The sequence below is a fragment of the Phormidium tenue FACHB-1052 genome (assembly GCF_014696675.1).
Classification (GTDB): domain Bacteria; phylum Cyanobacteriota; class Cyanobacteriia; order Phormidesmidales; family Phormidesmidaceae; genus Nodosilinea; species Nodosilinea tenuis_A.
Genome location: NZ_JACJQN010000011.1, coordinates 1 through 57,248, shown reverse-complemented (window position 1 = coordinate 57,248; position 57,248 = coordinate 1). Strand labels below are relative to the sequence as shown.

At 57.3% G+C, this 57,248-nt stretch carries 51 protein-coding genes, 2 tRNA genes and 1 pseudogene (1 of these 54 running past the window's edge); 30 read left to right on the top strand and 24 right to left on the bottom strand.

Translation table 11 applies throughout. The features are described from left to right. The 4 genes from H6G07_RS15585 to H6G07_RS15570 all read right to left on the bottom strand — a co-directional run. Window positions 1-392, bottom strand: partial view of a DUF4126 domain-containing protein gene (locus tag H6G07_RS15585; RefSeq protein WP_073609132.1) — the 5' portion only. 169 nt of this gene lie to the left of the window's left edge; 392 of the gene's 561 nt are visible here — the first part of the coding sequence; the start codon lies at window positions 390-392; its stop codon lies off the left edge, out of view. 106 nt (window positions 393-498) lie between these two features. Then, the gene (locus H6G07_RS15580) at window positions 499-1,695 is read right to left on the bottom strand and encodes a hypothetical protein (protein ID WP_073609133.1); all 1,197 of its coding nucleotides are present in this window, start codon (window positions 1,693-1,695) and stop codon (window positions 499-501) included. A 43-nt stretch (window positions 1,696-1,738) separates the two neighbouring features. Beyond that, complete coding sequence (locus H6G07_RS15575) at window positions 1,739-2,719, bottom strand: hypothetical protein (RefSeq protein WP_073609134.1); 981 nt, start codon at window positions 2,717-2,719, stop codon at window positions 1,739-1,741. Between the two features lie 250 nt (window positions 2,720-2,969). After that, window positions 2,970-3,638 (bottom strand): Npun_F0813 family protein, encoded by a 669-nt coding sequence (locus H6G07_RS15570; protein ID WP_073609135.1) that lies wholly within the window; start codon window positions 3,636-3,638, stop codon window positions 2,970-2,972. A 264-nt stretch (window positions 3,639-3,902) separates the two neighbouring features. Between H6G07_RS15570 and H6G07_RS15565 the strand changes: the two genes are divergently transcribed. The 3 genes from H6G07_RS15565 to H6G07_RS15555 all read left to right on the top strand — a co-directional run bounded on the left by H6G07_RS15565 (window position 3,903) and on the right by H6G07_RS15555 (window position 6,415). Then, window positions 3,903-3,975, top strand: a tRNA-Arg gene (locus tag H6G07_RS15565). A 169-nt stretch (window positions 3,976-4,144) separates the two neighbouring features. Beyond that, complete coding sequence (locus H6G07_RS15560; RefSeq protein WP_084173248.1) at window positions 4,145-4,816, top strand: rhomboid family intramembrane serine protease; 672 nt, start codon at window positions 4,145-4,147, stop codon at window positions 4,814-4,816. A gap of 288 nt (window positions 4,817-5,104) precedes the next feature. Next, the gene (locus tag H6G07_RS15555) at window positions 5,105-6,415 is read left to right on the top strand and encodes an MFS transporter (RefSeq protein WP_073609136.1); all 1,311 of its coding nucleotides are present in this window, start codon (window positions 5,105-5,107) and stop codon (window positions 6,413-6,415) included. Window positions 6,416-6,446: 31 nt separating this feature from the next. Here H6G07_RS15555 and H6G07_RS15550 read toward each other — a convergent pair. After that, window positions 6,447-6,519 (bottom strand) — tRNA-Arg (locus H6G07_RS15550). 48 nt (window positions 6,520-6,567) lie between these two features. On the opposite strand from H6G07_RS15550, the gene moaC reads away from it, so the two are divergent. Together moaC and H6G07_RS15540 are read left to right on the top strand one after the other, a co-directional pair. After that, entirely contained in the window at window positions 6,568-7,068 is a 501-nt protein-coding gene (gene moaC, locus H6G07_RS15545; protein WP_073609137.1) for a cyclic pyranopterin monophosphate synthase MoaC, read from the top strand. A 16-nt stretch (window positions 7,069-7,084) separates the two neighbouring features. Further along, the gene (locus tag H6G07_RS15540) at window positions 7,085-7,918 is read left to right on the top strand and encodes an SAM hydrolase/SAM-dependent halogenase family protein (protein ID WP_073609138.1); all 834 of its coding nucleotides are present in this window, start codon (window positions 7,085-7,087) and stop codon (window positions 7,916-7,918) included. Here the strand turns inward: H6G07_RS15540 and H6G07_RS15535 are convergent. Further along, entirely contained in the window at window positions 7,875-8,462 is a 588-nt protein-coding gene (locus H6G07_RS15535) for a DUF1997 domain-containing protein (RefSeq protein ID WP_073609139.1), read from the bottom strand. The two genes, H6G07_RS15540 and H6G07_RS15535, sit on opposite strands and share 44 nt — an antisense overlap. A 255-nt stretch (window positions 8,463-8,717) precedes the next feature. Between H6G07_RS15535 and H6G07_RS15530 the strand changes: the two genes are divergently transcribed. Together H6G07_RS15530 and H6G07_RS15525 are read left to right on the top strand one after the other, a co-directional pair. Continuing rightward, window positions 8,718-8,963 carry a hypothetical protein gene (locus tag H6G07_RS15530; protein ID WP_073609140.1) on the top strand — a complete coding sequence of 82 codons (246 nt, stop codon included), beginning with the start codon at window positions 8,718-8,720 and terminating at the stop codon, window positions 8,961-8,963. A gap of 211 nt (window positions 8,964-9,174) precedes the next feature. After that, the gene (locus H6G07_RS15525; protein ID WP_073609141.1) at window positions 9,175-9,597 is read left to right on the top strand and encodes a DUF4112 domain-containing protein; all 423 of its coding nucleotides are present in this window, start codon (window positions 9,175-9,177) and stop codon (window positions 9,595-9,597) included. A gap of 65 nt (window positions 9,598-9,662) precedes the next feature. Here H6G07_RS15525 and murG read toward each other — a convergent pair whose 3' ends face one another. Next, window positions 9,663-10,760, bottom strand: a complete 1,098-nt coding sequence (gene murG, locus H6G07_RS15520) for an undecaprenyldiphospho-muramoylpentapeptide beta-N-acetylglucosaminyltransferase (protein WP_073609142.1) — start codon at window positions 10,758-10,760, stop codon at window positions 9,663-9,665. Window positions 10,761-10,972: 212 nt separating this feature from the next. On the opposite strand from murG, the gene H6G07_RS15515 reads away from it, so the two are divergent. From H6G07_RS15515 to H6G07_RS15505, 3 genes are all read left to right on the top strand, one after another. Next, complete coding sequence (locus tag H6G07_RS15515; RefSeq protein ID WP_139297073.1) at window positions 10,973-11,782, top strand: DUF8623 domain-containing protein; 810 nt, start codon at window positions 10,973-10,975, stop codon at window positions 11,780-11,782. Between the two features lie 2 nt (window positions 11,783-11,784). Beyond that, window positions 11,785-12,393 carry a cysteine dioxygenase family protein gene (locus tag H6G07_RS15510; RefSeq protein ID WP_073609144.1) on the top strand — a complete coding sequence of 203 codons (609 nt, stop codon included), beginning with the start codon at window positions 11,785-11,787 and terminating at the stop codon, window positions 12,391-12,393. 217 nt (window positions 12,394-12,610) lie between these two features. Beyond that, entirely contained in the window at window positions 12,611-13,630 is a 1,020-nt protein-coding gene (locus H6G07_RS15505; RefSeq protein WP_139297074.1) for a hypothetical protein, read from the top strand. 47 nt (window positions 13,631-13,677) lie between these two features. Here the strand turns inward: H6G07_RS15505 and H6G07_RS15500 are convergent, their stop codons facing one another. From H6G07_RS15500 to H6G07_RS15490, 3 genes are all read right to left on the bottom strand, one after another. Then, window positions 13,678-13,989 (bottom strand): hypothetical protein, encoded by a 312-nt coding sequence (locus tag H6G07_RS15500; protein WP_073609145.1) that lies wholly within the window; start codon window positions 13,987-13,989, stop codon window positions 13,678-13,680. Window positions 13,990-14,450: 461 nt separating this feature from the next. Further along, window positions 14,451-15,164 carry a potassium channel family protein gene (locus H6G07_RS15495; RefSeq protein ID WP_073609146.1) on the bottom strand — a complete coding sequence of 238 codons (714 nt, stop codon included), beginning with the start codon at window positions 15,162-15,164 and terminating at the stop codon, window positions 14,451-14,453. An 84-nt stretch (window positions 15,165-15,248) separates the two neighbouring features. Next, complete coding sequence (locus H6G07_RS15490) at window positions 15,249-16,862, bottom strand: cation:proton antiporter (RefSeq protein WP_084173233.1); 1,614 nt, start codon at window positions 16,860-16,862, stop codon at window positions 15,249-15,251. A 404-nt stretch (window positions 16,863-17,266) separates the two neighbouring features. Here H6G07_RS15490 and H6G07_RS15485 point away from each other — a divergent pair, with 404 nt between their 5' ends. After that, window positions 17,267-17,845, top strand: coding sequence for a TIGR04376 family protein (locus H6G07_RS15485; RefSeq protein WP_073609147.1), 579 nt, complete (start codon window positions 17,267-17,269; stop codon window positions 17,843-17,845). Window positions 17,846-17,924: 79 nt separating this feature from the next. Here H6G07_RS15485 and H6G07_RS15480 read toward each other — a convergent pair whose 3' ends face one another. Continuing rightward, window positions 17,925-18,236 carry a hypothetical protein gene (locus H6G07_RS15480; RefSeq protein ID WP_139297075.1) on the bottom strand — a complete coding sequence of 104 codons (312 nt, stop codon included), beginning with the start codon at window positions 18,234-18,236 and terminating at the stop codon, window positions 17,925-17,927. A gap of 386 nt (window positions 18,237-18,622) precedes the next feature. On the opposite strand from H6G07_RS15480, the gene H6G07_RS15475 reads away from it, so the two are divergent. Next, the gene (locus H6G07_RS15475) at window positions 18,623-20,704 is read left to right on the top strand and encodes an NAD(P)H-quinone oxidoreductase subunit 5 (protein WP_073609149.1); all 2,082 of its coding nucleotides are present in this window, start codon (window positions 18,623-18,625) and stop codon (window positions 20,702-20,704) included. A gap of 148 nt (window positions 20,705-20,852) precedes the next feature. After that, window positions 20,853-22,338: pseudogene (locus tag H6G07_RS15470) on the top strand (NAD(P)H-quinone oxidoreductase subunit 4); the annotation flags it as partial. 223 nt (window positions 22,339-22,561) lie between these two features. Here the strand turns inward: H6G07_RS15470 and H6G07_RS15465 are convergent. Next, entirely contained in the window at window positions 22,562-22,798 is a 237-nt protein-coding gene (locus H6G07_RS15465) for a hypothetical protein (protein WP_084173234.1), read from the bottom strand. Window positions 22,799-23,252: 454 nt separating this feature from the next. On the opposite strand from H6G07_RS15465, the gene H6G07_RS15460 reads away from it, so the two are divergent. Then, on the top strand, window positions 23,253-26,804 hold the full coding sequence (locus H6G07_RS15460; protein WP_073609151.1) for a PAS domain S-box protein: 3,552 nt from the start codon (window positions 23,253-23,255) through the stop codon (window positions 26,802-26,804). A gap of 88 nt (window positions 26,805-26,892) precedes the next feature. After that, entirely contained in the window at window positions 26,893-28,326 is a 1,434-nt protein-coding gene (locus H6G07_RS15455) for a trypsin-like peptidase domain-containing protein (RefSeq protein WP_073609152.1), read from the top strand. A 145-nt stretch (window positions 28,327-28,471) separates the two neighbouring features. On the opposite strand, the gene H6G07_RS15450 is transcribed toward H6G07_RS15455, so the two are convergent. Continuing rightward, window positions 28,472-28,891, bottom strand: a complete 420-nt coding sequence (locus tag H6G07_RS15450; protein WP_073609153.1) for an allophanate hydrolase-related protein — start codon at window positions 28,889-28,891, stop codon at window positions 28,472-28,474. Window positions 28,892-29,039: 148 nt separating this feature from the next. Between H6G07_RS15450 and H6G07_RS15445 the strand changes: the two genes are divergently transcribed. Further along, complete coding sequence (locus H6G07_RS15445; protein ID WP_073609154.1) at window positions 29,040-29,660, top strand: chorismate lyase; 621 nt, start codon at window positions 29,040-29,042, stop codon at window positions 29,658-29,660. Window positions 29,661-29,755: 95 nt separating this feature from the next. On the opposite strand, the gene H6G07_RS15440 is transcribed toward H6G07_RS15445, so the two are convergent. The 7 genes from H6G07_RS15440 to recA all read right to left on the bottom strand — a co-directional run bounded on the left by H6G07_RS15440 (window position 29,756) and on the right by recA (window position 36,536). Next, window positions 29,756-30,739: a cation diffusion facilitator family transporter gene (locus tag H6G07_RS15440; RefSeq protein WP_244901934.1), complete on the bottom strand. Its 984-nt coding sequence runs from the start codon at window positions 30,737-30,739 to the stop codon at window positions 29,756-29,758. Window positions 30,740-30,804: 65 nt separating this feature from the next. After that, window positions 30,805-32,115 (bottom strand): exonuclease subunit SbcD, encoded by a 1,311-nt coding sequence (sbcD, locus tag H6G07_RS15435; RefSeq protein ID WP_073609156.1) that lies wholly within the window; start codon window positions 32,113-32,115, stop codon window positions 30,805-30,807. A 4-nt stretch (window positions 32,116-32,119) separates the two neighbouring features. Continuing rightward, window positions 32,120-32,485, bottom strand: a complete 366-nt coding sequence (locus H6G07_RS15430) for a type II toxin-antitoxin system PemK/MazF family toxin (protein ID WP_242026816.1) — start codon at window positions 32,483-32,485, stop codon at window positions 32,120-32,122. A gap of 3 nt (window positions 32,486-32,488) precedes the next feature. Continuing rightward, window positions 32,489-32,743: a ribbon-helix-helix domain-containing protein gene (locus tag H6G07_RS15425; RefSeq protein WP_073609205.1), complete on the bottom strand. Its 255-nt coding sequence runs from the start codon at window positions 32,741-32,743 to the stop codon at window positions 32,489-32,491. 116 nt (window positions 32,744-32,859) lie between these two features. Beyond that, window positions 32,860-34,416, bottom strand: a complete 1,557-nt coding sequence (locus tag H6G07_RS15420) for a CPBP family intramembrane glutamic endopeptidase (RefSeq protein ID WP_084173236.1) — start codon at window positions 34,414-34,416, stop codon at window positions 32,860-32,862. A 114-nt stretch (window positions 34,417-34,530) separates the two neighbouring features. Next, entirely contained in the window at window positions 34,531-35,346 is an 816-nt protein-coding gene (locus tag H6G07_RS15415) for a TspO-related membrane protein (protein WP_073609157.1), read from the bottom strand. Between the two features lie 104 nt (window positions 35,347-35,450). After that, window positions 35,451-36,536: a recombinase RecA gene (recA, locus tag H6G07_RS15410; protein WP_073609158.1), complete on the bottom strand. Its 1,086-nt coding sequence runs from the start codon at window positions 36,534-36,536 to the stop codon at window positions 35,451-35,453. Between the two features lie 311 nt (window positions 36,537-36,847). Here recA and H6G07_RS15405 point away from each other — a divergent pair, with 311 nt between their 5' ends. Together H6G07_RS15405 and H6G07_RS15400 are read left to right on the top strand one after the other, a co-directional pair. Beyond that, window positions 36,848-37,069, top strand: coding sequence for a hypothetical protein (locus tag H6G07_RS15405; protein ID WP_073609159.1), 222 nt, complete (start codon window positions 36,848-36,850; stop codon window positions 37,067-37,069). 48 nt (window positions 37,070-37,117) lie between these two features. Then, window positions 37,118-37,744 carry a trimeric intracellular cation channel family protein gene (locus H6G07_RS15400; protein ID WP_073609160.1) on the top strand — a complete coding sequence of 209 codons (627 nt, stop codon included), beginning with the start codon at window positions 37,118-37,120 and terminating at the stop codon, window positions 37,742-37,744. Between the two features lie 17 nt (window positions 37,745-37,761). Here H6G07_RS15400 and H6G07_RS15395 read toward each other — a convergent pair whose 3' ends face one another. Continuing rightward, window positions 37,762-38,331: a TetR/AcrR family transcriptional regulator gene (locus H6G07_RS15395; RefSeq protein WP_073609161.1), complete on the bottom strand. Its 570-nt coding sequence runs from the start codon at window positions 38,329-38,331 to the stop codon at window positions 37,762-37,764. Between the two features lie 82 nt (window positions 38,332-38,413). Here H6G07_RS15395 and H6G07_RS26465 point away from each other — a divergent pair, with 82 nt between their 5' ends. From H6G07_RS26465 to H6G07_RS15350, 10 genes are all read left to right on the top strand, one after another. Beyond that, on the top strand, window positions 38,414-38,605 hold the full coding sequence (locus H6G07_RS26465) for a hypothetical protein (RefSeq protein WP_242026815.1): 192 nt from the start codon (window positions 38,414-38,416) through the stop codon (window positions 38,603-38,605). Next, window positions 38,586-38,828: a DUF5367 family protein gene (locus H6G07_RS26460; RefSeq protein WP_242026814.1), complete on the top strand. Its 243-nt coding sequence runs from the start codon at window positions 38,586-38,588 to the stop codon at window positions 38,826-38,828. The genes H6G07_RS26465 and H6G07_RS26460 overlap by 20 nt, the downstream gene beginning before the upstream one ends. Before the next feature lie 65 nt (window positions 38,829-38,893). Next, window positions 38,894-39,439: a small multi-drug export protein gene (locus H6G07_RS15385; protein WP_084173238.1), complete on the top strand. Its 546-nt coding sequence runs from the start codon at window positions 38,894-38,896 to the stop codon at window positions 39,437-39,439. A 154-nt stretch (window positions 39,440-39,593) separates the two neighbouring features. Next, on the top strand, window positions 39,594-40,658 hold the full coding sequence (locus tag H6G07_RS15380; RefSeq protein WP_073609163.1) for a cytochrome P450: 1,065 nt from the start codon (window positions 39,594-39,596) through the stop codon (window positions 40,656-40,658). 57 nt (window positions 40,659-40,715) lie between these two features. After that, entirely contained in the window at window positions 40,716-41,354 is a 639-nt protein-coding gene (locus H6G07_RS15375) for a class I SAM-dependent methyltransferase (protein ID WP_073609164.1), read from the top strand. A gap of 71 nt (window positions 41,355-41,425) precedes the next feature. Beyond that, window positions 41,426-42,019, top strand: coding sequence for a DUF4129 domain-containing protein (locus H6G07_RS15370; protein ID WP_073609165.1), 594 nt, complete (start codon window positions 41,426-41,428; stop codon window positions 42,017-42,019). Next, a complete protein-coding gene (locus tag H6G07_RS15365; RefSeq protein ID WP_073609166.1) occupies window positions 42,016-43,203 on the top strand; it encodes a DUF4350 domain-containing protein in 1,188 nt (395 codons plus the stop codon). Before H6G07_RS15370 ends, H6G07_RS15365 begins: the two co-directional genes overlap by 4 nt. Further along, complete coding sequence (locus tag H6G07_RS15360; RefSeq protein WP_073609167.1) at window positions 43,200-44,174, top strand: AAA family ATPase; 975 nt, start codon at window positions 43,200-43,202, stop codon at window positions 44,172-44,174. Before H6G07_RS15365 ends, H6G07_RS15360 begins: the two co-directional genes overlap by 4 nt. Further along, window positions 44,174-45,496: a DUF58 domain-containing protein gene (locus H6G07_RS15355; protein WP_171973032.1), complete on the top strand. Its 1,323-nt coding sequence runs from the start codon at window positions 44,174-44,176 to the stop codon at window positions 45,494-45,496. Before H6G07_RS15360 ends, H6G07_RS15355 begins: the two co-directional genes overlap by 1 nt. Before the next feature lie 92 nt (window positions 45,497-45,588). Beyond that, window positions 45,589-46,197, top strand: coding sequence for a Uma2 family endonuclease (locus tag H6G07_RS15350; RefSeq protein ID WP_073609168.1), 609 nt, complete (start codon window positions 45,589-45,591; stop codon window positions 46,195-46,197). A 95-nt stretch (window positions 46,198-46,292) separates the two neighbouring features. Here the strand turns inward: H6G07_RS15350 and H6G07_RS15345 are convergent, their stop codons facing one another. Further along, window positions 46,293-47,432: a quinone-dependent dihydroorotate dehydrogenase gene (locus H6G07_RS15345; protein WP_073609169.1), complete on the bottom strand. Its 1,140-nt coding sequence runs from the start codon at window positions 47,430-47,432 to the stop codon at window positions 46,293-46,295. A 384-nt stretch (window positions 47,433-47,816) separates the two neighbouring features. Between H6G07_RS15345 and H6G07_RS15340 the strand changes: the two genes are divergently transcribed. Continuing rightward, a complete protein-coding gene (locus tag H6G07_RS15340) occupies window positions 47,817-50,663 on the top strand; it encodes a GAF domain-containing protein (RefSeq protein ID WP_073609170.1) in 2,847 nt (948 codons plus the stop codon). Between the two features lie 214 nt (window positions 50,664-50,877). On the opposite strand, the gene H6G07_RS15335 is transcribed toward H6G07_RS15340, so the two are convergent. Beyond that, window positions 50,878-52,431, bottom strand: coding sequence for an NAD(P)H-quinone oxidoreductase subunit N (locus tag H6G07_RS15335; protein ID WP_073609171.1), 1,554 nt, complete (start codon window positions 52,429-52,431; stop codon window positions 50,878-50,880). A gap of 493 nt (window positions 52,432-52,924) precedes the next feature. On the opposite strand from H6G07_RS15335, the gene topA reads away from it, so the two are divergent. Then, window positions 52,925-55,693, top strand: coding sequence for a type I DNA topoisomerase (gene topA / locus H6G07_RS15330; RefSeq protein ID WP_073609172.1), 2,769 nt, complete (start codon window positions 52,925-52,927; stop codon window positions 55,691-55,693). A gap of 181 nt (window positions 55,694-55,874) precedes the next feature. Here the strand turns inward: topA and H6G07_RS15325 are convergent, their stop codons facing one another. Continuing rightward, a complete protein-coding gene (locus H6G07_RS15325; protein WP_073609173.1) occupies window positions 55,875-56,675 on the bottom strand; it encodes a PleD family two-component system response regulator in 801 nt (266 codons plus the stop codon). Window positions 56,676-57,248: the final 573 nt, after the last annotated feature.

Sequence of the window (57,248 nt, the reverse complement as noted above, 5' to 3'; positions counted from 1 at the left end):
GTGGAAGCCAGCCGGGCTAGGCCCGTAAATGCCTGGGTGCTGCTGGCAATGCCGCCACCGGCAATCAGGGCTAAGCTCCACTGCAAGAAGGGGTTCATGTCGCCACCCGTGACGGCAGCGGTGAGTATGGTGCCTGCGATCGCCGCTGCGGGCAGTTCCACCGCATCCATCAAATTATCGACTATGGGCACAAAATAGATCAGCACTTCCAGGGCGGTAGCAGCAGCCAAGGCCAAAATAGCCGGGGTTGTACTCATCCAGGCCATGCTGGGAGACAGGGTCAGATAACCCTGCTGGGCAGCCACGCCAGCCACCAAAAACGGCACCAAGATTCTAAACCCGGCGGCAGCGCTGAGGCCAATGCCAATGGCAATGTGCAGCAGTACATCCATGTCCCCCCAGGGTAAACACCAGTAGACCCAGTGTATGGGGAGATTGCAGGAAATGTGCCAAGGCACACTGGCTTTTGCGCAGCCTGTCGCTTAAGCCGGGGCTAGGTCAATCGTCTCCGACCGGAAGCACAGGTTCTACGGAATCTTGACCTAGGGAAAACACCTGCCCATCAATAAACAGCCGGGTAATGCCTTTCGCCTGTAGGTAAGAACTGGTGGTTTGCAGCAGGCTGCCATCGGGCACTTTGACCACCCGCTGGTTGCGGCGTGAAAAGCGCCGAGCCACATTGTGGTTCTCAAACACCGGCAGCGTGCGGGAATCTCCTTCTTCTTCAGGAATTTGGCCCAGCTCCGCGAAGGTGCGTAGGGGCAGCACGACCAGCTCCGATGAGGTGCGCTCTACAACGACGTAGCACAGGGGCGGCAGAGCCGCCGCCGTGAGAGGAAAAATTTCTAGGGCTTCGAGGTTGGCGGCAGCGCTATTGCCGCTGTCCCAGGGGTAGACGTTGTCGTCATCATCATTGCTGTCATCATCGTCGTCGTAATCGTCGTCAAGACCAACGGTATCGTCATCCCAGTCGTCGTCAAGGGCCTCGGTGGCGTCGAGCACTTCGGCGGCGTCGAGGGGTTCGGCGGTAGCCGGTTGGGCTTCAGCCGAGACCGCTTGGGCCGACTTCAGCACCGGGCGGGCCGGTTTTTCGGGGGCCGGTTTTTCGGGGGCCGGGTCTGACAACAAGAGCTGGGTGGGTTCCTGGTCTGCCGTTTCGGCAATGATCTCTACGATCGCGGGAGGTTCGTCCACGATCGCGGCCACCGGCTCTTCTGTGGCCCGCGATCGCCGCTTGCGCAGGGGCTTAGCCGCACTAGCAGGCACCTCTTCTGCGATCGGCTCAGCCATGAGCGGGGCGGCAGGTTCAACCGACACAGCCCCAGGCACTCCCTGATCGACAACTTGCTTGCTGCGAGGCTTAGTTTTGGGCTTGGGGGAAGGCTTGGAGTCTACGACAGCAGGCGCTGCTTCAGCCTCCACAGAAATAGCAGGCTCCGCTTTAACTTCAGCAAGAGCAGTGGGCTCTGCTGAGGCCACAGAGTTGTCCCCAATGATTGCCCGATCGGGGGTGCCGCGCTTTTGCTGAATTAAGACGCTGTACTCGTCTTCAGGCAGACTGGACTTCAGCAAGCGGCTAATGGTGCTGTTACTCACTCCATAGCGTTCTGCCAGGGTAGATGTGGTCTCTTGGGGCTGGCGATACAGGCTCAAGATAGAAGTCTTGTCAGCCTCGGTCAGCTTTTTGGGTGCCATGCCATGGGTTCCGTAACAGTGCCATTTAACATTCTAGAGCGCGTTACCCCCGCCGCCGCCGTGGGCTCCGGCGGGAATTTACGGAAACGGCATTCTCAACCACGGCTCCCAGGCCAAAAAACACCGCCGAAAACGTCCAAAAGACTTCCCACAGACGGCCTTCTACGTAGGTGCCCGTGTTGGTAGCGTAGGCAAAAAACATATCAGCGATGTAAAAACAGAAAGCTGCGATCGCAATCAGCTTCCACGACTGGGAGTAGCGTCCGCCCCAAAAGGCCACCAACAGGGTGCCGGCAATAATCAGCAGCACAACGTCGCCAATTTGATACAACAGGACTATCACACCCTCTAGCGGTTCGAGCAGGTTGTTGAGCTGGAGTACCCAGCCGGGAGCCGATGACGCTTCGGCAACGGGCTCTGGCACCGCTGGGGGCACAACCTCCGGCACGGCTGGAGGTGCTTCTTGGGCTAAATAGAATGCTGGTGCCGGTGCTGGGGGCACTACTGCCGCTTCCGCCGCCGTCAGATTGACAAAAATCGTCAGCAAAATGCCGCCCAAGCCAATGCCCACCACAATCAGCCATTGGGAGAACTCCAAGTTTAGGCGTCGGGGCAGCACTGCCTTAAACATGCCTGTTGCCAGAAAAATGTAGCTAGAAATGTAAAAAAAGTCAGCCAGCGACACCGCCGGGTCGAGCTTCCAAATGGTGCTCCAAATAAAGAACAGGATATTGCCCACGGTGTAGAACATCAGGCCAAGGCCAATCCAGAACCAGACGTTGCGGCCGCTCACAATCTGAGTGCTGCGCCAGTTGCGAAAGCACAGCAGCGATGCCAAGAGGAAGGCTCCCATCTCCAGTAGACTAATGCCAACTAAAAACCAGCCGGGCTGGCTGCCATCGTCTCCCGGCGCGGTAAATAGCAGAAAAAACAGCAGGGTAGCCACGCCCCAGGCAATGCAGGCTCCCACCAACAGCGGGGTAGACGAGGCACTAGCCGATGACGGGTTTGATGACTTGCTCAAGGGTTAACTCCTAACGGAACTCAACGGCACCCATGCCAACTAAAACACTGCGGCTAGCCCTAAGGGCAGATCTTCACCATTGCAGCGATCCGCTGACTCCAGCACAGGGCCTGGCGCAACGCCTGAATTGTACCGACTCCCCGCTGCCTTGAGCCGTTAGCCTGGCAGAATCGTCCTAATTAGTCGCGCAGAGCAATAATTCTTAAACTCCTGCGAGGGCGATGCGACCAAGCCAGAAAGCCTTGCCCGCCTAAATCCAGTGCTTGCCCCCTGGCGACTGCTGCAACCACCGCCGAAACATAGCCTGTTCGTTGGCGGTTAGGTCTTCGACTGCCTCTAGGGCGCGATCGGCAAAATTGGCATTGCCAAAATAATCTTTGCCCATCTGGTGGGTTTCTTCGAGCAGACGTTGCAGATGGTGATCTTGCCAGGGAGGTAACTGCGGCATCGCCAGCGGGTCTACGGTTAGCAAGTTTTTGACCGCATCGGGGGTCACTGCTTGGGGAAACTTCCAGGCCGCAAACACTTTGCTAATGTCACCCTCAAACTGGCGCGCCTGCTTGGCCCCTAACAGGTCTTCTACATCCATATAAAGCACCTGTAGCATCAGCAGGCAGGCTTTGATGTAGGTAGCCTCCGCTGGCGGGGTGCCCGTATCAGGGCCAGCGTCATCAAACTGATCAAGGCGAATTTTGCCCCAGATGCTAAAGCGATCGGGCTCTTCGAGCAGCACACAGGCCTTGCCTCGGTTGTCGGTCAGGTCGCGCCACAGCGCCCTAGCGTCGTCTTCCTGGGCGGCGGTAAACACACTCAGCAGCCGAAAGGTTTGACCCTGGTACGACAAAATTGGAATTTGCTGATCTTTCTGAGGATGATGCATCGTTTTGATGTCAACATCCTGCCGCTTGAGAATAAACATGTTATGGCCTGCTGACTCCTAACTGAGGTGAGTACCTGCAGTAGGCGGCGGCTGCAACGGTAAACCGCACCCTTATTACTGCGTCATTGTAATGGGATAAAGCCTGGCAACCCCTCGTAAACGGTGAGTTCTATCAAACAAGTGACTTATTTTAGCGGTACTCACCGCCCTGGCAGCATTCGTCGCTGTTTTTTCAACATTCTATTCGCCCTAGTCTGCCCTGAGAGCGACCCACACCCCCTAAAATATAAAGTGATTACGTTAGGGCCATTAGCTCAGCGGATAGAGCAACCGCCTTCTAAGCGGTCGGTCGCTGGTTCGATTCCAGCATGGCCCGTTGTTTCGCCATAAGGGTTTAGGCCTTGGTGCCTAGCCATTAATCAGCAGCTTATCCCGATCGCTGTGTCCAATCTGCGCCCCTGGCGGCCTTGGGCTTCTAGCACTGGGCAATGGGGAAACGAAAAAGCTACCCTGGCTATAGTCCCAAATCCAGCCAGGCGAACCCTTTGGACGACGCAGATCTACAGGCCAAACTCAAAAAACTAGAGGCAGAGCTCAATACCGCCGCGCCTCCAGCCGCCCGACATTCTACCGATAAACCTGCTCCAGCACCCCAGCCCTGGCTGCAGCGGCTGAAGGGCAATGCGCTATTGCCGGTCTATCTAGTGGCTATTCCGTGGGCGCAGGAGATTGTCGATCAGGTGGTGTTTGGCGGTCGTTGGAATCTGCCTTTGCACCCCCGCAGCATTGAAGGCATACCGGGCATTTTTTTGTCGGCTATTTCTCACGCGGGGTTTGCCCACCTGATTGGCAATACCATCGGGTTCCTCATTTTTAGCTGGCTAATCTTGGCCAAAAGCCGTCGCGACTATTGGATTACCCTGCTGGTGGGCTGGATTGGGGGTGGCGTGGTGGCCTGGTTGCTCGGCCCCAGCAGCGTGCATGGGTTGAGCGGTGTGGTGTATACCCTATTTGGCTATCTGCTCTGCATTGGCTGGCTGGAGCGCCGGGTGGTGCCGCTGCTGATTTCGATGTTTGTGCTGATCAACTACAGCTACTTTATTTTTGGCATGTTCCCGACTCAGCCGATGGTGGCGTGGTGGGGGCATCTGTTTGGTTTTGTGCTGGGCATTGTGGCGGCCTATGGCGTGTATCAGGAGCCGGGGAGAAAGGGGTAGGGAGTGGAGGGCCTCAACAATCAAAGGTTGCAGGGATATGGAGCGGGGGTGGCGGGGCTGGCCGGTGAGGTTGGGATGGAGTTAAGCACGATGATGGTCAGGGTAGAAGCCGCGCTCCACCGCCGTCCGAGGCTGCATCAGTAGCCAGCCGTGGAGTCAAAGGTGACAAAACGTTCTGTGGCCGATAGCTGCAACATTTGTTTACATTGAAGGGTGGGGCGTGGTGGTTCTGACCAGGGCGGCGAAGAGCGCTGCTGAGCACCCAGCACTCTACGTGGAGACCAACAGTTGACTATTTTCTCAACGTTTAGCCCAGCGGTGCGTACCAATTTGATGGTGCTGTTTGCGGCGGGGCTGTGTTTTTGGGCCGGGTTGGCGGGGCTGCTGCCAACGCTGCCGCTGTTTATTGAGACCCTGGGGGGCAGCGGTCAGCAGATTGGCATTGTGATGGCGTCCTTTGCTGTGGGGTTGCTGGCGGCCCGGCCCTACCTGTCCCGGCTGGCCGATGAGCGGGGCCGCAAGATCGTGCTGATGGTGGGGTTGAGTGCGATCGCGATCGCTCCCTTTGGTTACCTGCTGGTGCAGTTCTTGCCCCGGGCGATCGTGCCGTTGTCGCTGGGAGGATACAGCCTCACGCTGGATAGCTCGATTTTGGCGATGATTGGCATTCGCGCCTTCCACGGCTTGAGCATTGCTGCCTTTGTGGTGGCCTACAGCGCCCTGGTGCTGGATCTAGCTCCCCCAGCCAACCGGGGGGAGTTGATTAGCTATATGACCCTGGTCAACCCCATTGGTCTGGCCTTGGGGCCTGCCATTGGCGGCTTTCTCTACGAGGCGACAGGGTTTACCACCGCGTTTTTGGTGATGGGGCTATTGGGCATTGTTGGGTTAGTCTTGGTGGCGCGGCTGCATGAGCCCTATCAACCACCCAGCACTGTAGAAAATGCTGGCTCGCAGGAGTTTTGGGGCCAGTTGTGGAGCGGGCGAGTACGCACCCCGGCAATCATTCTGCTGCTGGTGGGGCTAGCCTTTGGCACCCTGAGCACTTTTGTGCCCCTCTATGTGAGGGAAGCGGGTCTGGCTTTGAATGTGGGCCTGATTTACACCGCTTCAGCCCTGGCGAGCTTTATGTCGCGTCTGATTGCCGGTCGGGCCTCCGATCGCTACGGACGGGGGCGATTCATCACTGCTAGCCTGCTGATCTACAGTTTGGGCATGGCCCTGTTTTGGCTGGCCCGCAGTGCGCCGATGTTCTTGCTGGCAGGGTTTATTCAGGGGTTTGCGGGCGGTACGCTGATTCCCATGATTGCGGCACTGATGGGCGATCGCTCTAGCCCCAGCGATCGCGGTCGCACCTTTGGCCTGGCTATGGTCGGCTTTGACGTGGGTATTGCCCTGGCTGGCACCATCTTTGGCACCATCGCCGACCAGCTCAGCTATAGAGACATTTTTGGCCTGTCGGGGGTGATGACGATGGTAGGGCTGGCAGTTTTTGCCACCGCCAACAGCAAAGACCTGGCCCACTCCCTCAGGTTTGCCCTGGGGCGCGGACAGGATGTCTACGCCATTGACCTACCTCAACAAACAAAATCCCCCTAAACGAGCTTTCGTTTAGGGGGATTTTGAAGAACGGGCGTGGAGGGATTCGAACCCCCGACCCCGTGGTCCGTAGCCACGTGCTCTATCCACTGAGCCACACGCCCTCGTGCAGGCTTTTGATACTAGCATATTCCTTTGCCCAGTTTAAACCCATGACAAAAAATCCTTTAGTATCCGCTGCGCTCACCCATCTCGATGCCCAGGGCCAGGCCCACATGGTCGATGTGGCCACTAAAGCTCAGACAGTGCGGGAAGCGGTGGCGGTGGCCGCCGTTGTCATGCAACCCGAGACGCTGGCTACCATAGAGGCAGGCAACGCTCCCAAGGGCGACGTGCTGGCCACGGCCCGCATCGCCGGCATCATGGCTGCCAAGCAGACCGCCCACCTGATTCCCCTCTGCCACCCTCTGCCCATTCAAAAGGTGGAGGTGCAAATTACCCCCGATCGAGCGCTGCCCGGCTACCGCATTCAGGCGACGGTCAAAATCAAAGCCGAAACCGGGGTTGAAATGGAGGCTCTCACCGCCGCCAGCGTCGCCGCCCTCACTCTCTACGACATGGCCAAAGGGCTCGAAAAATCCATTGAGATCCGCAGCATTCGCCTGTTGAAGAAAACTGGCGGCAAGTCGGGCGACTACGAAGCAGAGGCATAATTGTTGCTTTGATCCCATGCCCATTGCCCTACTTACCGACTTTGGACTGCAAGATAGCTACGTGGGCGTGATGAAAGGCGTCATCGCCACGCTAGCGCCTAAAGCCCAGTTCATCGACCTAACCCACGACCTGCCGCCGCAGGATCGCTACGCGGCGCGGTTCACCTTGCTGAGCGCCTATCCCTACATGCCGCCGGGCACGGTTTACCTGGTGGTAGTCGATCCAGGGGTAGGCACCCAGCGGCGGACAGTGGCGGTGCAGACCTCCCAGGGCACTTTGGTTGGGCCAGACAATGGGGTGTTCAGCGGCGTTTGGGAGCGTGACCGTCAGGAGAATAAAGGCGTTGTGAATGCCGTAGAGCTGACGAATAGGGACTATTGGCGATCGCCCCACCCCAGCACCACCTTCCACGGGCGCGACATCTTTGCTCCGGTGGCGGCTCACCTGGCCAACGGTGTACCGCTGGCTAGCTTGGGTACCAGCATCGAGCCTCAATCCCTCATCAGCCTCCCATTGCAGGCTCCGATCGCCACAGCCAAAGGATGGACAGGCGCAGTTCAGTACATCGATCGCTTCGGCAATGCCGCTACCAACCTCTCCGCCAGCGCAGTCACATCTAACGACTGGAGTGTGACGATAGGCGATCGGACGCTTCCAGGCGGCCAAACCTACGGAAACGTTGCTCCTGGGGAAGGACTGGCGCTGGTGGGCAGCCACGGCTTTGTAGAACTGGCAGTGAACCAGGGCAGCGCCCAGCAGCAGTTAGGTCTGGCTGTGGGCGATCGCGTTGAGCTAACCCTAAACCCTAGCCCTGCACCGTGCGACCCTGGAGCGATCCCTGAGCGTTGACCTGGCGGTGAGTGGTTGCGACCCAAGCGCGGTAGTCTTCTACTAGCTGCCGCTCGATGCGGTGCTTGATGGTGCCGAGAATGCCGCTCAAAAAGGTCTTGCCGGTGCGATCGAGCACCGAGGCAGGCATAAAGCGAATCGGCGGCGGTAATTCTAAATGAATTTGTAAGTCGGCCTGGCCCTGTAGTTCAGTGTGGGTGTCCTGGCGCTGGGGCGTGAGGCTGCCCTGCAAGGCCATACCAAACGAGTCATTCACAAAGCTGAGATATTCAGGGCCTTTAACTTGACAGGCCACCGACTCTAACCGCAAAGTTCCGTCGGCCAAGCTCCACACCCGTAGGTCGGCGGTGGGTTCGATACTAATGCCAAAAAACTGTAGAGGCCGCAAACTTAGCCGATATACGCCATCCCCCAACACTTCAATGCGGCGTGGGTCGGTGATCGCCTGCACTAGGCGCTGGGGCTGCCGCAGGTAGTGCTCAATGGGAATCGCCTCGTTGGGCACCCGCAGGCGCAGGGTTTGGCGGTTGTGGAATTCTTTCATAAATGAAAGCTACCTGAAAACGGGGTACGACCAGGGGCAGATAAAGTTTTGTAACCTCTGTTTAACAATTTAGTATGCGTTTCAAGCTTCGTGGTGTTTACCAGGCACCTTTGGGCACCTTAAGAAGCTTTGCCTAAAGGCGGATGGGGAGATCCTCCCCGACAAGATTCGGCTCTCCGACTCGCGACTTTATCTGAGAAGTCGTTACATAGAGTTACTACTCACTCAGGGTCGGTTGCACCCAAGGAGACTGCAATGACATTTACCCCTACTCATGTACTGATTTCGCGCACCAAAGAGACTCCAGTGCAGCTCGTTGCTGGGCCTCAAGGCTACTGGCTTTACACCGAAGTCGAAGCGCAGAAAGGCACTACCCCTGCCTTTGAGGTACGCCCCAAGCTAGGTTTCTACTGCCGTGGGCATCAGGTTGTCGGCTTTAGCCTCCAGCCGCTGACGACTCGGGCTACTGCCCATGCTGAGACCATCGAGCTAGCCAAGTAGCTCAGGGCAAAGCCTGAATCCAATTAGCTGTTGCGGAGAGATGGATTGGGCCCGTTGAAAAAGAGCACGAATCTGTTGCTTAAGGGTTCAACCAGAAGGCACATCAATCTGAGGCGTGAGCCCATAGCTAAATGCGATTCAAGCATCTACTGGGCTTTTTTCCTCCCTTCGAGGTAAGACAACTACCAGCCATAGCTGGCACCATTAATTTATGAATACCGTTGATACCGCTTCACAACTCAGAAATCTAAACCGCATCCGTCGCATCAGCCGATTAATGGATACGGCCTTCAAAATTCCCGTCTTGGGGCTAAAAGTTGGCTGGGATCCGGTGCTTGGCCTAATCCCTGGGTTAGGCGATTTGATTGCTACCGCAGTGTCGGCCTACGTCATCGTTTTGGCAGCCCGATTCGGTCTGCCCAGGGGCATTTTGGCGCAGATGGTCTTAAATATCGGCCTCGAAGCCGTAGTGGGAACCGTCCCGCTCGTGGGGGATTTGTTTGACGCCTTTTATAAGTCGAACGTGCGGAACCTAAAGCTGCTAGAAGCTCACCTGCAATGCGAGTCAACCGAGTTAGAGGAGGCAGACAGCCTCAACTTGAACAGCGTTCAGGATGGTGAGGTTTACACGTAATTTGGGGTGGTCGGGATGCGATCGCAATCGGCTGCCGCGATGATTTTCGCCGTTGTGGAAACGACCTAACGATTTAGCACAACCTTTTGAATCAAATCGGCTAGTTTCGTGGCGCTATCGGCAGTGGCCAAGCTCCCTGCGGCGGCAGCCATCGTCTCTAGCCGTTGCGGTTCCGCCAGCAAATCAAGTACCAGGGTCTGAAATTCTGAGGCGACGATTTGGCTTTGATGCAGCATCAGAGCGGCATGGGCCTCGACAAAGGCTTGAGCATTGACCGTCTGGTGGTCTTCTGCCGCAAACGGGTAGGGAATTAGAATCGAGGGCGTGCGAGAGATCGCTAGCTCTGTGAGGGTGCCCGCTCCAGAGCGCCCGATGGCTAGAGTCGCCCGATGCATGAGGGCGGCCATCGCACTAAAGAAGGGGCGATGAATATAGTGAGGGTGGCTGTAGCTGTCGGCTTCAGGGTCGCTGCTGCCGGTTTGGTGCACAATCCACGCGCCTGCGTCAATCCAGGCGGAGGCAGCGGCCCGCACGAGTTTGTTAACGGCCACGGCTCCCTGGCTACCGCCCACCACCACAATCAGCGGCACCCCATCGGGAATAGCCGGATCGCTCAAAATAGGTGGCTCTGTGGTCAGAAACTCGTCGCGCACGGGAGTGCCCACTACCACGGTTTGAGCTTTGGGCAAATAGGTGCGGGCAGCCTCAAACCCTAGCGCTACGGTAGTGCACCAGGGGCTGAGCCAGCGAGTGACTTTGCCCGGCAGCGCGTTCGACTCGTGCAGGACAGCGGGCAGACCGAGCGATCGCGCTGCAATAATCGCCGGGGCCGCAATATAGCCCCCCGTGGTAAAAACCCCGTCAAAATTCCCTTGTTTGAGCAGTCGCCGCACCTGTACCGTCGCCTGGCTAAACCGCCCCAGCGTTTTCACCGTGCCCAGACCGGGCCGGCCCTGAAACCCCGCCATGCGCACCGTATGTAGCAGAAAATTTTTGGGCACCAGGGTAGTTTCGAGGCGATCGGGCACCCCTAGCCACTCGATGGTGTAGCCCTCTTGGCGCAGGGCTTCGGCGGTGGCGATCGCCGGAAACAGATGCCCACCCGTGCCGCTGGCGGCCACCAGCAGCCGGGGATTTACCGCTTGGGTAGATGTAGATGACAAGGGAGCACCCTCGACGCTAAAAACGCTTCTAGACTATACCAACTCCTGTCCAGAATCTATGCCCGAGGTTTTCTACTCTCCAACAGAAATTGGATCCGATTTTGTATGGAACGGGCTAGTGCCAGGAGGAGAACTGGGCTACCACCGTAGTCGATTGTGAAGAAACTAATATAAGGTAGACGGAGTATTTTTGGTCAATGAGGCGGTTCAGCGTGGCTAACTCGGCAGTGCGGCGGTGGAGTCTAGGAATCGTGTCGATGGCGGCGGTGCTACTGAGTGCTGGGGCCATTGCTCCGGTTACCCAGGCAAACACGTCTGTGAACACACCAGTCTTGGCTCAGGCGGCCCCTGCTGAGGTGCAGCAGCTGTTGACCGATCTGGAGGCGGCAGCGAGCAGTCGCAATCTTGATGCCGTGATGGCCTTCTACAGCGAGGGCTTTGACAGCGACACCGGCTTTGACTATGCCCAACTGCGCCAAACCCTTGAAACCCTTTGGCAGCAGTATCCCGACCTCACCTACGACATTGAGCTGCTGAGCTGGCAGGCCAATGGCCCCGGTAGCTACACCCTCGAAACCCGCACCACCGTCACTGGCACCCAAACGCGCCCCGATCGCACCCTCACCCTCGCCGCCGATACCACTTCGCGCCAGCGCCTCGAAAATGGCAAAATCGCTTACCAAGAAACCCTAAGTGAAACCAGCCGCCTAGTATCGGGCGAAAACCCGCCTACCCTACAAGTGCAGCTACCCACTACCCTCACCCCCGGCCAATCCTACAGCTTTGACACGATTGTGGTGGAGCCACTGGAGGGGCGATCGCTGATGGGCGTTGCCGTCGAAGAAGGCGTGACCGCCGAAGACTTTTTTGCGCCACGCCCGGTGGTTTTTGACATTCTCAGCTCTGGCGGGCTTTACAAAGTCGGCACCGCCGCCGCCGAGCCCGACAGTCGCTGGGCCTCGACGGTGGTCATTCGCGAAGACGGCATGGTCGTTGAAACTCGCCGCCTCCGGGTTGAGTAGTGATGGCCAACCACAACTGGCTAGTTGCCGACGACGGCACCTATAGATCCTTCGGCGACCCCGAAACGATAGAGCCAGGACGTTACTATCGCCTCTACCGGTTTCTCACCGAGCTAGAAGACATTCTCGACATTTTCCACGACGACATCAGTCGGCTAGAAGCCATTACCCCTCTGGTGCGCAAGTTGTTGGTCAGCTCTTACTGGCTGCAAATGGACTACAACACCCCCGACCCCAAAACCGGCTGGAGCGTCAATTTTCTCTACCGCGAACACGAGTTCCCGATTACGGTGCAGATGGTGGCCTGGCTGCCGGGGCACACCTCAAGCGTTCACAACCATGGGGCTTGGGGAATTGTGGCGCTGTTGGGCGGTCAAGAGCGCAACCGCCTCTGGCGACGCTCTCCCCAACCCAACGCCCCCGACCAGCTAGAGCTAGTCGATGACATAGTTCTTAACCCTGGCGATGTTGTGGCCCTCACCGCCAACGCCATTCACAGTGTGGAACCCCTAGGTAACGAGCCTACCGTGTCGTTTAACCTCTACGGGGCAACCAGTTTTAGCGATCGCTACGAGTTTGACCCAGAACATCACACGGCGAAGTCACTTTAGGGGTTGATGTCCTACGCCCCACCCCTCACCCCCTACCCTTCCAACTTTCTCCCCAACGGGATGAAAGATTTGGCAAGTTAGGGTAAACTTCATCAGACCGTCAGGGGAGTGTCAGCTAAAGCGTCTTTTAGCCCTTAAGCTACGCCTGTTTGAGCCTCCCACATCGCCCATCAGGCAGCCCGTTTCTCCCTTTGCCACCGCCAGGATAAATCGACCTATGAGCCAGGAAGAATCTCGCAGCACCGCCACACTGCCGCCCGTGGAGCCGACCCCAGTCGATCCAGACACCCTGGTCACTACCTACGCCGACAGCCTCATCACCGAGCTGTTTGACGACGTTGACAAAATTTTAGACGGCGATGAAGACGCCTTAGCGGCGGTCGAGGCGGCACCAGAGTCAGCCTCGACGGCGATCGCCCCGTTTGTCGAAACTACGGCTGAATCCGTTGATCCTCCGGCGGCAGACGCTCCTTTGGCCCCCCTGGGCACCGATCTTGACTTCTTCCGGGCCGACAATGCCAACGCTGTCCCCCCAGCAGCCCCGACCAAAACCCGTTTTGGTAAGCTGTTTGACCGCATGTTGCTGACCATTACGGCGCTATCGCTGATGGGGGTCGGAGGACTGCTGTGGTTCAGCCAGCCAGGCAATCGCTTGTCTTTGGGGCGCTCCGCTACCGAAACGGCGGCTCAGCAGTCTGACGAAGAATTTTTGGCCTATTTGCAGCGATCGCTAGAAGTGATTGCAGGCAAGGTTGAGCGGGGTGAAGTGGGCACCACCACCGTTGTCGGTCAGGCTCCTGGCGGGGTTGCAGTCCCCACACCGCCCATGCTGCCACCCTTGGGGGCCGGTGGCACCGTAGGCAGCCTGGGCTCTGGCCCAGTCAACGTCATCGAGCGGGTTTACATTCCCTACCAGACGGCTCAGCAGCCAAGGCCAGGCACGCCTGGCGCGCCAGTGCTGGTGCCTCAGCCAGGGGTGCGAGCGCCGTCTCCGGTGTCCCCTGCCGCGCCTGCGCAGGCCCCAGCAGCGGCGAACCCCATTCATTCCCTAGTGGGCATTTTAGAACTGGGCGATCGCTCGGCTGCCCTGTTCGAAATCAGCGGCGTCTCCCAGCGGGTCTACATTGGTGAGCGCATTGGCAGCAGCGGCTGGAGCCTGGTGTCGGTCTCTAACGAAGAAGTGGTGATTCGCCGCAACGGCGAAGTGCGATCGATCTTCATTGGCCAGCGCTTCTAGTACCGGCCTGGGCGTAGATAAACTAGCGCATCCCACTTTTGCGGGTATCAATAACCTAGATCTGACTGCGGGTTAGAGCCGGTCTGCTCCCGCAACGATTCCTGCATCGCCATGACGGCATCACACAACTCAACCTTGGTCTGGCGAGCAGTATCAGCGGCGGCTTTGACCAGAGCAGCGATCTCAGTTTCGCGCTGTTGCTTGGCACCCATGGCGGCACCACTCGCGTCAACCCCGTCAGGAGCTGCAACAGGACGGTTAAGTATAGGGCCGCTCACAGTGTTGAGGCCGTAGAAAGAGTCGATGTCGGCATTGGGGGTTTTGATGGGAAGCCGCTGTGAAAAATCAATTTTGTTCATAGCCAGTAGATGCTCACTGATAGGTAGATGCGTAAGCCCGTAGGCATGCTCTAGCCGCTCGCGATCGCAGATCTGGGGCGATGATCTGGCTGTGCGATCGCGTGATAGCAGAGAAAACCTCAAACCTGAGACGACGGGGGTTGCACGTCTGATATGTCTCACCTACAGCAAGTTTGCCCGGCCAAGGCTCCGAACGTTGACCCAATTACTAAGCTTGTGCCCCAGATTTACAAGAATCTATAAAGCAAAGGTGAATAGCCGCGATCGCGCTCCATTGCCACAAGCGCTCTCTATGCGATCGAAAAATGCAACGACTTTTTAGAAAAGAACTTTGACGCTAGAGACAACCACAACAACTACAACCTCAACAAAACCGAAATTGCGGATTTGGCCTGCATAAAGAGCGAAAGCCTGATCTCTCAGGTTAAGCGCTGATTTAATAAGTTCTGCCAATTCTGAACTTACTGTTTGTCTAGTTCAGCTAAAAAATCAAGTGGCTCTAAAAATGGTTGAATAAAGTCGATGAGCGCATGTAAGCTGTCTGGCTTTGTGACAACCAAAATTTTAGAATTTGGCTCTAGCACTGTCGTACCATTTGGCACGACTAGATCCATATGAGTATGGGGCTGATAACCAATAATTAGCGAACTTTTAGGAAATCGTTCATCTTGGGCAATTTCAGCAATGCTGTGATTGACTACGCTACAGTTTTCGGCAATAGTCAACTTTAGCACCTCTATTTGTCCTTGTTCAAAGTGCATAATCGACTCTATCTGTGGATATTCAGCCGCATTGACCATCGTCGATACAGCTAAATCGACAGTACTAATAATTCTGTTAGCCCCGGCGTGGCGCAGGGGATGTTCAAAGTCTCGGTGCCGAAGGCGAGAGATAATATGGGGCACTTGGTAATGCCTGGCTAGGGAGACAATTGCCAAGTTGAGCGCATCGTGGCGGAGGGCAGCGCAGACAATATCTGCCTGCTGAATTCCAGCCTCAATTAAGACCTCTGTGCTGACTGCGCTGCCTTCAAAAGCCATCACTCCCAACTGCTCTCTAGCATAGTTGCAGGCGATCGGGTTGACATCAATGATGGCAACGGTATGGCCAAGTCTGACCAGGCGCTGGGCCAAAGTTGAGCCAATCAGCCCGGCTCCGCCAATAATTATGTACATACTGCTATTACCGCACTTTCAGTAATCTTAAGTTATCGATAGCCAATTGCTTAACTTTGGCGGTTAGCCTGACATGATCCCAAGCTAGTCATCTTCCAAAGCCAGCAATTTTTCATCTAGATCTTTAATGTATAGCTGCACTAAATCATCTGGAACAATTCGCTTGCGCAACGCATCGCTCACGGCCCCTTTTTCTGCCAAAAACAATCGTCGTCGAATGGCATCTAACCCACTGCGATCGCCGCCTAATTTACCCGACCGCCGTTGGCCAGACAGCGTACGCAACTGCCTTTCAGACTCTGCAACTTTTGTCTGATAAGAAGCCCAAAGTTCTTCATAAACAGCTTTGGTTAGCACACCCGATTTTAACAAACTTCCCAGTTCCGCTTGCGCAGCCTTAGCAGCAATTAGCTGAATTTGCAGCTGACCCGCCTCCTGCATTAGCTCAGAAACATGGCTAATATTGAGCTTCTTAACCAACCAGGGCAGCGCCAATCCCTGAATCACTAGAGAAAATAGAACGGCACCAAATACAACTTCAATAATGGTGTCTCTAGCGGTGAGATTTAAGGGAACTGCGACGGCTAGTGCCATTGAGAGCGATCCTTTAATATTTCCTAAAACTAACACGTGCTGCCAACGTAGAGGAATAGGGCGATCGAACCAGCGCAGGCCCGCCAATAACAAATAGACCGAAACAATTCGCCCTAGCTGATAGGCTAAAATAACAAATAAAATCGACGGCAAGATTTTCCATAGCATCAACGGATTAATTTCGATGCCGATAAGCAGAAAAATAAATGTATTAACACTAAAGCCAGCGTACTCCCAGAAGCTCAGCAGTGTAATACGATCCGAGGCTGACGAGCTACGCGGCAGACCAAGATTACCAAAAACAAGCCCTGTGATCACTACGGCGACTGCACCTGACACTCCTAAAGATTGACCAAGTTGGAATGTACCCAAGGCCAATGCGACGGTTAATAAAAGGCTGCTTAGCGGATCGTTTAAACGAACAAATATTGGCAGACTTAAATAACCTAAAACACCTCCGACTAGCGCTCCACCCAGGGTGACGACAATCACCTCTCTAATGCCTTGCACAGGGGTAAGAGAACCCGTCGCATAGATGACCAGAAGTAAATTAAACGAGATTAAAGCGGCGGCGTCGTTAAACAGCGTTTCTCCCTCGACGATAGTACTCAGTCGAGAAGGTGCGCGAACCTCTTTAAAGACCGCAATCATTGAAATAGTGTCGGTGTTTGCTAAAATAACTCCAATAAGCAAGGCCGGAATCCAGTCTAGCCCCAATCCAAATCTCACTAAGGTCGCAATAATTGCCGACGAAAGAATAGAGCCTGGGCCAGCCAGCAGCGCAATTGGTTTAAACGTGCTGCGGAGACGACTGATATCTGTATTAATTGATGCTTCAAAAATTAAAATTGGCAGAAAGAGATTTAAGACTAATGATGGATCTAACCCAATACGACGAGAAAAGACTTCTGTGATAGGTAGACCTGCCAGCACCAGCCCTGTCACATAAGAAATTCGCAATCGTTGGCTAATAAGGGCAACAACCGTTGCAATTAGAAGCAGAACAATTAGGATAATGACTAGCTCGGGAATGGTCGCTACTGCCGGAGCTTCCGCAGCAGAATTGGCCTCTATCGGTGGTTGCTGTGCAATAGTAAATTCCATCTTAAAGTCTGCTCCCACGACACACTCATCAAACCAAAGAAAGGAAAATAGTTGTCGCGCCCTTAAGTTTACAGAGCGTTTTACCTTGTTGACATCATAATTAAAAAATATCGTGGCTAAGTCAACTCAAAGGTAGTTAAAGCTCAGCTCCAGACTGCTTTCGATCAATTATGCTAAGTCTTTCTGTCCTTATTTTTTGGGAATATTCTATCAAAGCACCTAACAAACGGTTGTTTTGGTTCAAGCATTCTGAGCACTCACAGGTCTTTTGAAATGTATCCCGACCATCCCACTGATGACGGCCCTGCTCAGATGTTTGCCAAGTTGCTATGCCTACCTAGAGAAGCGCCTGTACCACTAACCCGCTATTCTGAAAAGCAAGGCGTTGCGGCAGGAGTTACACCATGGGCATTTTTGAAGACCTGAGCAAGTTTCTTGAAACCCGACTCGACGAATTTCTCAAAGCTAACCCCCACCTAGAGCTATGGGGTTTAGAAGACCAGTTGCGGGGCCAAGAGCAAGACGCCATTCACCTGCTGGGCGACCTCAAGCGCCGCGAAAAGCAGATCGAAGACAGCATTCTCTCAACAGCTCAAGACATTCAGCGCTGGCATAGCCGCATTCAAAACGCGCAGGCCGCTAATCGTCTCGACTTGGTTAAGGCCGCCCAAGAGCGTGAGGCGGCGCTGCTGCGCCAGGGCAACCAGTACTGGGGCCAAATGAAAGGCGTTAAAGAGCAGATTGAGCAAACTCGCAACCTGCAAAAAGAAATTCACGATCGCCGTCGCGAACTCAAGGCCAAAATCGCCGAAACCCAAGCGCAGCAAACCGCCCAGCGCACCACCACGAGCTGGGATACAGGTTGGGCCAAGCCCCCCTTTGAAAACTTTGGCCGCGATTCGATGGATCCGGTAGAGGAGTCGTTTCAGCGATGGGAGACGGAGCAGGAGCTGGAGGAGCTGAAGCGGAATATGGGGAGGTAGAGAGAGTTTTGAGTGCTTAGTTTTGAGTGCTTGACGCCACAGCCTGTTCAAAACTCAAAACTTTTCTCTTCCTCGCTACTTATCGCTTTGCCTGCGGTTTCTTGATTTCAAAGGAGATCGTATCTGCCTTACGGCTGACCTTCGGAGTATTTACAGGAGTTGCAATCGATGGACTAGGCGGCGAGCTGGGCAAGGGGGGATCCTCGGGCTTGGGAGCCGGGCCAAAGGTGGGCCAGTTGCGGTAGTTGGAGGCGATCGCCAGCCCAATCCCCCCCAGCAACGTCAGCGGCAGCGATGGCTCAACGCTGCTCACCCAGGGCAGGTGGCCAAACCACTGCACCGCTTCAGCCCCAAAAAACAAAATCAAAAAGCAGACTAGCCAGAGCTTCATAGCGTCCCAAATCATCTATTTCTCTACAGCCTGAGCCAAGTAAATCGTTAGTTGGCCAGCCATTGAACTATTTATAGAGAAAGCGATCGCCCTAATTATGGCTCAAGGGTGAGATTTTGCTCTCAGCCAGCAATTGCTCGCAGAATTAGATATCTTTCTTAAGAAACCCGTCCTAAAGCCAATGGGTCTCCAGAATAGTTCTGGGGCAAGGGTTTGGCAGCCTTTGGCTACGGTTCAGACAGGCTCTGAGGTTGGTTAAGCTGGCGGCGATCGCGTCCCAGATTCCCCAACTTTGCTGCGAAACCGACTTTTCGTTGGGGAAGGGTATGTCAGAATGTAAGCGGTTTTTTGCCAACTCACGCAAGCTCTTGGAGTAGGCAGTCAAGATGGATTCTGTAGACACGCTTTATCAATACGCCTGGCTGATCCCGGTGCTGCCGCTCATCGGGGCTGCCGTAGTTGGCACCGGGCTAATCTCTTACGGCGAGGCCACCAGCAAGCTGCGGCAGCCGGTGGCGATCTTCATCGTCTCCCTGATTGGGGCGGCGATGGTGCTTTCCTTTGCAATTTTTTGGAGCCAGTGGCAGGGCCACGCCCCCTACCAGGCCATGTTTGAGTGGGCCTCGGCGGGCGATTTTCGCATCGAGATGGGCTACACCATCGATCACCTGGTGGCGCTGATGCTGGTGGTGGTCACCACCGTCGCCTTCCTGGTGATGATCTACACCGATGGCTACATGGCTCACGACGCGGGCTATGTGCGGTTCTACGCCTACCTGAGCCTATTTAGCTCCTCGATGCTGAGCCTGGTGATCAGCCCCAACCTGCTCCAGGTTTACGTGTTTTGGGAGCTGGTGGGCATGTGCTCGTACCTGCTGATTGGCTTTTGGTACGATCGCAAACCCGCTGCCGATGCCTGTCAAAAGGCCTTCGTTACCAACCGAGTCGGCGACTTTGGACTGCTGCTGGGCATTTTGGGCCTGTTCTGGGCCACCGGCAGCTTCGACTTTGAAATCATGGGCGAACGCCTCACCGACATGGTGAATGTGGGCAGCCTGCCCGCCAGCGTCGCCGCCATCTTCGCCATTCTGGTATTCCTCGGCCCAGTGGCCAAGTCGGCCCAGTTCCCCCTCCACGTGTGGCTGCCCGACGCCATGGAAGGCCCCACCCCGATCTCAGCGCTGATTCACGCAGCAACCATGGTGGCGGCGGGGGTGTTCCTGGTGGCCCGCATGTACCCCGTGTTTGAGCACATCCCCACGGTGATGACGGTGATTGCCTACACCGGGGCGTTTACCGCTTTCATGGGAGCCACGATCGCTATTACCCAAAACGACATCAAGAAAGGGCTGGCCTTTTCGACCATGTCGCAGCTGGGCTACATGGTTATGGCCATGGGCGTTGGGGCCTACAGCGCCGGTCTATTTCACCTAATGACCCACGCCTACTTCAAGGCCATGCTGTTCCTGGGATCCGGTTCAGTTATTCACGGCATGGAAGCCGTGGTAGGGCACGACCCGGTGCTGGCCCAGGATATGCGCTTGATGGGCGGCCTGCGAAAGTATATGCCTGTCACGGCCATCACCTTCTTGATTGGCACGCTGGCCATCTCCGGCATTCCCCCCTTCGCTGGCTTCTGGTCTAAGGATGAAATTCTTGGGGCAACCTTTGCGGTCAATCCAGCCCTCTGGGCAGTGGGCTGGCTGACGGCGGGCATCACCGCCTTCTACATGTTCCGCATGTACTTCTCCACCTTTGAAGGCAGCTTCCGGGGCAACGACGAAGGCATTCGCCGCGACCTCAAGCGGGCTCAGTTCCAGAAGATGGGCGCATCCCTTGGCCCCGGCGCAATGAACCCCCAGGAGCTAACTCTGGATGCCACCCACGACGATCACGACGAGCATGGGCACCACGCCCACGAACCCCACGAGTCGCCGCTGTCAATGATCTTTCCGTTGATGGTGCTGGCCGTGCCCTCAGTTTTGGTGGGTCTAGTCGGCACTCCTTTTGCCAACTACTTTGAGGCATTCATCCATCCCCCTGGGGAGGTGTTTGAGGCGGCGGAAGCAGCAGAAGCCTTTGACTGGAGCGAGTTTGCGCTGATGGCTGGGAGTTCTGTGGCGATCGCCACTGTTGGCATCATCATCTCCGTGCTGATGTATCGCACCAAGGCCATTGACCCGAGGGCGATCGCCGCCAAAATCCCCTTCTTCTACAACCTGTCGCTGAACAAATGGTACATCGACGACATCTATGAGGTTGTCTTTGTCCAAGGCAGCCGCAAGCTTGCCAAGCAGGTGCTCGAAGTCGATATCCGCATTGTCGATGGCCTTGTCAACCTGGCGGGCCTCGTTACCCTGGTAACGGGCGAAGGGTTGAAGTACTTAGAGAATGGACGGGCTCAGTTCTACGCGCTGATCGTCTTTGGCGCAGTGCTAGGGCTAGTGCTGCTGTCGGGCGTAACTTAAGAGCGGGCGAAGGGGGAAGTTTTGAATTTGGAATTTTTAGTTTTTAATTCAAAACTCAAAACTAAGAACTCAAAACTTTCCCCCACTCGCCCTGCCTAATTCCCTTAATATTCCGCCCTTTTAGCAGAACGCGACGAGAAACGACGATATGGACCTCGCGACTTTTCCCTGGTTGACCACCGTTACCCTGCTACCACTGGTGGCCTGTATAGCGATCCCGTTTTTGCCGGACGACAACGGCAAAACCGTGCGCTGGTATGCCCTATCGGTGGGCCTGATCGACTTTGTGTTGATTGTGGCCGCCTTCTACCTCAACTACGACTTTAGCCAGCCCGGTCTACAGCTAGTGGAAAGCTACACCTGGGTGCCCCAGCTCGACCTCAAGTGGTCTGTAGGGGTAGACGGTCTGTCGATGCCGCTGGTGCTGCTGACCGGGTTCATTACCACCCTGGCGGCCCTGGCGGCCTGGCCGGTGACCCTTAAACCCAAATTCTTTTACTTTCTGCTGCTGGCTATGTACAGCGGCCAGATCGGCGTGTTTGCCGTGCAGGATATGCTGCTGTTCTTCCTGTTTTGGGAGCTAGAGCTGATTCCGGTATACCTGCTGCTGTCAATCTGGGGCGGCAAGAAGCGGCTCTATGCGGCGACCAAGTTTATTCTCTACACCGCTGGCGGATCGCTGTTCATCTTGGTGGCGGCGCTGGCGATGGCCTTCTACGGCGATACCATCACCTTCGATATGACCGCCCTAGCAGAGAAAGTCTATCCATTACGGATGCAGCTCTTGCTCTATGGGGCGTTTTTGATCGCCTACGCGGTCAAGCTGCCGATCATTCCGCTGCATACCTGGCTGCCCGATGCCCACGGCGAGGCCACAGCGCCAGTACACATGCTGCTGGCGGGTATTTTGCTGAAAATGGGCGGCTACGCGCTGATTCGTATGAATTTGGGTATGCTGCCTGATGCTCACACCTATTTCGCACCAATTCTGGTGATTTTGGGCTGCATCAACATCGTCTACGCGGCGCTGACCTCCTTTGCTCAGCGCAACCTGAAGCGCAAGATCGCCTACTCGTCGATCTCGCACATGGGCTTTGTGCTGATTGGCATTGCCTCGTTTACCAACCTGGGCCTGAGCGGCGCAGTGCTGCAAATGATCTCCCACGGGCTGATCGGGGCCAGTCTGTTTTTCCTGGTAGGGGCCACCTACGATCGCACCCACACCCTCATCCTGGATGAAATGGGCGGCGTCGGCAAAAAGATGCCCAAGATCTTTGCCATGTTCACCACCTGCTCGCTGGCCTCGCTGGCACTGCCGGGCATGAGCGGTTTTGTGGCTGAGCTGATGGTGTTTGTGGGCTTTGCCACCAGCGATGCCTACAGCTTTACCTTTAGGCTGATTACGGTCATCTTTATGGCGATCGGCGTCATTCTCACCCCCATCTACCTGCTGTCGATGCTGCGGGAAATCTTCTACGGCCCTGAGAATAAAGAACTGATCGAGCACGAGGTGCTGGCCGATGCCGAACCCCGCGAGGTGTTTATCATCGCCTGTTTGCTGGTGCCGATTATTGGCTTTGGCTTTTACCCCAAAATGCTGACCCAAATCTACGACGCCACCACCCAAAAGCTCACGGCTCGGCTGAGTCAGGTTTTTGTAGCCTCTGAGGCCAGTGCCGAAGGGCTGGCCCCCGTCGCCGCTCTACCAGTGCTCAAAGCTCCCTCCCTAAGTCAGTAAGACCAATCTGTCTACCTGACCCACCTGACAATAAACACCCTCAGAGGCGGAGCCTCCGGGGGTGTTTATTGTCCGTTTTTCCGTTCTTCACTCTTGTTTCTTCTTTTTTTACTAAACCCTTACTGACGGCTAACGCAGGTCAGCACCCCCTCACTCTGCTCAGTGTTGCTACCCATAGCCCGCACGGTCAGGGATGGCTCAAAACCTGGATAGCAGCGCACGAGCACCGTGTCGCTGCTGCGGGTCACATAGAGCACACTGACTGGGCGACCATTTAAGATCGCGGGCACCAGGCGGGGCGCTTCGGCAACGGTGGCCAGCCCGGGAGCTAACCGGCTTAGGCCCACAACGGTCATCGCGGTTACTAAGGCAAAGCCAAGGCAGATACTGATGCCTAAACGGTTCCTCAATGATTTGCGGATTGCACTCAAAATGCTAAATAGCCTATTCATAATCAAAATCTCTCGATATTTGCTCGCCAACGTATCACACAGAGCTTCAGGCATTCTAGGCTTGAACACTCGCTCTATACAGCTGTGCATGGGGGAGCGAGGTTGGATATAAAGTTTGACTTCGATACCGCTGATGTCATGAATGTAACGTCCTGGTTGCAAACAGGGATTACTTTGCCCAATGAGGCAGACAGAATTTGGTATCGCTAAAGACTACGATCGGGAGACTTAGCTACTACGTTGAAGCAGTCATTGCTGCCGGGAACTTTTCTAAAATTCACCTATTGAAGTGACCTCTAGCTCCTAAAGTTGGGAATACAGATATACAGGCGGTAGGGTGTGGAGGTCTGGATGCGCAATGGCTGAAGCGGATGACTTAAGGCGCTTGGTGCAGCAGCTACAGGCAGAGAACGCTGACCTGCAACGCCAGGTGGCAGCTCTGCGGCAAGCAGGCCGCGACCCGCACCAGGTTTCGTCAGAGGGTAGCGACAGTGGCAAAATGCAGCCTATCTCCGACTGTTCGCTGGCCCAAAGAATTGACCCGCTTCAAGCTCCGTTTCAGGACTTTCTGACCTATGCGCCGGTTCTAGTCTGGATTACCGATGCCCAGGGTACGATGACCTATGCCAATCCGGCCTGGCTGGAGCTGGTAAATTTGACCGAGCAAGAGGCCATGGGCCAGTCGGTTGAAGCTCTGTTTCCTGCTGCTTTGGCCCAAAACTACCGCCAAAACAATCAGTGGGTGCTAGATCACCAGGCGGTTTTAGAAACGACAGAACAAGCTCCCTTGCCCGATGGCACTACCCATACTTACCTGGTGCGCAAGTTTCCCATGCGGGCTGTAGGGGCAGCTTGCGCATCAGTAGGGGGCATCGGCGTCGACATTACTGAGCTAAAGCAAACCGAAGCGGCCCTGCGAGATAGCGAAACCCGCTGGCAGTTTGCCATCGAAGGCTCTGGTGATGGGCTGTGGGACTGGGACGCCCAGACCAATGAGGTGTTTTTCTCTCACCAGTGGAAGGCGATGCTGGGCTATGCGGACGATGAAATTGGCAGCAGCCTGCACGAACGGAATAGCCGATTGCACCCTGACGACAAAGCCCAGTGCTATGCCGATCTAGAGCGGCACTTTAGCGGTGAAACCCCGATCTACCAAAACGAGCACCGTATGCGCTGCAAAGATGGCAGCTATAAGTGGATTCTCGATCGCGGCAAAGTCATCGAGTGGGATGCAGATGGTAAGCCCCTGCGGGTAATCGGCACCCACAAAGACATCAGCGAGCGTAAACGCGGCGAAGCCGAACGCAAGCAAGCCGAAATCCAGCAGCAGCAGCTAACGATCATTCTGCGCGAGAGTGAGGCGACCAACCGGGCCATTATTGAAGCGATTCCTGACCTGCTGTTGCGCGTCGGGCGCGATGGCACCTGCCTTAGTTTTTTCCCTCCTGCCGATGCGGCGGCGGGTACTTTTTTGCCGGTGCAGCACCATCTGTCAGAGGTCTTGCCTCCCGATTTACTCCATCACCAGCTTCAGCGAATCGAGCGTGCGCTAAGCACTGGTGAGCTTCAGGCTTGGGAACACCAGTTCGAGAAGCATGGCCAGCTCTGCTACGAAGAAGTGCGCTTAGCCCCCTGCGGGTCAGACCAATGCCTGGTTGTTGTGCGCGATGTTAGCGATCGCAAGGCGATCGAGCTTCAGCTCCAGGCCACCGCCGAAGAGCTCGATCGCTTCTTCTCAGTTTCCCTTGACCTGCTCTGTATTGGCGACACCAGCGGTTACTTCCACCGCCTTAACGGTCAGTGGGAAAAGACGCTGGGCTATTCAGTGCAGGAAATGCAGGGCACTCTATACATCGACTATGTTCACCCCGAAGACATTGATGCCACCCTGGCAGCGCTCTCGTCGTTAACCCAGCAGGAGGAGGTTTGCAACTTTGTCAATCGCTATCGGTGTGCCGATGGCTCTTATCGGTGGATCGAGTGGCGATCGGTGCCCGTAGGCCATCTGATTTACGGTGCGGCCCGCGACATCACCGATCGCATCCAGGCTGAACTAGAGCTGCAAAGCACCAAAGACCAGCTAGATCTGGTGCTCCAGGCCTCTGCCGAAGGCTACTGGGACTGGAACCTGGTCACTGGAGAAATTTACTTTTCGCCTCAGTGGAAAGCGATGCTGGGCTACGCCGACCACGAGCTAGACAACAGCTTTGCTACCTGGGAAGCCGTTGTTTTTGAAGCGGATCGAGCTACCGCCCTGCAACTGGTTGACGATTACAACAGTGGCCGAATCGAAGAATTTTCGTTTACTCAGCGGTTTCACCACAAAGATGGCTCCACAGTCCACATTCTCTCTCGCGCTATTCACCAAAAGAATGCCGCCGGGCAGGTGATTCGGATGGTGGGCAGTCATTTAGATGTGACCGCTATGGTAGCCATACAAGCCGCCCTGCAAACTTCTGAAATGCAGCTAGCCAGCGTGCTCAACAGCTCCCTAGACGGCATCATGGCGTTTAAAGCGGTGCGCGATGAATTGGGCACCATTGTGGATTTTGAGTGGCTGCTGAGCAATCCCGCCGCCTGTGAAATGGCTGGCCGCAGCGCTGAATACTTGCTGGGTAAGCGTCTGCTTGAAGAGCTACCTGGCAACAAAACCGACGGATTGTTTGACCTCTACGTGCAGGTTACCGAGTCGGGCAACCCCGTGCGGCGTCAGTTTCACTACAGCCATGACGGCTTCGACACCTGGTTTGAGAATATGGCCGTCCAGCTAGGCGATGGCTTTGCTGTGACCTTTAGCGACATTACTCCCTTAAAGCGGTCAGAGCACGACCTCCAGCAGGCGAATCAGCAGCTGGCAAGCCGCGTTGACGAACTCAACCAGCACACCCAGCAGATGCAGCTGTTGAGTGAAATGAGCGACTTTTTGCAGGCCTGTCTAAGCGTACAAGACGCTTACCAATCCTTAGGTGCCCTAGTGGCACCCCTGTTTCCAGGCAGCAGTGGTGGCATTTTCATGCTGATCGATGTCGACTATCGCGTTGAGCGGGTTGCCACTTGGGGAGCACAGCCAGCCTCGGCTACGGAGTGCATTCCCCCAGAGTGCTGTGCTCTGTGTCAGGAGCATTTGCACCAGGTCGGCTCCGACTGCCTAAGTCTGGGGTGCAGCCATGCCGAAAATACCCAGGAATCTTTGACCACCCTCTGCATGCCGCTGCTGGCCCAGGGCCAAACGTTGGGCCTGTTTTACCTCAGTACCGCTGACCTATCTCAGGCATTGCAGCCGTTGGCTCGTACCGTGGCTGAGCAGATCGCTCTGGCGCTGGCCAACCTGCACCTGCGCGAAACCCTTCAGCAGCAGAGCATTCGCGACCCACTGACCGGATTGTTTAATCGCCGCTACCTGGAGGAAACCCTGACGCGAGAGGTGCAGCGAGCCCAGCGCCAGCACCACACAATTGGCGTAATTATGCTTGATATTGACCATTTCAAGCGGTTTAACGACACCTATGGCCACGATGCGGGCGATCGCGTGCTAGAAACCGTCGGACAACTCCTTCGCGATAGCGTGCGCGGGTCAGATGTGGCCTGCCGCTACGGTGGCGAAGAAATGCTGCTGATCCTGCCAGAGTCACCCCCAGAGGCCACGCAGGCAAGGGCTGAAGAGATTCGTCGGTCGCTAGGCTTGCTCCAGATTAGCTACGGCGGTCTGACTCTCCATTCGCTGTCCGCTTCGCTGGGGGTAGCCAGCTTTCCTGACCACGGCCTGCAAGCTAGGGATGTCTTAAGAGCCGCTGACGACGCTCTCTATCAAGCTAAGGCGCAAGGGCGTAATCAGGTGGTGGTTGCGACGGTGCCTGCCGTAAAAGTGGCTGAGGCAGCCCGTACGCATCTACCCGGAGATATATCCTGAAAGTACGGGAAGGATAGGTAGATAGAGGTATCAGGTACTACCTCATGCCGACTCGGCAGCGCGTTTTTACAGGGTATTTAGGGACTATATGGCACAGGCAGCAGTGAAGCGATTGGCATCGAGTTCGTTGGCCCTCGGGGCAATACTAGCGGGAATCACAGCGATCGCCCCCGTCCGCTTAACCCCGCTGGGGACAGCTCCAGCACTGGCTCAGTCACCGGTCGATGAAGCCACCACCATTCGGGTCTACGATCAGGTGAGTCCGGCGGTGGTAGCCATTGACACTCGCGATGGCGGCGGCAGCGGCAGCATTGTCGACCCCAGCGGGCTGATTCTGACCAACGCCCACGTGGTCGGCACTGAGCGGGTAGTGACGGTGCGCCTATCTGACGGTCGCAGCTTTCAAGGCGACGTGGTGGGCTATGGCCAAGACCGACTCGACCTGGCGGCGGTGCGCCTGCGGGGCAACCCCACCGGTCTACCGACGGTGACCCTAGCGCCTCCCAACTCGGTGCGGGTGGGGCAGAGTGCCTTTGCGATCGGCAGCCCCTTTGGGTTGCAGGGCACCCTCACCGTGGGCATTGTCAGCCGCATTGACCGCGATCGCAACGTCATTCAAACCGATGCCGCCATCAACCCCGGCAACTCGGGCGGCCCCTTGCTCAACAGCGCCGGGCAGGTGATCGGCGTCAATACCTCGATCTTTACCACCGGTGACAGCGGTGGCAGCGTGGGCATTGGCTTTGCCATCCCCACCGACGCAGTGCAGACGTTTTTGGCCTCAGTGCGATCGGGCACGGCCACAGCCTCAGCCCCCGCCGATCGCACCAGCCGCGAACCCATCCCCATTGCCCTGGGCGCATCGGTACAGGGCCAGCTCAACGACACCAGCAATGTGCTGCCCGACGGCAGTTTCTACAACCCCTACCGGTTTGAGGGGCAAGCAGGGCAAACCGTCACCATTGCCATGAACAGCCAGGAGGTTGACCCCTACCTAATTTTGCTAGCCTCCGATCGCGACGATTTTTCCGTTCAAGATGACGACAGCGGCGGCGACCTCAGCGCCCGCATCTCGGTGCAGCTGCCCTACACCGGGTCTTACATTATTCTGGCCAACAGCTACGGTCAGGGCGAGGCGGGCCGCTACCAGCTTCAGCTCAGCCAGACGGGCGGCGGTCAGGGTGGCCCTACCCAGACTGCCCCAAGCGGTGCGCTACTGCGGCAGCAGGGCAATCTGGGGCCGGGCGATGACACCCTACAGGATGGCTCCTACTACCAAGAATTTAGCTTTAGAGGTCGGGCGGGGCAGACCGTGCGCCTGCGGCTAGAGAGCCCTGACTTCGACACCTACTTGATTCTGCTCGACGAAAACCGCAACCGTCTGGCCGAAAACGACGACACCAACCCCGACAATACCAATTCTGAGCTTGCGGTTACACTACCCCGCGACGGCACCTACTCTGTGATAGTCAACAGCTACCAGGCAGGCGATCGCGGTCGTTTTCAGCTAACGGTGGAGTAGGGTTCAGACCTGAGTTCAGGCTTGGTGAGCAGGCTGGCAGGTTAGAACGTTCTAACCTGCCAGCCTGCTCACCTACAACCGCGTGCTCCGACTGGCCAGTGTTTCCCTGGCCTGACCGGCGATTGTTCGCAGGGAACAGTTCACCCTACTGAGACAGCTTCGGCTGGGGCTCTGCCTCTAGCCCCAGTGCAGCACAATATGATCGCCAGCCGCCGTAGGCCGAGATCTCTCGCTGGCCCTCGCATAGCACGGGCTCACCCAGCACACCCAGCACCGTTTCACCCGTGTCTAGAAGCACTTTGCCAATGCTCAGCCCCGGTGGTTCTTGCAGCAGCACCTGCACCAACCCATCGGGGGGCACCTGCCACACCTCTAATACCACGGCGATACCGCCGTCGCTGACTCGCACCATGGCAGGGTGTTTATCGTTGATCGACCACAGCCGATAGTGGGGGGTGGTAGCTGCCTCGTAGAGAAACTTAGCCCCGACGTTGAGCAAGTTAGGGTTAAGCTCAAGCCCGCGCATTAGCGTACCGTTGACCGCTAGTTTGATTCCCTCCGCCATGGTGGCGCACTCCCCCAGTAGTAAAAATGGTTGATGGACGTTGTGTTGGACTGATTCACTGTAGCCCGCGCCAATTCTTCAGATTCGACTGGAAAGGGTCGGGCTGCCGCGATAGCATAGAATTAACACATGAATTTTTGTAACGCCCTTGGCTTCTGCCCTACAGCCCATTATTGATCCGGCGGTGCCCAGCGACTGGCACGCCCTTGCCCCCCGCTGGCAGGCAGGGCAGCCCACCGTGCAAAAGGGCTTGCCCCACGATCAGCTCGCCCCCGCCTGGCAAATTTTACTGCTGGGAGATGGTTCGCCCACTCGCCATTTGCAGTTGTTGACGCGCGATCGCACCGAGGTCGATGTCATCGACATGACCCCGGTGGGCATGGATCTCGACGGTGCCCCTGACATTATTCGCGTGGTGCCTGGCCCCCGCCTGCGCCGCCAGGTGTGGCTGCGCACCGCTTCGGGCCAGCGCCTCGCCTACGCCGCCTCTTGGTGGGAGGCCAGCCACGTCGATGAATATTTGCAAAACAAGTCGCTGCCGATCTGGGCTAGCCTAGCCCGCCTGCGCACCGAGCTGTACCGCGACATCCAGGGCCTCTACTACGGCGACTCGCCAGCCCTAGAAGAAGCCTTTGGCCAGGTTGGGCCGTTTTGGGGTCGTCACTACCTGTTTTGGCATCGGGGCAAGCCATTGACGCTGATTTACGAAGTGTTTTCGCCCTACCTGACTCGGTACCTGGGGCCGATGCAGAGCGGGCCAACTCTGTAGGATTTTGGATTGGCGATTGGGATGATTGGTTAGTCCTTTGTTGATGTCAGTCAGGCCGATCTGACCAAAATTCAAAATCGCAGATCCAAAATTTCCTAGGCCCAGTCTCCACCGCCATTTCCCGAAGAGGGCGGCAAGTAATTTGGCATGCCCGGTTCCGAAAACGCATCTTGGTACGGGCGGGCCGATTCGACCCAGACCTGGGTGCGGAGGGGGCCGTAGCGCTGGCGCAGCAGGGCGTCGATCTGTTCGCCGATGGTTTCTGCCGACTCCACAAACTCGGGGTGCAGCACCAGGTGAATCTCAACCCAGACCTGGCGGCCTACCATGCCTCGGGAGCGAATGCGGGTGCAGCGGGTGACGCCCTCTACCTGGGTGGCAATGTGGGAAATGGCTTCGGGGGCGATCGCCGTCGGGCGCAGCAGCATCGGCAGCTGTTCGTTGAGCACTCGCCACAGGCTGCGGCCTACCAAGGGCAGCAGCACCAGGGCAAAGACCGGGTCGAGCCAGCGCTGGCCCTGCCAGATGGCCAGTAGCACCCCGATCATGACAATGCTCAGCCAGGCATCGGCTAAAAAGTGGCGCGTATTGAGCTTGAGGGCCTGGCTGCTGAGGCTGCGGGCCTGATAGCTGGCGTAGATGCCCAGAGCCACATTGAGAATCACCATCGCCGCCGTAAACCGTAGCACGGCTGAGTCAATTGCCACGGGAAACGGGGTCGCCGCCCCGGTGAGACCGCCTAACACCTGGCGCAGGGCAATCAGCAGCAGGCTGACCCCGGTAAACCCCAAAAACGCGCACAAAATCAGGCTGCCTGCCACCTCAGCGCGCCCGTGCCCCCACACCTCGCGGCCCATCTGCCGCTGGGGCGAAGTCACCGCCACCAGGCTGAGCACGGTGCTAAAGCCGTCTACCAGGGTGTGCAGCGACTCGGCCAGCAGAGTCAGCGACTGGTTAGCCCACCCGCCGATGGCCTGTACCGCCAGCAGCAGCAGCGTTGCCCACAGGGTCGTCAGCAACAGGCGATAGCTAATGCGGCGTTGGTACTCGCCCTCGTTCATGGGCAGACAGCATTCCACTGGGCTCAAGGTCTGGGCTCAATGGTACTGCAAGGGGCGGTTCTGCAATCGGTTAAGTGCGATCGCTAGAGCAGTCGCAGCTGTTGGGCGGTTTCCTCAAGCATCAGGCTGTCCAGGTTATCTAGGTCTATGTCAGCGGTTTCAAGGGGCAGGTCAACCTCGGTTTCGGCGGCGATGAGGGCGGCGGCGGCGGTCATCATCGCCTCGGCCATGTCGCCGAGGTCATTGCGGTTGGCCAAGTAGGTGCCTAGGGCCGCCAGCGGGTCGAGGGTGCTGTCGGTGCCCAGTTCGGGCAGGCGGCTGCGGTTGGTTTGGGCCTTCAGCTCGGGTTGCAGGGTGTAGGTGTGAGCGTCAGCCAGAATAGCCTCTAGGGCAGACTGGTCGATCTGGTCAACCTGGTCGGTGCGCAGGGTGTAGAGGCAGCGGACTACGGCATCGGTGATGTCGGCTTTGGCGATCGCCCGCTCCAGCCCCGCCTGGGGATTTTCCACCCCGGTGAGATCGACCTGAATGGTTTTGAAGGGGCGCACGGGCAGGGGGCAAAACTCGGCCTGGGTGTTTTCTTTGCTTACCTGCACCAATAGATAGCCCTTTGCTTCGGCCTCTTCGCTAAAGTCAACCCGCTCAATGCTGCCGGGATAAATCATCAGGGGTTGTTCGCAGAGCACCTGGTAGCGATGCACGTGGCCCAGCGCAACGTAGTCAAAGCAGGGGCGGGCCAGCATCGCCATGGGAATGTTGAAGCCCCGCCCGGTGGCCAAAAATCGCTCGGCCCCGTAGGTGGCGGTATCGACCATGGCGTGGGCCAGCAAAATAGCGGGAATCGCGGGGTCGAGGCGGCGAACTTCACCCTCCAGGGCCACCCGCAGGCGATCGAGCAGCAGCTCGTTGACCTGGGCCATGGAGAAGCCCTCGGTTTCGGGCCGGGTGAGCAGGGTCGATTTGGTCAGCCAGGGCAGGGTGACGACCTGCACCGGGCCACTGCGGGTGTCAATGCGGTGGGTTTCGAGGCGATCGCCCACCACCACCTCCGGCACGCCCAGCGTTCTGTAGATCGACAGGCTGGCTCCGCCCAAGCCCTGGGCATGCTGGTCGTGGTTGCCCACCAGCAGCACAGTGGGGATACCCGCCGCCGACAGCCGACAAAACTGACGGGCCAGGGCCTGCTGCACCAGCGGCGGCGGCGTAGCATCGGGAAAGGCATCGCCGCCAAACAGCACCAGATCGACCGGCTCGGCTAGGGCGCGATCGATGCAGCGGGTGAGAGCGGCAATGAAGTCTTCTAGGCGGGTGTTGAGGCCGGTTTCGGGGTTGAGGCGACCGTGGGCAAACCCGCTGCCCATGTGAATGTCGGAGAGGTGGAGAAGGGTGATCATGGGGTCATGATAGCGCCGCTAGGATAGATGCCGATGGCGATTTGAATTCCCTGCTGAATGCGCCGCAGTGATAGGGGGCTGATGCTGCCGTAGGGCCTTGCTCTAAATAGGTTTTGCGGACGGCAAGCACATGGTCGCAGGTGGCTAGAGAATCCGTTTCTAAACCGCCTTCTCCGGCGGTGAGCAAGATGCGGGTTGGCGTCTCGCCGCTGCGGATATCGCTGGTAAAGGGTACCACCAGTACGATTTGGCTGAGTTCGTTACGCAGATTGATGGAAACCACCACCGCTGGCCGCTTTTTCGTATCGCCCAGGTTACGGATCGCTTTGATCAGATAAATTTGGCCTCGCAGGGGGTAGGGCTGAGCCATGGTCTAGAGCCCCTCATGCCCCAGGGTTTCGTCAAGCTGATGGTGGGCAAAATCGGCCCATTGCCTTTCGTGTTCTAGGTCAGGCTGGCTTTGAGTTTGGTAATACTGCCGCAGCTGGTCGTTGATGGTTTGAATGCGCCAGAGTCGCAGGGCTGCTTCAATCACCGCTAAGCGATTGTCTGAGACTTGATCGATTGCATCGAGCAGGTCGGCATCAATGGTGACCGACACTCGCCGCTTGTTTGGAGGGGTACCCATGGCTAGGCCCAGGTTGAGCATGAGCAAACATATTACTAATTATGCTCCGAGAATTAATCCTTAGCTGGGGCACACTGCCACGATGCCCTAATCAAGATTGCTCTAGCCACCGCACCTTAGCCGCCGAGGATAAACAGGCCCAGCATGGTGGCGCTGTTCCAGGCGCTGTGGAGCACCATGGGGGAGATCAGCGTGCGCGATCGCGTATACACAAACCCCAGAATTGCCCCCAGCAGCGTCAGGGGCAGCACCTCCGACAGGCTCAGGTGAGCGGCGGCAAAGATCAGGGCGCTGAGGGCGATCGCCCAGCCTGCCGACACATAGCGGGTCAGCGAGGGCAGCAAAAAGCCGCGGAATAGAAATTCTTCAAACAGGGGCGCGGCGATCGCCGCCGTCAAAAAGAACACCAGCAGCGCCACGCCATCCTGCTCTTCGAGCACCGTTTGCAGCAGCGGGTTGCTGCCCCCCTGCCCCTGCCAAATCTGCTGGTTGAGCAGGGCCACGCCAAACATCAGCGGCACGGCGACAAAGTACCCCCCCAGCCCCCACAGCAGTCCAGACCCCGAGGGCTTGAGGCTAAACATGTCTTTGGGCACCGGGCGGTAGGGGCGAATCGACCACCACAGCACCGCCAAAGACCCCGCCGCCATCAGCAGGTAGTAGACCAGCGAAAAAATCGCCCGCCCCCGACTGCTGAGGCTGCCGCTGCTAAAGCCCAGCCCGCCCAGCACCAGGGGCAGCAAAATTTGCCCCACAAAGAAAAACCCGACAATCAGCACCTGCCAGACAGTTTCGCCCGTCCAGGGAATTTCCCAGCCGCGCCCGGCGTTTTGGCGCAGCACTGACTGGCTGCCCCGCAGCACCCGCTGGGCCACCAGCCAAATAATCAGCCCGATGCCTACGATCGCTCCCAGGGTCGGCACCACACCCACCAGAGCCAGTTTGACCAATTTTGCCTGGGCGGTCTCTTGCTCCTGGGTTTGGAGCTGGGCGCGATCGCTCTCCCGACCTTCCACCTGGTAGAGCCGATCGAGGGCGCGGTACTCAAACCATCCGTTGAGCGCCTCCCCCAGCCAGGCTTCATCCTCAGGGAGCACGTCGCCATTTTGCCAAAAACGAACTAGCGTATCGGCGGTGCGCACCACCGGAGCCAAGGCGGTGTCGCTGTCGCGCACCTGTTTCCAACGCTCCAAGGCGGCCTCGGGCTGGCCCTGGTAAGCGTCCATCAAGCCCAGCCGCAAATCGAGACGGTGAATGAGCGCCTGCTGCTGGTCAAGGGCAGTTTGTAGCCGCCGGGTCAGAGGCTTGCCCGCGTTGGTCTCATCGGCTAGGGAATCGGCGGGGGCAGTCTGCGATCGCCAGCGATCCATGCCCTCAACCGCCCCCTCACGCACCTCTTCGTACTGCTCTTTGGCGTTGGCCACGGGGTCTTTGCCCAGCAGTCCTGCGCGAATAGCCGGCCACTGGTCTTCGGGCAGCCCCTCCCCCTTCCAGGCGCTGCCCTCTAGCAGCAGGTCGGTTTGGTAGAGCTGGAGCTGGCTGGCCACCTGGGGTTCATTCCAACTGCTCAGCAGCGATTGCACCACTACCAGCCCCACCAGGGCGGTCACAATAATCAGAAAAAGCCGCTTGAGCGAAAGCCAGGGCTGCATGGAGTCAGAGTCGGGGGTCATGGGCAGGCGGTTAAAAGGTCAGTAGCGAAAAACACTACCCTCCCATTATTCCACTGGGTTTGACTTCGGGTTGGGTCTGGAGGAATAGGCGGCGCTATCAGCCATGGCGGCTGGCTACTCCTGCGATCGCTTCGGCCAGCCCCGTTTGACCAACATCAGCCAAAACACCAGCACCCCCGCCGCAATCAGCGCCATCCAGTGAATGGCGGGGATATCGCTCTGGCGCACGGCGATCGCCACCAGCGCCCACACAAACACCAGGGTAAACGCGATGTCGCCCCGCTGATAGATCACCACTTCCGCCACAATGGCGGCCACCACAATCATGGCCACCGTCCAAGTCACCGACGAAATCCCCCAGCCATCCCAGCTCGATGCGTAAAGGGCCGAGGCCACATTGACGATAGTGGCCACCGCAATCCAGCCCAGGTAGAGACTAAAGGGAATGTGCGCCATCCAGCGGCGGCGGCGAGACACCCGATGGCCCAGCGCCGGTCGCTGACCATCGAGACCGATATGCAGCGTCAAATAAATGCCAATCAGAGGAATCAAAATGCCCAGCATGGCCAAAATCGACCAGCCAAACTGCTGGAGAGAAAATAGCCAAATCCAGATTGTCTGGGCCACGCAGGCCACGATTAGCAGCTTATTGACCCGCTGAAGTTGAGGCTCCCGCCGCCGCTCGGGGTGAAACTGATAAATCGCGTAGGCAAATAGGCCCAAATAGATAAGTCCCCAAATGGCAAAGGCGTAGTTGGCAGGGGTAATCAGCACTCCCTCCAAAACCGTATTGGCGATTTGACCCACGTTTTGCCCCCCAGGCGGGAAGCGGTTGAAGAGGGTGTTAAACACCACCGCAGCTGCGATCGCGATCGCCGTAGCCACCGCCAGGCCCGTACCCGAGTTAGCGCGATTGGACGGAGCATCCATAGGGAAAACGTAGTAATCGTAGCCCCATCCTCCCCCAAGCGGTGCTCAAGCGTCACTACCTTCAGTAAGAGCCAGCGGTTAAACAACCACCGCTGGTCACAGCTTTACTCATCCTCAAGTAGGGCTTCAGCAGCAGCATCAGGGGCTTCGGCATCATCCTCGGGCTCTTCAACGGTGACAGGGGCACCGTTGATGGCTAGCTTTTCGCGCACCTCGGCCTCCACCTTGGCAGCAAAGGCGGCATCTTCAATCAGGCGCTGCACTGTGTTGTCGCGGCCCTGGCCGACGTTGTCGCCACCGTAGCTATACCAAGCCCCTTTGCGAACAATTACGCCGGTTTGCTCAGCCAAATCGACCAGGCAACCCATGGTCGAAATGCCCTGGCCAAAGAGAATGTCAAACTCGGCAATGCGGAAGGGGGGCGCTACCTTATTCTTAGCTACCTTGACCTTGGCGCGAATGCCGTACTCTTCGGTGCCCTTTTTGAGGGTCTGAATACGGCGAATGTCGAGGCGTACCGAGGCGTAGAACTTGAGCGCGTTACCGCCCGTAGTGACCTCGGGGTTGCCGTAGGAGATGCCGATTTTTTGTCGCAGCTGGTTGAGGAAGATCACGGTACACTGCGACTTGCCAATGCTGCCGGTGATCTTCCGCAGCGCCTGACTCATCAAGCGGGCCTGGAGGCCCACGTGGGCATCGCCCATTTCACCTTCAATTTCGGCGCGGGGCACCAGGGCGGCTACCGAGTCAATCACCACTACATCGACAGCGGCGGAGCGCACTAGCTGATCGACTATCTCCAGGCCCATTTCGCCCGTGTCGGGCTGAGAGATTAATAGCTCATCAATATTGACTCCCAAAGCCCTGGCATAGACCGGGTCGAGGGCGTGCTCAGCATCCACAAAGGCCGCTACGCCGCCGTTTTTTTGCACCTCGGCTAAGGCATGGAGAGCGACGGTAGTTTTACCTGAACTTTCGGGGCCGTAGATTTCGATCACTCGGCCCTTGGGCAGGCCGCCCCCTAGAGCCAAATCCAGCGTTAGCGCGCCCGTGGGGATGGTTTCGACCGTCATGCGGCTGGCTTCTCCCAGGCGCATGATTGCCCCTTTGCCAAAGTTGCGCTCAATCTGGCTGAGCACCATGGTTAGGGCTTTTTGCTTTTCGGAGCCTGCGTTGTTTTTAGATGCCATAGCTGCCTGGGGGTGAGGGTGAGCGGAATGGAGTTGGCCTGGGGGCATGAGTCAGGAAGATGACCTTAGTAAACCCCACTTCAGTAGAGAAAGGGAGCCGCCCTGGAGAAAAAGCGTTGTCGTGAAACTGAGCCATGACTTTAGCGACTCAGCGTTGTCTTCACCCAATTAGTATAGTACACTTGAACCAAATTAAGCCGCCTTGATGGGATTAAATCAGGGCATAGGCTTTACGCGTAGGGGCAAGCCCAAGAGGGCTGCACAGACACAAGGATTCGCAGGCGTTGGACAGTCTGAAAGGGTGAATACCGATGGATAACAGTCGTTTAATTCATGTTTCGGTATTCCCTGGCTGGGTGGCTGGGGTGACCTATCACCAGGGTTTGGGCTACCGCTGCTGGGTGATTAATCCAGAGATGGCTGTGCTCAATGACGGCGAAACTTACCCTAGCAGCGAGGAGGCGATCGCCGCCGGGCGGCTTTTTATTCACCATTCTCTCGGGGCCGAGCCCGATCTGGGCAGTAGGGGATAATCAGCAGAGCTTTTCGCTTGGGGAGAAGCTACCGCGTTGGAGAACCCCATGGAATATGTTTTGGCCCAGGTGGGGGTGGCGGTCTTTGCCATCTCCGGGGTGCTGTCGGCGACCCGGCAGCGCCTCGATATTTTTAGCATCGTGGTGGTGGGGCTGCTGACGGCGATCGGCGGCGGCACCCTGCGGGATGTAATTCTCGATGTGCCGGTGTTTTGGCTTGAGGATTTGACGGCCTTTTGGGTGGCCATAGCGGCCTCGGCGGCGACCTTTGGCGGTATTCGCTTTATTCTCAAGCTGCCGCGACGCCTGCTGTCGTATTTAGATGCCATGGGCGTGGCGCTGTTTGCGGTGCAGGCGATCGATAAAACGCTGGCCTTTGGGCATCCGGCAGCGGTGGCGGTGGTGATGGGCCTGATCACAAGTATTGCGGGCGGCATTATTCGCGATGTGGTCACGCACCGGCCAACGCTGCTGCTGTCGCGGGAGCTGTATGCGACGCCGATTGTGCTGGGCGGCATGTTTTATGTGGGGCTACTGCACGTGTTGCCCTCGCCCCTGTGCCGACTAATCGCAATGGGGATAATTTTTGGCATTCGCGCGATCGCCATTCGCTGGCAGTTGTTTTTGCCCCTGCGGCTTACCCTCAAAATCGACTCAGATCGGGAACAAGGTTAAACCCTGTTCGACGATGGTTAAAGACCGGCACTGGAGGGCCATCGCATCGTTTCTAGAAATGCCTTGATGCTCTGCTCACCACGCTGGGCATTGCCGGTGGTCAGAAAGTCGAGGGTGGCTCCCTGAAATAGGTGAAACAGCGATCGCGCCACCGCTTCATCCTTCGTCAGTGCCGTCAGAGACTCAATCCACTGCTGGGTTTCGCGCTCTAAAAACCGCTGAGTTTCGGCATCTCCCTGCATGGCCCGCAGGTTGAGATCCATCGTCAGCTTTAGCCAGCCCTGCATCTCTGGGTTAGTAAATTGCTGCCACATCGCCAGTAGAGACTCAGCAACGGTATCGGCATCAGCTACGGCTGTGTTTTGCAGTAACTGTAGCTGCGCGCGCAGGCGCACCTCTAGCCGAGCGATTACCTGGCGCTCTAGCTCTTGTTTAGAGCCAAAGTGGTAGACCAACATGCGACCGCTGGTGCCAATGCGTTTGGCGATCGCGTTGATGCTAGAGTCCAGCGCACCCGCTTCAATGGCCACCTCTAGGCACTTTTCGAGCAACTCAGCTTTCTTTTGGGGTTCGGTGGGGCGACTCATGTTGACAGTTAGCGTAATAGCTATTACATTTATTATTAACGTAATGACCATTACGTTAACACCCTTCTCATAGGTAATCACCATGAACACAAAAGATAGAATGATTCTTGTGTTGGTTGGGTTTGGTATTTGGGCGGCGGCCACCGTGGCCTATCGGCAAGTGGGCTCAATTTTCTTTGAGCGATCGGTGATGGAATATTTGGCTCAACGTTGCCAGCACTGGCGCGCTATACACGCTGGTCTTTGTCGGGCTGATGCGGTGGCGGCGCATTGAATCCCAAGACTGGTTGCAGGGCGCAGTCTGCCTCGCGCTGCCTGGAATGCTGGGAGAAATTCCCATTTTGGCGGGCTTTGCCGCATTGATGAGCAACATGCACCCCGAAACCGCTGGGCGCTACGCGGCGTTTTTATTCTCTGGGTACTCGATCTTGCTGGGCTTTGCCTGGTTTGTGGCGGCTAGGGGGGTGCGATTGCTGACCTCTGAACGGCTGCACTAAACTAACTGCTCGTCTCGGCAAGGTGCGGTTTGCCATTCAACCTTCGGTAAAGACAGGGCACTACAATGCCTACCGCAACCTGCCGAGGAGCAAACCTGCCGTTTTTGTCAGTCCTAGAGATCCGACCTCTTACCATCCCAGCTCAAATCACCACCATGTCGATAGCAGAGTACATCACTAAAGCGCTGACGACCTGGTCAGTGGGGTTCTTTCCCTACGCCGAGGTTTATGCAGCCGTAGCGGCGGGCATGGCCCTGGGGTTAGACGCGGTTTCAGCAGTATTTTGGGGAGTGCTGGGCAATTTTTTGCCCATTCCACTGATGCTGTGGGGCTACGATCGCCTTATGCAGATTCCTCAACCGCGCGCTTGGCTACTGCGCCTTGAGAAACGCGGTGGGCAGCGCGTTAGACAGGCTTTTAAGCGCTACGGTGTCTGGTTTCTCATCCCCATGACTCCGCTTTTAGGAAGTTGGACAGTAGCCATTGTTGGTCCGCTTACTGGCATTTTACCCCGGCAACTTTTAGTCTTTTCACTCATTGGCATCACGCTGTATGGCGCTGCAACAGCCGTTGCCATAACTACCGGCATCAGCTGGTTTTCTGCCTCTTAGTTTTTAAGCATCAACCCGACAAGTTGCCTCAAAAGCGCTGAGCGCTTCAGCCACCTTTAGCTGGCCCGCTTTGCCTTGCAGATTTTTAGATATTAGGAGATGTATTGTGCAAAATTCTGAACTTTTTCGCAATCCGTTTGCATGGTATGCCGAGATGCGACGCGACAGGCCGGTCTTTTACGATCCAGAGCACCAAAGCTGCATGGTGTTTCGCTACGACGATGTCAAGCAAGTATTTTCTGACTGGAAAATATTTTCATCCAAAATTCCGCAACCGCCAGAACAAACCGATTTTACTGAAAGCCTAAATTTTACTGACCCACCGAAGCATAGAACGCTGCGATCGCTCGTAGCCCAAGTTTTCACCACCCGACGGGTAGAGTCCCTAGCTCCCCAGATCAAGCAAATTACTCATAAGTTGCTTGACGGGGTTCAGCATCAAGGTGAGATGGATTTTATGCACAATCTAGCAATTCCGCTGCCGGTGATTGTGATTGCTGAAATTTTGGGCGTACCGGTGAGCGATCGCGGCGATTTCAAACGTTGGTCAGACGGCATTGTGGTTTACGACGGGGCTGCATTAACAGCTATGGCCGACTACTTTCGGCATCTGCTAGCCGAACGCCGCAAACATCCAGGCCAAGATTTGATCAGCAATTTAATTGCCGTCCACGAAGCGGGCGAGACCCTCTCAGCCCAAGAACTCGTAGACTTTTGCATCGTGCTGCTTGTGGGCGGCAACGAGACCACGACCAATCTATTGGGCAATGCCATGCTCTGCTTTAACGACTATCCAGAGGCTTTCACACAGCTCAAACAAGATCCTCAACTGCTGCCATTGGCGATCGAAGAAGTCTTGCGCTATCGATCGCCAGTACAGGCTATGGCGCGGTTCACTCAAGTTGAAACTCAGCTCAATGGGCAGACCATTCCAGCCGGGAAAATGGTTACCGTCTGGATAGGTGCGGCTAATCGAGACGAGGCCCAGTTTGATCACGCCGACGCGTTTGTCATCGATCGCGATCCCAATCCTCACCTGGCCTTTGGCAATGGCATTCATTTTTGTTTGGGTGCGCCGTTGGCTAGATTGGAGGCCAAAATTGTTTTAAGCGCTGTGTTAGAACGGCTGCCCAATCTCCGCATTGTGCCTAACAGAGAACTGGAGTTCATTCCCTCTGTCGAAGTCCATGGCGTTAAGTCTTTACCGGTGTTGTTTTAATCGAAGATCTAACGACTGGCGACAGAACCATTTCACGCCTCTATCTGGAGCAAAACTATGGGAATTAATTCCTTCAAGCCGTTCTTGGCCCGGCAGTTGGGCGATCCCTCGGGTTGGTTTGGGCGGCTCTTGCTGAAGTTTCTCAATCGCCGCAATGCTGCTCTCAACGATTTAGTTCTAGAGGCTTTACAGCTTCAGCCGGGCGATCGCATTCTCGAAATTGGGTTTGGCGGCGGCGACCTGATACACAAACTGGTGGCGACAGGCAAACCGTCTCAGGTAGTGGGGGTAGAGCGATCGCCTGACGCTATCCAGATCTGTGAGCGGCGCTTTCAAACCCTGATTAACCAAAGCACGGTCGAACTTCACCAAGCCAGTGCCGAGGCATTACCGTTTGCCGATCAGCAGTTCAGCCAGGTTTGCACCGTCAACACCCTGTATTTTTGGGCCAACGCGCCCCAGGTGCTGGCCGAATGCCGGCGCGTACTCAAGCCCGGTGGGCGCTTGGTGATTGGCTATGCGTCAAAGGCCTACTTAGAAAATCAGGGGCTAACCCAGCACGGATTTACCGCCTACGAGGTCGCCCAAGTCGAAACCCTGCTGACAACGGCAGAGTTTACAGCCATCAGCACAGTGGCAAGTCAGGCCGATTCACCCAATAGCGTGTTTTGCACTAGCGGGGTAGCTGCGCTCTAAATATTGAACCAGCCGATGCTTCGCCTTAACTCCTGAGCCATAATGGGGCCAGCTTTGACTCCTCCCCTGAAATGGCCGACCTGACCCACCGCACTAACTCGCTCGCCTGGCAAATTCGCCAGGGGGCGCAGAACGTGGGGGAATGGTTTGAGTACCAGTTTTCTCAGGTCGATATTGACCAACCCGATGTGCCCAATTGGGGTTGGCTCGGCCCATTGGCTGAGGGGCTATTTTGGTTGGCGATCGCCGCCCTGGCCCTCTGGACGGGCTGGCTGCTCTACCGCGCCATTCTGGCTTATCTCGACTATCGTCAGCGGCGGGTGAAGTCAGGCGCGACCCAGTTGTCGCCCCCCACCGCAGCCGCCCTCAAGCAGGCGGCCCACTGGTGGCGTGAGGCCCAGCGGCTTGCCCAGCAAGGCGACTACGCTGGAGCCTGCCAAGCGCTCTATATGGCGGGTTTAGCGCGACTCAACGAGACCGAGCGGGTGCTCTACCGCGCCAGCCGCACCGATGGCGAATACCTCGACTGCATCGCTGCTGACCCCAGCCGCCCCTACGAACTGCTGATTCGCACCCACGAGCGCATCACCTACGGCAAGGCCCTGGCGACGGAGGAAACCTACCAGCGCTGCCGCCGCGCCTACCAGGAGATCGCCCAGCCGTGACGCGATCGCTCCCCCTCAACCGCCGCAGGTTAATTTTGGCATTGCTGGCCCTGGCGCTGCTGCTGGGGCTGATGCTCGTCAGCGCTCCCGCCACCAGCCGTTCAGATAGTGGCTCGACCTGGCACCGAGGCCCGGCAGGCTATAGCGCCTGGTACGACTCCCTAGAGCAGCAGGGCGTCACCGTACAGCGCTGGCAGCGCCCGGTGGAGGATTTGATCGAGCAGCTCGGAAAGGCTGAGGAGGCCACCGTCACCCTAATTCAAAACCGGACGGCCATTCCCGAAACCCTGGTAGCCGTACTGCCGGGATTTATTGACGAGTCAGGTCTATCGGCCCTGCTACCCTGGATGCCCGACTGGATAGAGGCCGGTCATCGGCTAGTAGTGCTGGGCGTTAAGTTTCCGGCGACAGCCGCCCCATTTTCCCAAACCCTGACCAGCGAAGTCGGCCAGGTCAAAATCGACACTCGCCGCCGCTACAGCCAGGGGCCAAAGCTGGGCGTTGCCCTCGAAGACGAGTATGGGGCGGTGGTCTGGCAGCAGGCTTTTGGGTCGGGCCAGGTGACGATGGTGGCCACGCCCCACCTAGCCGCCAACGCCTACGTCAACCAGCCGGGAAATTTTGCCCTGGTGACGGAGCTGGTGACCAGCGCAGGCGGGCGGGTATGGGTTGATGAGTATCTGCATGGCTACCGAGATGAGGAGGCGATCGCCACAGAGGTCGGCGGCGACGACGCTAGCTGGCTCAACTACCTGGCTCGCACACCCCTGGCCATTGTGGTGCTTCAAGCCCTGGCGGTAACGCTGCTGGCACTGCTGGCCTTCAACCGCAGGCTGGGTCAGCGGCGAACTCTACTAGCTGCCCCGGTAGACAACAGTCGAGCCTACATTCAGGCTCTGGCTGGGGTGCTGCACAAGGCGGGCAGCCACGACTTTGTGGTGCAGACCCTAAGCCAGGCCGAGCGCATTCGCCTGCAAAAATCGCTGGGACTGGGCAATACACTGCTACCGGTAGAACAACTGCAAGCGGCTTGGAATGCGCAGACGAACCTGCCCACCACCGACTTGGTGGCGATTCTGAATCCCCCCATTCTCAAGGGCGATCGCCCGCTGCGCGACTGGCTTAAGCAGCTACAATCCCTTCATCACTCCGGCAACACCACAGGAGACAGCAGCGGGCCATGACCGAGCGCCAAACTGATCGACAGAATGACCTACAGGCGGCGATCGCCCGCATCGGCAAAACCCTCAGCGGCGTGGTGGTGGGCCAAGAACCCCTAGTGCAAGAGCTGCTGGTGGCCCTGCTGGCCGGGGGCCACGTGATTCTTGAAGGAGTGCCCGGCACCGGCAAAACCCTGATGGTGCGCGCCCTGTCGCGGTTGATCCAGGCCGACTTTGGCCGCATTCAGCTCACCCCCGACATTTTGCCGTCGGATATCTCCGGCACCAACGTCTTTGACCTCACCAGCCGCACCTTCACCCTCAAGAAAGGCCCAGTTTTCACGCAAGTCCTTTTAGCGGATGAAATCAACCGCACCCCGCCCAAAACCCAGTCGGCCCTGCTCGAAGCCATGGAAGAACAGCAGGTGACGCTGGATGGCACCAGCCATCCTTTACCCGACCTGTTTTGGGTTGTGGCCACCCAGAATCCGCTGGAGTTTGAGGGCACCTATCCCCTACCGGAAGCCCAGCTCGATCGCTTTCTCTTTAAGCTCGTGGTCGGCTACCCCGCCCCGGCAGCAGAAAAGCAAATGCTGCTCAATGCCCAGGCCGGGTTTGAGGCCAAACGACTGGATGTTGGCCAGCTCAAACCGATCGCCGCCGCCAACCACATTCTTGCCGCCCGCCAGGCCGTCAAAGCCGTACCTGTGCAGGAAAACATTCTCGACTACCTGCTGGCCCTGGCCCACAAAACCCGCCAGCATGCTGATCTGGAGCTAGGCACCTCTCCCCGCTCCACTGTGCAGTGGCTAGCCGCCAGCAAAGCCCACGCCTGGATCAATGGGCAAGAATTTGTCACTCCCGACAATGTGAAGGCTGTGGCCATGCCCTTGCTGCGCCATCGATTGATCCTGGGGGCCGAGGCCCAATTGGATGGGTTGACCTGCGATCGTGTCATCCAGGGCGTGCTCGACAGCGTGGCGGTGCCGCGCTAATGGCGATTATCCCCACCGGGCAAACCTATGGACTGTTGTTAGGGGGCGGGCTCGTCATCACCCTGCTGACCAACTTTTTCGACACCCCCAATCGGCTCACCATTGCCCTTTTAGCCCTGCTGCTGTTCGATGGCGCAGTCCTAGCCATGATGTTTTGGGATGGGTTGCGAGTTAAAGCCCGTCGCGCCACAATCAAGCGGGATCCGCTACATCGCCTATCGATCGGACGCGACAATCCGATTTCACTGCATGGGGAATCCTCTACCCCGGTACGCCTGCGCCTGTTCGACAACTATCCCACCGCCTTCGACGGCACCCCCATGCCCCTAGAGATTTCCCTCAGCGGCAAGGAAGCTGAAACCCTCACCTTTACCGTCAACCCCAAGCAGCGGGGCGAATATCCCTGGGGCGACCTCCAGATCCAGCAGCGCAGCCCCCTAGGACTGGCCTGGGCTGACTGGCAGATACCCGCCGCCGAAACCGTGGCGGTTTATCCCGATCTGATTGGCCTTAACCAGCTCTCCGTCAAACTCGCCCTGCAAGCCACCGGCACCCTGAAGCAAAAGCGGCGCATGGGCGTGGGCACCGAATTTACCGAGCTGCGCGAATACGGCACGGGCGACGACCTCCGCTTTATCGACTGGAAGGCCACTGCCCGTCTCAGCCAGCCCCTAGTGCGGGTGTTAGAGCCAGAGCGGGAGCAAACGTTACTGATTCTTTTAGATCGCGGTCGCTTGATGACCGCCCAGGTGCAAGGGCTCAACCGCTTCGACTGGGGCATGAATGCGGCACTGTCGCTGGCGTTGGCGGGGGTGAGTCGGGGCGATCGCGTCGGTTTGGGCGTGTTCGATCGCACCCTCCATACCTGGATTCCCCCCAAGGGCGGGCGGGCCAACTTTCAGCAGATGATCGATCGCCTCACCCCCATTCAGCCCGTCCTCGAAGAATCTGACTATCTGGCCGCTGCCACCCACGCCGCCCAGCAGCAGCACCGTCGCTCCCTGGTTGTGCTGATCACCGACATTGTGGATGAAACCGCCAGCGCCGAACTGCTCTCGGCCCTGGCTCGCCTGCGCCCTCGCCACCTGCCCTTCTGCATTACGTTGCGGGATCCGGCGATCGATCGCCAGGCCCACCAGTCCACCGCCGAGGTCGATGCCGCATACCAGCGGGCTGTTGCGCTGGATTTGCTCAGCCAACGCGAGGCCGCCTTTGCTCGCCTGAAACGGCGCGGTGTTTTGGTGCTCGATGCCCCAGCTCACCAAATTTCCGACCCGCTGGTGGAGAGCTATCTGCGCATCAAGAGCCAGGGCAAGCTGTAGAGATCAGGGCATCTATGGGCAATGGCTTAGCATGAGGAAAGTAGCTATTGCCAGTTTGATTGAGGCATTTTGCACCTGCTTAGAGAAGTCCTATGATTGCCCAACCCCAGGTCTCCCCCACCTACTCCCCTGAGGAATACCTCACCCTAGAAGTAGCCGCTGAGTTTCGCCATGAGTACATCAATGGAGAGATCGTGCCCATGACTGGCGGTACGCCTAATCACAATCGCATCATCCGCAATCTTTGCACGGTGCTAACCATGGGTTTACAGGGTCAGGATCTAGAAGTTTTCGTTGCCGATCAACGCCTGTGGATTCCCCAAGCCAGGATTTATACCTATCCAGATGTAATGGCGATCGCAGGAGAGCTGGCCTATCAAACGGGCCGACGCGACACCATCACCAACCCAACGCTCATCATCGAAGTTCTATCGGCATCAACCCGCAACTATGACCGGGGCGACAAGTTTGCCGCCTATCGCACCATTTCGACCTTCCAAGAATATGTCCTGGTCGATCAGTACTCTGCCCATGTGGAGCACTACGTCAAAATCGGCTCAAAACAGTGGATGCTGCAAGAATACGACGGCTTAGATGCCATACTCAGCTTCGCATCCCTGGGGCTTGAAACCTCTCTGCGCGATATCTACAATAAGGTTCAGTTTGAGCCTGTTGCGCTAGATAAAGAAGCTGAGACCTAAAGTATGGCAGAACATATTACTCAAATCTAAGTGTGAAGATAGGGGCGTGTCCGCAACAGACTCTGCCTCCTTTGTTGGCATGGCTAGCTTAAGCTCTAAGACTTGTGGCTCAGCCCCACGGCATCGGTAATGCTAGGTAGCTGATGCTCCTCTAGTTTGGCCAGCAGTCCTGCCAAGACCCGCCGCACCATCCAGGGACCTTCATAGATCCAGCCGGTGTAAACCTGGAGCAGCGTCGCCCCCGCAATAATTTTCTCCCAGGCATCGGCGGCGGTAAAAATACCTCCTACACCCACAATCGGCAGGGTGCCCCCAGTGCGCTGGTAGATATAGCGAATCACTTCAGTCGATCGCGACCTTAGCGGCGCACCGCTAATCCCCCCCGCCTCGTCTACGACGGCGTTGCCAGTCTGTAGCAGGGTCTTGGTCTTGAGACTCTCCTTCGCGATCGTGGTGTTGGTGGCGATAATGCCCGCCAGTCCGTAGGCTTGGGCCAGCTCGATCACAGCGTCAATATCGGGCCAGGCCAGGTCGGGGGCAATTTTGACGAGCAGCGGTTTGCGATCGCTGTTTTCCTCCTGTAGCGCCGCCAAAATGGGGCCGAGCTGGTCAGCGGCCTGGAGCGACCTCAGCCCTGGCGTATTCGGCGACGACACATTCACCACAAAATAGTCGCCGTAGGGGTAGAGCTGCCGAAAGCTAAACCGATAGTCTTCAGCAGCATCGGCTAGCTCAGTCACCTTCGACTTACCCAGGTTGATGCCGATGGGGATTGTCGGTCGCTGGGTATTCCAGTAGGATGCGAGACGATCGGCCAGGGCCGCTGCTCCGTGGTTGTTAAAGCCCATGCGGTTGAGCACGGCCTCATCCTTTACTAGACGAAACAGGCGCGGCTGGGGATTGCCCGGCTGGGCATGGCGGGTGACGGTGCCCAGTTCGGCAAAGCCAAAGCCGAGCTGGGGCCAGGCTCGCGCCGCTAAACCATCTTTATCGAAGCCCGCCGCCAGACCCAAGGGATTGGCAAAGTCTAGGCCCCAGCAGGTTTGGACCAGGCGCGGATCAGTGAGGCAAAACTGCTGCTGTAGCCAGGGCACAGTCTGGGCGGCGATCGCTCCCTGGTCAGGCTGTCCCAACCAGGCCAGCAAATTCATGGTGCGGTGGTGCAGAAACTCTGGGTCGAGCGTCACTCCGTGAAACAACAGGGGACGCACAAGCTGACGGTAGGGATCTTTCACAAACGGCAGTGGTGTATGCAAATAGAGAGCGGGTAGACTAATATTCTGGCTAGGGGTGAGATCTGGTGATGCCCATAGCCTGCGCATCACGGAGCACGCCAGGAGCACATGGTCAACGGTCTTTGGGTTAGCAGCACCGCGTCGTCTGTGGTTGGCTTTCCCTATTAAAGCAGCCCTGGATGGCTGCTAGGGCTAATTGGCAGATCTGGGTGGAGTCTACAGAGATCAAGTCACTGCACTCGGCAGGTTGTGGCTCTAGCCAGTATCCTGGCCGAGGGATAGCCCGGCGACTCGGTTAGCTCCCTGGCATCTAGGGATCGGCCTGGTGGGCCAGATATCTGTTTCAAACCCCCTTTCCTGCAACCGAGGAGATTGTTGACGCCCATGGCGCAATCCCAACCCCACGATTCTTCTTCTGACCGGCATGACCATCAAATTATGGCCCTGTCGCGCATTCTCAAGACGCTACGGGGCAGCACCACCGCCGAAGAAGCGGTGACCCTGGCCCTCGACCATGTGCGCCAGGAGATGGACTTTGAAGTGGCCTGGGTCGGTCTGTACGATCGCATCAACCACCGCCTGGTCACCAAGGGTTGCCACAGTCCCCAGCAGGTGCGATTGATTCGCACCATGATTAACCTCACCCCAGGGGATGTGATGGAGCAAGTGGTGGTGCAGCAGCGCCCCCTGATTGTGGCCGACCTGCAAAATGAAATCCGCGCCGGGGAATGGGGCACAATCGCCAAACAGCTAGCCCTGCAAAGCGCCATTATCTTTCCGATCAAACGGCAGGACGTGTGCTTTGGCCTGCTGGTGCTGGCGTCGTCTGAGTGGGGCAAGAGCGCCTCCTTGGGGGAGCGCTCCTACCTGGCCATTGTCATGGGGGAACTGGCCGAAGCGCTGCATCAGTTTGAGTCTGAGCAGCAGCGGCAGCAGACCAAGCGCCTTGAGCAACCGCTGCTGGCTCTGATTGGCCGCCTGGGCACCTTGCCCGATATCGATAGCCAACTCAAGGAGGTGGTGCGCGAGACCCAGCGGTTTGTTGCGCCCCAGCGCACCCGCGTCTTTTGGTTTGAGCCTAAGGGCAACTACTTTTGGCAGCGTACACCCGGGCTAGCCATCCGCCCTACATCCCTCGAAGACGAGCGATCGCTGCACATTGCCGTCGATGAGGTGCGCGGTCTCTACCAGGCCCTTTGTAACCAGCAGCTCGTGGTCGTGGGCGAAAGCCAGGGTGCCCTCAAAACCATCATCTCCGATCGCCTGATGCAGCAGCTCAAGGCCGAATCTCTGATGATTGCCCCCATTAGCCGCCAGGGCGATCTGATGGGCTTTGTCTCAGTAGAGGGCACCACCCCTCGCATTTGGAAAGAGCCCGAAAAGCAGTTTTTAATCGGCGCGGCACAATTGCTCACCGTGGCGCTACCCGCCGCCACCGCCAGAGAAACCGTGCGCCAAACTGAGCTCGATCAGCATCTCACCACCGGCGTTATCCAAGGTATCCATGGCGATGTCGATTGGCACCACACCCTACAAACCTGTTTTGAAGTGCTGCAAGACCGACTGAGCATTCAGCAATTTTTTGTACTGCTGTTTAACCCCGATCGCAACGGCTATGATCTCTGCTTTCAGAGCCAGGCCAGCCGACCTCGGGGGGTGCCGATGCTGTGGCCCTGCCTCGATGATATCGACTGGCAAATGCTCGAGCGCAGCCCTTCGGCCATCAGCATTGACAACCTCTCCCACGATCTCAAGCTCATGGCCTGGCGACCGTCCCTGCTAGAGCTGGGTGCCCAGGCGGTGCTGGTGGGCAACGTGGCCCCCGGCAACGCCCCCGAGGGCATGGTGCTGATCTGCGACACCATGAGCCGCCAGTGGACCACGACTGAGCAGTCCCTATTTGAGGCCGTAGCCCGACAAATCGGCGTGATTTTGCACCAGTGGCAGCTCCAGCGCCAGCTCGACCAGCAACAGCACATCTACGAATCGATTCAGTGGGGCTTGCAGGCGCTGCACAAAGGGCTGCACCCCGACCAGCTTGAGCAAACCACCCTCCAGCACGTCATGCAGTTGCTGCACGGGTCGGCAGTGCTGCTGCTGAGCTGGCAGCCCGGTAGCCCCACCGCTACCGTCACCCAATTCGTCAGCCAAGATACCAGCGTCAGCGTTAAGAGCAACCATCCGATTCCGGTGGGATCCGACGCCGTAATTAATTGGGCGCTTCAGACCGACGGCATGCTGCCCCTGACGGTCAATGAGCTGCCCACCGAGACGACCGACTGGTTTATTGCGCCGTTGGGCAGCCGCCTGCTCATTACCGCTTTGAGAACGGCTCCATCCCATGTGGTTACCGGCGTGGTAGTCGCCGTATCGCCTGCCCACCGACAGTGGGCTAACCACCACCTCACTATCTTTAAGCTGCTCACCAGCCAGCTCGCCTGGTCGCGACGGCACCTGGCTATGACGACAATGCTGACTCAGCAGCGCCAGGATCTCGAAAATCTCAACTGGTACAAACACCACCGCCTGGAGGATCTCTACCGAGTGCTAGGGCAGACGACCCAAAATCTCGCCCAGCTCCAGGTTAAGGACACGGCGATCGCAGGTGAGCTTCAGCTGCTCCACGATCAGCTTGCCGCTGTGATAGAAAACACCGAAACCGTTCTAGTGGGCGAACGCTGGCAGCTAAACCCGCAGCACCAGACCATGCCATTAATTAGCCTGCTCAACCGCCTAATTGAGCGGGTCAACCCAATCTTAGAAGCCCGTCAGCTCTGGTCTAAGGTGCACAACGAGAGCAATGTTGTGCTGGCTGGCGACATGCTCAAGCTAGAGCTGATTCTCTTCGAGGTGATGACAGCCGCCTGCAACCGCTCTCCAGTGGGCGGGCGCATTGACCTCTGGTGCCGGGTGCTCAACCTCGATTGGGTCGAGCTGTCGGTCACCGACGACGGCCAGTGCCCACCGCGTCTGCTCGAAGAACTCAATCAGAGCCATCCTGCCGACGTGCTGGCGCCCTCAACGCTAGACGGCCCGCCGGGGCTGCATCTAGCCATCTGCAAACTGCTGATCGCTCAGTTGGGGGGCGAAATTAGCTTTTCGATCCTTGATGATGGTCGCACCCACAGCCGACTGCTGCTGCCCCTCGCTGCCTATTCTGATCAGCACAAACCCAAGCCGCAGCTCAGTTTAGTAACACCCACAGAAGCTAGCTCCATGAGTCCAACTTGATGCCAATTCGGCAAAATTAGGCGCGCAATAGATACCGGCTAGAGCGCTGTCTCACCTTGTTTTAAAAGCAGAGGCTTTACAACCGGCAGCGCTACTGTCCGAATCTGGTATCCAAGGTCTAGACAAAGCGATCGCTAGGAGTGCCTGAGGCTTTAAAACCAAGGGGCCAAGGATGTGCTCTATCCTTGACCCCTTGCGCCCTGACCTTCACGCCTTAGTTCTGCGCAGTGTCGGCGATCGGGCTCACAGCTACCTGAGCACCATGGTTTTGCAACATGGGGGTCTGAATGACCGCGTTGTTAGCGATGGTAAACAAGGGATTCGACAAAATGCCCGCCAGAGACGTGGCCACTACCGCCAAAATCAGACTCACCTGCATAGGGCGCAGACCCGGCAGATCCCAGCGAATAGCGGGGTAGTTCTTCACCGCATCAGACATTTCCTGGGGTTCTTTAACTACCATCATCTTGATGACGCGGATGTAGTAATAAATGGAGATCACGCTGGTCACCAAGCCAACCAACACCAGACCATAGGCACCGGCCTGCCAACCCGCCCAGAAAATGTAGATTTTGCCAAAGAACCCAGCCATGGGCGGAATGCCCCCTAAGGAAAGGAGGCAAATGCTAAGCCCCAGAGTGAGCAGGGGGTCTTTTTGGTAGAGGCCACCGTACTCACTGATTTGGTCAGTGCCCGTGCGCAGCGAGAACAAGATCACGCAGGTGAAGCCGCCCAGGTTCATGAACAGGTAGACCAGCAGGTAGTAGAGCATGCTGGCGTAACCTGCGTCGGTGTCTACCACCAGACCGATCATCAAAAATCCGGCCTGGCCGATGGAGGAGTAGGCCAGCAGGCGCTTCATGCTGGTTTGCGCCAGGGCCACCACGTTGCCCAGCACCATGCTGAGAATGGCTAGGGCGGTGAAGACAAAATGCCACTGCTCGGACACCAGGGGAAAGGCGGTGACTAGCAGACGGATGGCGAGGGCGAAGCCAGCGGTCTTAGAACCCACCGACAGAAAGGCTACCACTGGGGTTGGAGAGCCTTCGTACACGTCAGGAGTCCACTGGTGGAAGGGAACAGCGGCAATTTTGAAGGCAATACCAGCAATCACGAACACCAGGGCAACCACTAGGCCAATGGGGGCCTGGGTGCCATCGCCGACGATGTTGGATGCGATCGCATCCAGCCGAGTCTCGCCCCCAGAAAGACCGTACAGCAGAGACGAGCCGTAGAGGAAAATTGCCGAACTCGCCGCCCCAATCAACAGGTACTTGAGCGCCGCCTCATTGGAGCGGGGGTCGCGCTTCATATAGCCGGTCAGCAGGTACGACGAAATACTAAGGGTTTCTAGGGCAACAAAAATCATTACCAGCTCGCTGGCCCCCGAGAGAAACATGCCTCCCAGGGTAGCGGTGAGCAAAATTACCAGAAATTCGGCCAGAGAGGTGCCCGACTGCTCGACGTATCGAATCGCCATCGGCACTGTCACCACCGCAGACAGGGCGATAATGCCGCGAAACACAATGCTCAAATCGTCAGCGTTAAAGGCTCCGATGAAGCCGATAGGGTTGACCATTGACCACTGCAACACCAGGGCGACTACCGCTCCCAGGCCCCCAGCCATGGCGGCATAGGGCGTCCAGGCCGAGGACGACCGACCCTGGATCAGATCGCCGACCAAAATCACCAAGATCGTGACTACCAGAACGGCCTCTGGCCAGATAGTGCCAGCGTTGAGCTGTGCCCCGAGGTTGACGAGATCCATGGGTTCTTTTTCCCGCAAGATTATTTTTTACCGTACCAGGTCAACCGTACGGTGACCAGAGCTAAGACTCAATGATCATCCTCAGGTTGACGATCACCCGTCGCCCCAATTCCACTCCAAATGCGAGAGAATTGATGGCGTGCCCTGGGCCGATGGTAACGCGATCGCAGCCCTCCGACCAGAGAACTTTGCTCTCCCCCTTCCCTCAGCCGCAGTTTGGGCAGGGCTAGACGATCGCCAGCGGAATGATCTATTTATGTAGCTTATGGCATTTTTTTTAACCCTAAGCCCTGTTAGAAGCCTCCAATGATTAAGTTTTCATGGCTAAACACACCAGCAGTTCGGTAGGTGTGCAGTACAGTGTTGATCATCTGGCCACTACACCTGCGCCGCAAACTATATAGATAAGGTTTGCCAAAACCCGCTATAAAGCTGTAGGTTACCGAGCCCGCCCGCGATTGCTAACGATTACCACCGAAGCGCCAGCAGACCTATGTCAACCCTTGTCATTGTCGAGTCACCCACCAAGGCTAAAACGATTCGCAACTACCTGCCATCGGGGTACCGGGTTGAGGCGTCTATGGGGCACGTGCGCGACCTGCCGCGATCGGCCAGCGAGATTCCCGCCAACGTCAAGGGCGAAAAGTGGGCTCAGCTCGGGGTCAATCCCGAGGATGATTTCGCCCCGCTGTACATCGTGCCCAGCGACAAGAAAAAGGTCGTCAAAACCCTCAAAGACGCTCTTGAAAACGCTGATGAGCTTCTCCTGGCCACTGACGAAGACCGCGAAGGCGAAAGCATTAGCTGGCATCTGCTCCAGGTGCTCAACCCCAAGGTGCCCACCCGGCGCATGGTGTTCCACGAAATTACCCAGGAAGCGATTCAGGCCTCCCTCAACAACTGCCGCGACATCGACAGTCAGCTGGTTCACGCCCAGGAAACTCGTCGCATTTTAGACCGCCTGGTGGGCTACACCCTCTCGCCCCTGCTGTGGAAAAAAATTGCTGGCGGCTTGTCCGCCGGTCGGGTGCAGTCGGTGGCCGTCAAGGTGGTGGTCAAGCGCGAGCAAGAGCGCCGCGCCTTCCGCCGAGGCTCCTACTGGGATCTCAAGGCCAGCCTGCTGAAGGATAAGAACGCCTTTGAGGCCAAGCTCTACTCCCTGGGCGGCACCCGCCTGGCCAATGGCAGCGACTTTGACGAAGCCACCGGTCGCGTCGCCGAGGGCCGTGACGTCGTGCTGCTCGACGAACCCCAGGCCCGCGAGCTGCAAACCCGCCTGCAAGCGGGTCTGTGGACGGTCAGCAACCTGGAAGAGCGACCCAACACCCGTAAGCCCTACCCCCCCTTTACCACCTCTACACTCCAGCAGGAGGCCAACCGCAAGCTGCGGCTCTCGGCTCGCGACACGATGCGGGTGGCCCAAAATCTCTACGAGCAGGGCTACATCACCTACATGCGTACCGACTCGGTACACCTGTCGGAGCAGGCGATCGCCGCCGCCCGCGCCTGTGTTACCACCAAGTACGGCACCGACTACCTCAGCCCCAAACCCCGCCAGTACGCTACCAAGTCGAAGGGTGCCCAGGAAGCGCACGAGGCCATTCGCCCCGCTGGCAGCACCTTTAGAACCCCCAAAGAAACGGGATTAACGGGGCGCGAAGCCTCCCTCTACGACCTGATCTGGAAGCGCACCGTAGCCAGCCAGATGGCCGAGGCTCGCCAAACCAACATCACCGCCTCCATTGAGGTCGAAAACGCCCTCTTCCGCGCCACCGGCAAGCGCATTGATTTCCCCGGCTTCTTTCGAGCCTACGTAGAAGGCTCTGACGACCCCGATGCGGCGATCGAAGACCAGGAGGTGCTGCTGCCCACGCTGGCCATCGGCGACGCTCTCAACTGTACGGATTTGGAGGCGATCGGCCACGAAACCCAGCCCCCCGCCCGCTACACCGAGGCCACCCTGGTCAAAACCCTAGAGAGCGAAGGCATTGGCCGACCTAGCACCTATGCCACCGTCATCAGCACGATCATCGATCGCGGCTACGTCAACCTAGTCAACAACAGCCTGATCCCCACCTTCACGGCCTTTGCCGTGACCGAGCTGCTAGAGCAAAACTTCCCCGACCTGGTGGATGTGCACTTTACCGCCCGCATGGAGCAGACCCTCGACGACATTTCCACGGGCGAAGTCGAATGGTTGCCGTACCTCAAGGCGTTTTACTCTGGGGACAAGGGCCTAGAGACCCTGGTGCAGGAGCGCGAAACCCAGATCGACCCCACCGCTGCCCGCACCGTGCTGCTCGACGATCTCGACGCCAAAATCCGCATTGGCCGCTACGGCCCCTACGTCGAAATCGGCACCGGCGAAGAGTCGGTGAAGGCCTCCATCCCCGCCGATGTGCCCCCCGCCGACCTCGACGCCGAGCAGATCGAGCGCATCATTAAGCAGAAGGTCGAAGGCCCTGACAAAGTGGGCCTGCACCCCGACACTGGGGAACCGATCTTTCTACGCATTGGCCCCTACGGCCCCTATGTACAGCTCGGCGAACCCACCGACGACAACCCTAACCCCAAGCGGGCTTCGCTGCCTAAGGGCACTCAGATCGAGGCCGTCACCCTGGAAATGGCGGTGGGGCTGCTGCAGCTTCCCCGTAACCTGGGTGCCCACCCAGAAACGGGCAAGTCTATCAAAGCTGGTCAGGGCCGCTTTGGCCCCTACATTGTCCACGATCAGGGCAAAGAGGGCCGCGACTATCGTTCCCTCAAGGGCGACGACGACGTGCTCACCGTCACCCTTGAGCGGGCGTTAGAGCTGCTAGCCCAGCCCAAGGCCGGACGCGGTCGCAAGAAGGTCGATCCGCTCAAAGAACTGGGTGCCCACCCCGACGACAATGAGCAGGTGGCGGTGTTCAATGGCCCCTACGGCCTCTACGTCAAGCACGGCAAGGTCAATGCCTCAGTGCCCGAAGGGGTCGAGGTTGATGCCGTCACCCTAGAGGAAGCCCTTAGCTGGATTAACGCCAAGGCCTCGACCAAAAAAGGCAAGGGCGGCAAGGGCAAAACCACTACCTCGCGCACCACCAAGACAGCGGCGGCCAGCAAAGCCAGCGGGGCCAAGAAAACGACTAAAGCCACCACCGCCAAGTCGTCCACGGGCACGAAAAAAGCCGCAACCTCGAAGACGACAAAGACTACAACCCGAAAATCGACTGCCAAGTCTGCGGCTAAAAAAGCAGACCCTTCTCCTGAGAGCGACGCTTAGTCGAGACAATTAGATGAGCTGAACGAAACTGGCGGAAATGAGCCTATCTCCGCCAGGTTTGTTTAAGTTGACATCAGTTACGACTACGACAAACTTCAACGGTCAGTGCAATCTTCAGGCTGAAGATCGGAGCAAAATTCTCTGAGCCGTCTGCGCGCAGCCTCAGCCATCGTTACTGGCGCTAGTAAACCACTCCACGGTAGCGGCGCACAGTACTACCATCAGCTAGTTTCTTATCGGTGGGCGAGGGTTTGGGTAGCGCACTCGACTTAACCGCTGGCGGGGGTGTAAACGACTCTTTAGCAGCCTTACGAGCCAGCCCATTGCCCAGAGCGTTGAGCCCAGACGTGACCCAATCAACATCGTTGAGCAGATCGGGGGTCACAGGCTGACTCGCTGGGGTAGCGGGCGCATCTGGAGACGACTTAGCAGTAGCTAGGGTGAGTCCAGCACCGTTAGCTTGAGCGCGCTCTGGGCGGCTGGCGGGGGCTTTAGGAGACTGGGTGGTACTCAACTGACGACGAATATTGAGCAGCACCGTGAGTAGCGTCTTCTCGTTGAGAAAAGGGTAGTCAAGGGTAGTCAAGATGCGTTTGACATTGTCGGTGGCACCGCTCATTAGGGTGTCGCGATCAAACCCGCAGAGAAAGTCGGTGGCTCCCTGTTGCTTGGCCCAGCGCCGCTCAGTATCAGTGATGTGCAACTGCCGACAGCGGGTCAGAAAAATCTGCATGGTGGGGAAGGTGGTGCGGCACCACCGGCAAAACTCGTAGGGGTTAAGCTCCGCAGCTTCGGCGTCTAGCACAATGACATCGGGCAAAGTCAGCCCAGCGCTGGCTATTTGGCTAATGCAGTCGGCTAGGTCGCCTTTGGCAGGTTCTAGAATGACGGCCAGCTTTTGGGATTTTAGGAGTGCCTGCCACATCAGCCCCTGCAAGCGGTTAGATTGAACAATAAAGGCCAGCTTCTGCGGTGCATCCACGGTGTGTAAAATTCCCTAAACGTGCGTCCAAATTAATCTTTAAGTCTTGGCTATACTTGCCTCGGTTCAGGCTAGGTGCCAAGTATCAGGCTCAAAAAGGCTCTGTTCTGGCCATGTCGGGCAGTATCTAGCTGGGGCAGGCTAGATACTACCCGATTTCAAAATCGGTTTGCTGGGGCTCTTTAAAGGTCAACACCCTGGCGATCCGCAAAGCGATTTTTGATGGAATCGCAGCCCCAAACGAAGTTCAGGTGGCGTAATAGGACTATTCAAATAAATGTACGGGCGGGTTGTCTCTCAAAAAAGACAAACGCGCTACATAATCAAAAGATTTGTGGAGAATGAGGCGCTAAAGACCGTAGTTTTTAGTAAACAGCTCTCACCTGGCACTTGTTAAGCGTAGCGCTGTTTAACGGGCTGGGGCCGCTCGCCAGGGTGCGCGGAGAGGTTGATGCCCAAAACAGCATCAGGACACGACTTGGAAGGTTAGCCTGAAGGGCTACTTCGGGGCAGAGTTATCGAGTCTAAGCAGGCATCAGCACCTCCAGGACCTCAGCCACAGATTGCCCCTGG

What these genes read in the sequence shown, in the direction of transcription:
- H6G07_RS15530 (WP_073609140.1), top strand. Translation starts at nt 8,718, where the DNA reads ATGACATTTACCCCTACTCATGTACTGATTTCGCGCACCAAAGAGACT.
- H6G07_RS15405 (WP_073609159.1), top strand. Translation starts at nt 36,848, where the DNA reads ATGGATAACAGTCGTTTAATTCATGTTTCGGTATTCCCTGGCTGGGTG.
- H6G07_RS26460 (WP_242026814.1), top strand. Translation starts at nt 38,586, where the DNA reads ATGCGGTGGCGGCGCATTGAATCCCAAGACTGGTTGCAGGGCGCAGTC.
- H6G07_RS15540 (WP_073609138.1), top strand. Translation starts at nt 7,085, where the DNA reads ATGCCCATTGCCCTACTTACCGACTTTGGACTGCAAGATAGCTACGTG.
- sbcD (WP_073609156.1), bottom strand. Translation starts at nt 32,115, where the DNA reads ATGATCACCCTTCTCCACCTCTCCGACATTCACATGGGCAGCGGGTTT.
- H6G07_RS15400 (WP_073609160.1), top strand. Translation starts at nt 37,118, where the DNA reads ATGGAATATGTTTTGGCCCAGGTGGGGGTGGCGGTCTTTGCCATCTCC.
- H6G07_RS15450 (WP_073609153.1), bottom strand. Translation starts at nt 28,891, where the DNA reads ATGGCGGAGGGAATCAAACTAGCGGTCAACGGTACGCTAATGCGCGGG.
- H6G07_RS15500 (WP_073609145.1), bottom strand. Translation starts at nt 13,989, where the DNA reads ATGAACAAAATTGATTTTTCACAGCGGCTTCCCATCAAAACCCCCAAT.
- topA (WP_073609172.1), top strand. Translation starts at nt 52,925, where the DNA reads ATGTCAACCCTTGTCATTGTCGAGTCACCCACCAAGGCTAAAACGATT.
- H6G07_RS15570 (WP_073609135.1), bottom strand. Translation starts at nt 3,638, where the DNA reads ATGTTTATTCTCAAGCGGCAGGATGTTGACATCAAAACGATGCATCAT.
- H6G07_RS15455 (WP_073609152.1), top strand. Translation starts at nt 26,893, where the DNA reads ATGGCACAGGCAGCAGTGAAGCGATTGGCATCGAGTTCGTTGGCCCTC.
- H6G07_RS15485 (WP_073609147.1), top strand. Translation starts at nt 17,267, where the DNA reads ATGGGCATTTTTGAAGACCTGAGCAAGTTTCTTGAAACCCGACTCGAC.
- H6G07_RS15425 (WP_073609205.1), bottom strand. Translation starts at nt 32,743, where the DNA reads ATGGGTACCCCTCCAAACAAGCGGCGAGTGTCGGTCACCATTGATGCC.
- H6G07_RS15475 (WP_073609149.1), top strand. Translation starts at nt 18,623, where the DNA reads ATGGATTCTGTAGACACGCTTTATCAATACGCCTGGCTGATCCCGGTG.
- H6G07_RS15385 (WP_084173238.1), top strand. Translation starts at nt 38,894, where the DNA reads ATGCCTACCGCAACCTGCCGAGGAGCAAACCTGCCGTTTTTGTCAGTC.
- H6G07_RS15415 (WP_073609157.1), bottom strand. Translation starts at nt 35,346, where the DNA reads ATGGATGCTCCGTCCAATCGCGCTAACTCGGGTACGGGCCTGGCGGTG.
- moaC (WP_073609137.1), top strand. Translation starts at nt 6,568, where the DNA reads ATGACAAAAAATCCTTTAGTATCCGCTGCGCTCACCCATCTCGATGCC.
- H6G07_RS15490 (WP_084173233.1), bottom strand. Translation starts at nt 16,862, where the DNA reads ATGGAATTTACTATTGCACAGCAACCACCGATAGAGGCCAATTCTGCT.
- H6G07_RS15370 (WP_073609165.1), top strand. Translation starts at nt 41,426, where the DNA reads ATGGCCGACCTGACCCACCGCACTAACTCGCTCGCCTGGCAAATTCGC.
- H6G07_RS15465 (WP_084173234.1), bottom strand. Translation starts at nt 22,798, where the DNA reads ATGACCGTTGTGGGCCTAAGCCGGTTAGCTCCCGGGCTGGCCACCGTT.
- recA (WP_073609158.1), bottom strand. Translation starts at nt 36,536, where the DNA reads ATGGCATCTAAAAACAACGCAGGCTCCGAAAAGCAAAAAGCCCTAACC.
- H6G07_RS15480 (WP_139297075.1), bottom strand. Translation starts at nt 18,236, where the DNA reads ATGAAGCTCTGGCTAGTCTGCTTTTTGATTTTGTTTTTTGGGGCTGAA.
- H6G07_RS15380 (WP_073609163.1), top strand. Translation starts at nt 39,594, where the DNA reads ATGCGACGCGACAGGCCGGTCTTTTACGATCCAGAGCACCAAAGCTGC.
- H6G07_RS15510 (WP_073609144.1), top strand. Translation starts at nt 11,785, where the DNA reads ATGGCCAACCACAACTGGCTAGTTGCCGACGACGGCACCTATAGATCC.
- H6G07_RS15525 (WP_073609141.1), top strand. Translation starts at nt 9,175, where the DNA reads ATGAATACCGTTGATACCGCTTCACAACTCAGAAATCTAAACCGCATC.
- H6G07_RS15495 (WP_073609146.1), bottom strand. Translation starts at nt 15,164, where the DNA reads ATGTACATAATTATTGGCGGAGCCGGGCTGATTGGCTCAACTTTGGCC.
- H6G07_RS15395 (WP_073609161.1), bottom strand. Translation starts at nt 38,331, where the DNA reads ATGAGTCGCCCCACCGAACCCCAAAAGAAAGCTGAGTTGCTCGAAAAG.
- H6G07_RS15460 (WP_073609151.1), top strand. Translation starts at nt 23,253, where the DNA reads ATGGCTGAAGCGGATGACTTAAGGCGCTTGGTGCAGCAGCTACAGGCA.
- H6G07_RS15420 (WP_084173236.1), bottom strand. Translation starts at nt 34,416, where the DNA reads ATGACCCCCGACTCTGACTCCATGCAGCCCTGGCTTTCGCTCAAGCGG.
- H6G07_RS15505 (WP_139297074.1), top strand. Translation starts at nt 12,611, where the DNA reads ATGAGCCAGGAAGAATCTCGCAGCACCGCCACACTGCCGCCCGTGGAG.
- H6G07_RS15335 (WP_073609171.1), bottom strand. Translation starts at nt 52,431, where the DNA reads ATGGATCTCGTCAACCTCGGGGCACAGCTCAACGCTGGCACTATCTGG.
- H6G07_RS15375 (WP_073609164.1), top strand. Translation starts at nt 40,716, where the DNA reads ATGGGAATTAATTCCTTCAAGCCGTTCTTGGCCCGGCAGTTGGGCGAT.
- H6G07_RS15340 (WP_073609170.1), top strand. Translation starts at nt 47,817, where the DNA reads ATGGCGCAATCCCAACCCCACGATTCTTCTTCTGACCGGCATGACCAT.
- H6G07_RS15350 (WP_073609168.1), top strand. Translation starts at nt 45,589, where the DNA reads ATGATTGCCCAACCCCAGGTCTCCCCCACCTACTCCCCTGAGGAATAC.
- H6G07_RS15580 (WP_073609133.1), bottom strand. Translation starts at nt 1,695, where the DNA reads ATGGCACCCAAAAAGCTGACCGAGGCTGACAAGACTTCTATCTTGAGC.
- H6G07_RS26465 (WP_242026815.1), top strand. Translation starts at nt 38,414, where the DNA reads ATGAACACAAAAGATAGAATGATTCTTGTGTTGGTTGGGTTTGGTATT.
- H6G07_RS15430 (WP_242026816.1), bottom strand. Translation starts at nt 32,485, where the DNA reads ATGGCTCAGCCCTACCCCCTGCGAGGCCAAATTTATCTGATCAAAGCG.
- H6G07_RS15535 (WP_073609139.1), bottom strand. Translation starts at nt 8,462, where the DNA reads ATGAAAGAATTCCACAACCGCCAAACCCTGCGCCTGCGGGTGCCCAAC.
- H6G07_RS15360 (WP_073609167.1), top strand. Translation starts at nt 43,200, where the DNA reads ATGACCGAGCGCCAAACTGATCGACAGAATGACCTACAGGCGGCGATC.
- H6G07_RS15355 (WP_171973032.1), top strand. Translation starts at nt 44,174, where the DNA reads ATGGCGATTATCCCCACCGGGCAAACCTATGGACTGTTGTTAGGGGGC.